At 61.2% G+C, this 55,610-nt stretch carries 62 protein-coding genes (2 of these 62 only partly in view); 44 read left to right on the forward strand and 18 right to left on the reverse strand.

Going from position 1 to position 55,610, the window contains the following annotated elements:
* The 18 genes from rpsS to map all read left to right on the forward strand — a co-directional run.
* Nucleotides 1-2, forward strand: a 2-nt sliver of a protein-coding gene (gene rpsS / locus MOD31_RS06315; protein WP_011775591.1) for a 30S ribosomal protein S19. 280 nt of this gene lie to the left of the window's left edge; just 2 of its 282 coding nucleotides fall inside the window; its start codon lies beyond the left edge, outside the window; its stop codon straddles the left edge of the window (only 2 of its three bases are visible, at nt 1-2).
* A 38-nt stretch (nt 3-40) separates the two neighbouring features.
* On the forward strand, nt 41-406 hold the full coding sequence (gene rplV / locus MOD31_RS06320) for a 50S ribosomal protein L22 (protein WP_011775590.1): 366 nt from the start codon (nt 41-43) through the stop codon (nt 404-406).
* Nucleotides 407-1,228 (forward strand): 30S ribosomal protein S3, encoded by an 822-nt coding sequence (gene rpsC, locus MOD31_RS06325; protein ID WP_011775589.1) that lies wholly within the window; start codon nt 407-409, stop codon nt 1,226-1,228.
* On the forward strand, nt 1,229-1,645 hold the full coding sequence (rplP, locus tag MOD31_RS06330; protein ID WP_003803795.1) for a 50S ribosomal protein L16: 417 nt from the start codon (nt 1,229-1,231) through the stop codon (nt 1,643-1,645).
* A 2-nt stretch (nt 1,646-1,647) separates the two neighbouring features.
* The gene (rpmC, locus tag MOD31_RS21910) at nt 1,648-1,968 is read left to right on the forward strand and encodes a 50S ribosomal protein L29 (protein WP_014922387.1); all 321 of its coding nucleotides are present in this window, start codon (nt 1,648-1,650) and stop codon (nt 1,966-1,968) included.
* On the forward strand, nt 1,965-2,261 hold the full coding sequence (gene rpsQ / locus MOD31_RS06340) for a 30S ribosomal protein S17 (RefSeq protein WP_142938371.1): 297 nt from the start codon (nt 1,965-1,967) through the stop codon (nt 2,259-2,261). The genes rpmC and rpsQ overlap by 4 nt, the downstream gene beginning before the upstream one ends.
* A 352-nt stretch (nt 2,262-2,613) precedes the next feature.
* Nucleotides 2,614-2,982 (forward strand): 50S ribosomal protein L14, encoded by a 369-nt coding sequence (gene rplN, locus MOD31_RS06345; RefSeq protein ID WP_003803789.1) that lies wholly within the window; start codon nt 2,614-2,616, stop codon nt 2,980-2,982.
* 3 nt (nt 2,983-2,985) lie between these two features.
* A complete protein-coding gene (gene rplX / locus MOD31_RS06350) occupies nt 2,986-3,345 on the forward strand; it encodes a 50S ribosomal protein L24 (RefSeq protein WP_142938372.1) in 360 nt (119 codons plus the stop codon).
* Nucleotides 3,345-3,920 (forward strand): 50S ribosomal protein L5, encoded by a 576-nt coding sequence (gene rplE / locus MOD31_RS06355; RefSeq protein ID WP_142938373.1) that lies wholly within the window; start codon nt 3,345-3,347, stop codon nt 3,918-3,920. The genes rplX and rplE overlap by 1 nt, the downstream gene beginning before the upstream one ends.
* 78 nt (nt 3,921-3,998) lie before the next feature.
* Nucleotides 3,999-4,397 (forward strand): 30S ribosomal protein S8, encoded by a 399-nt coding sequence (gene rpsH / locus MOD31_RS06360; RefSeq protein ID WP_142938374.1) that lies wholly within the window; start codon nt 3,999-4,001, stop codon nt 4,395-4,397.
* An 18-nt stretch (nt 4,398-4,415) separates the two neighbouring features.
* On the forward strand, nt 4,416-4,952 hold the full coding sequence (gene rplF / locus MOD31_RS06365; protein WP_062073167.1) for a 50S ribosomal protein L6: 537 nt from the start codon (nt 4,416-4,418) through the stop codon (nt 4,950-4,952).
* Nucleotides 4,953-4,955: 3 nt separating this feature from the next.
* Entirely contained in the window at nt 4,956-5,339 is a 384-nt protein-coding gene (gene rplR, locus MOD31_RS06370; RefSeq protein WP_024817584.1) for a 50S ribosomal protein L18, read from the forward strand.
* Between the two features lie 29 nt (nt 5,340-5,368).
* The gene (gene rpsE / locus MOD31_RS06375; RefSeq protein ID WP_011775581.1) at nt 5,369-6,040 is read left to right on the forward strand and encodes a 30S ribosomal protein S5; all 672 of its coding nucleotides are present in this window, start codon (nt 5,369-5,371) and stop codon (nt 6,038-6,040) included.
* A 2-nt stretch (nt 6,041-6,042) separates the two neighbouring features.
* Complete coding sequence (gene rpmD, locus MOD31_RS06380) at nt 6,043-6,249, forward strand: 50S ribosomal protein L30 (protein ID WP_011775580.1); 207 nt, start codon at nt 6,043-6,045, stop codon at nt 6,247-6,249.
* A complete protein-coding gene (gene rplO / locus MOD31_RS06385) occupies nt 6,249-6,731 on the forward strand; it encodes a 50S ribosomal protein L15 (protein ID WP_142938376.1) in 483 nt (160 codons plus the stop codon). Before rpmD ends, rplO begins: the two co-directional genes overlap by 1 nt.
* 185 nt (nt 6,732-6,916) lie before the next feature.
* A complete protein-coding gene (gene secY / locus MOD31_RS06390; RefSeq protein WP_142938377.1) occupies nt 6,917-8,227 on the forward strand; it encodes a preprotein translocase subunit SecY in 1,311 nt (436 codons plus the stop codon).
* 5 nt (nt 8,228-8,232) lie between these two features.
* Nucleotides 8,233-8,802 carry an adenylate kinase gene (locus tag MOD31_RS06395; RefSeq protein ID WP_187697147.1) on the forward strand — a complete coding sequence of 190 codons (570 nt, stop codon included), beginning with the start codon at nt 8,233-8,235 and terminating at the stop codon, nt 8,800-8,802.
* Nucleotides 8,803-8,985: 183 nt separating this feature from the next.
* Nucleotides 8,986-9,813 (forward strand): type I methionyl aminopeptidase, encoded by an 828-nt coding sequence (gene map / locus MOD31_RS06400; RefSeq protein ID WP_250820126.1) that lies wholly within the window; start codon nt 8,986-8,988, stop codon nt 9,811-9,813.
* Nucleotides 9,814-9,875: 62 nt separating this feature from the next.
* On the opposite strand, the gene MOD31_RS06405 is transcribed toward map, so the two are convergent.
* From MOD31_RS06405 to MOD31_RS06415, 3 genes are read right to left on the reverse strand one after another with little or no spacing between them, the layout of a single operon-like run.
* Nucleotides 9,876-11,222, reverse strand: coding sequence for an ABC transporter substrate-binding protein (locus tag MOD31_RS06405; protein WP_250820127.1), 1,347 nt, complete (start codon nt 11,220-11,222; stop codon nt 9,876-9,878).
* 52 nt (nt 11,223-11,274) lie between these two features.
* Nucleotides 11,275-12,195, reverse strand: a complete 921-nt coding sequence (locus MOD31_RS06410) for a carbohydrate ABC transporter permease (RefSeq protein WP_250820128.1) — start codon at nt 12,193-12,195, stop codon at nt 11,275-11,277.
* A complete protein-coding gene (locus tag MOD31_RS06415) occupies nt 12,192-13,178 on the reverse strand; it encodes a carbohydrate ABC transporter permease (RefSeq protein ID WP_250820129.1) in 987 nt (328 codons plus the stop codon). The genes MOD31_RS06410 and MOD31_RS06415 overlap by 4 nt, the downstream gene beginning before the upstream one ends.
* Before the next feature lie 242 nt (nt 13,179-13,420).
* Here MOD31_RS06415 and MOD31_RS06420 point away from each other — a divergent pair, with 242 nt between their 5' ends.
* The 8 genes from MOD31_RS06420 (at nt 13,421) to truA (ending at nt 18,741) form a co-directional block, all read left to right on the forward strand.
* On the forward strand, nt 13,421-14,401 hold the full coding sequence (locus MOD31_RS06420) for a P1 family peptidase (RefSeq protein WP_250820130.1): 981 nt from the start codon (nt 13,421-13,423) through the stop codon (nt 14,399-14,401).
* Between the two features lie 195 nt (nt 14,402-14,596).
* On the forward strand, nt 14,597-14,818 hold the full coding sequence (infA, locus tag MOD31_RS06425; protein ID WP_011775571.1) for a translation initiation factor IF-1: 222 nt from the start codon (nt 14,597-14,599) through the stop codon (nt 14,816-14,818).
* 72 nt (nt 14,819-14,890) lie between these two features.
* Entirely contained in the window at nt 14,891-15,004 is a 114-nt protein-coding gene (gene rpmJ / locus MOD31_RS06430) for a 50S ribosomal protein L36 (RefSeq protein WP_011775570.1), read from the forward strand.
* A 196-nt stretch (nt 15,005-15,200) separates the two neighbouring features.
* Entirely contained in the window at nt 15,201-15,578 is a 378-nt protein-coding gene (gene rpsM, locus MOD31_RS06435) for a 30S ribosomal protein S13 (protein WP_011775569.1), read from the forward strand.
* A 51-nt stretch (nt 15,579-15,629) separates the two neighbouring features.
* Nucleotides 15,630-16,031: a 30S ribosomal protein S11 gene (gene rpsK, locus MOD31_RS06440; protein ID WP_014922380.1), complete on the forward strand. Its 402-nt coding sequence runs from the start codon at nt 15,630-15,632 to the stop codon at nt 16,029-16,031.
* A gap of 149 nt (nt 16,032-16,180) precedes the next feature.
* Nucleotides 16,181-17,191, forward strand: coding sequence for a DNA-directed RNA polymerase subunit alpha (locus MOD31_RS06445; protein ID WP_011775567.1), 1,011 nt, complete (start codon nt 16,181-16,183; stop codon nt 17,189-17,191).
* Nucleotides 17,192-17,257: 66 nt separating this feature from the next.
* Entirely contained in the window at nt 17,258-17,818 is a 561-nt protein-coding gene (gene rplQ / locus MOD31_RS06450; protein WP_142938383.1) for a 50S ribosomal protein L17, read from the forward strand.
* A 32-nt stretch (nt 17,819-17,850) separates the two neighbouring features.
* The gene (gene truA / locus MOD31_RS06455) at nt 17,851-18,741 is read left to right on the forward strand and encodes a tRNA pseudouridine(38-40) synthase TruA (protein WP_238703383.1); all 891 of its coding nucleotides are present in this window, start codon (nt 17,851-17,853) and stop codon (nt 18,739-18,741) included.
* A 139-nt stretch (nt 18,742-18,880) separates the two neighbouring features.
* On the opposite strand, the gene MOD31_RS06460 is transcribed toward truA, so the two are convergent.
* The 9 genes from MOD31_RS06460 to MOD31_RS06500 all read right to left on the reverse strand — a co-directional run bounded on the left by MOD31_RS06460 (nt 18,881) and on the right by MOD31_RS06500 (nt 26,912).
* Complete coding sequence (locus MOD31_RS06460; RefSeq protein WP_250820131.1) at nt 18,881-19,771, reverse strand: type II secretion system F family protein; 891 nt, start codon at nt 19,769-19,771, stop codon at nt 18,881-18,883.
* Nucleotides 19,772-19,780: 9 nt separating this feature from the next.
* Complete coding sequence (locus MOD31_RS06465) at nt 19,781-20,728, reverse strand: type II secretion system F family protein (RefSeq protein WP_142938385.1); 948 nt, start codon at nt 20,726-20,728, stop codon at nt 19,781-19,783.
* Nucleotides 20,725-22,167: a CpaF family protein gene (locus tag MOD31_RS06470; RefSeq protein ID WP_166839939.1), complete on the reverse strand. Its 1,443-nt coding sequence runs from the start codon at nt 22,165-22,167 to the stop codon at nt 20,725-20,727. Before MOD31_RS06470 ends, MOD31_RS06465 begins: the two co-directional genes overlap by 4 nt.
* Entirely contained in the window at nt 22,164-23,360 is a 1,197-nt protein-coding gene (locus tag MOD31_RS06475) for an AAA family ATPase (protein WP_142938387.1), read from the reverse strand. The genes MOD31_RS06470 and MOD31_RS06475 overlap by 4 nt, the downstream gene beginning before the upstream one ends.
* Nucleotides 23,357-24,103, reverse strand: a complete 747-nt coding sequence (gene cpaB, locus MOD31_RS06480) for a Flp pilus assembly protein CpaB (RefSeq protein ID WP_250820132.1) — start codon at nt 24,101-24,103, stop codon at nt 23,357-23,359. Before cpaB ends, MOD31_RS06475 begins: the two co-directional genes overlap by 4 nt.
* A 44-nt stretch (nt 24,104-24,147) precedes the next feature.
* Entirely contained in the window at nt 24,148-25,212 is a 1,065-nt protein-coding gene (locus tag MOD31_RS06485) for a TadE/TadG family type IV pilus assembly protein (RefSeq protein ID WP_250820133.1), read from the reverse strand.
* Nucleotides 25,200-25,649 (reverse strand): TadE/TadG family type IV pilus assembly protein, encoded by a 450-nt coding sequence (locus tag MOD31_RS06490; RefSeq protein WP_250820134.1) that lies wholly within the window; start codon nt 25,647-25,649, stop codon nt 25,200-25,202. The genes MOD31_RS06485 and MOD31_RS06490 overlap by 13 nt, the downstream gene beginning before the upstream one ends.
* A 96-nt stretch (nt 25,650-25,745) precedes the next feature.
* Nucleotides 25,746-25,943 carry a Flp family type IVb pilin gene (locus tag MOD31_RS06495; protein WP_250820135.1) on the reverse strand — a complete coding sequence of 66 codons (198 nt, stop codon included), beginning with the start codon at nt 25,941-25,943 and terminating at the stop codon, nt 25,746-25,748.
* A 324-nt stretch (nt 25,944-26,267) separates the two neighbouring features.
* Entirely contained in the window at nt 26,268-26,912 is a 645-nt protein-coding gene (locus MOD31_RS06500) for a prepilin peptidase (RefSeq protein WP_250820136.1), read from the reverse strand.
* 289 nt (nt 26,913-27,201) lie between these two features.
* On the opposite strand from MOD31_RS06500, the gene rplM reads away from it, so the two are divergent.
* The 3 genes from rplM to glmM all read left to right on the forward strand — a co-directional run bounded on the left by rplM (nt 27,202) and on the right by glmM (nt 29,712).
* Complete coding sequence (gene rplM, locus MOD31_RS06505; protein WP_024817563.1) at nt 27,202-27,645, forward strand: 50S ribosomal protein L13; 444 nt, start codon at nt 27,202-27,204, stop codon at nt 27,643-27,645.
* 39 nt (nt 27,646-27,684) lie between these two features.
* A complete protein-coding gene (rpsI, locus tag MOD31_RS06510; RefSeq protein ID WP_250820137.1) occupies nt 27,685-28,194 on the forward strand; it encodes a 30S ribosomal protein S9 in 510 nt (169 codons plus the stop codon).
* 153 nt (nt 28,195-28,347) lie between these two features.
* Nucleotides 28,348-29,712, forward strand: a complete 1,365-nt coding sequence (glmM, locus tag MOD31_RS06515; protein ID WP_250820138.1) for a phosphoglucosamine mutase — start codon at nt 28,348-28,350, stop codon at nt 29,710-29,712.
* Between the two features lie 113 nt (nt 29,713-29,825).
* Here glmM and MOD31_RS06520 read toward each other — a convergent pair whose 3' ends face one another.
* Both MOD31_RS06520 and coaA read right to left on the reverse strand, forming a co-directional pair.
* Nucleotides 29,826-30,695: a D-alanyl-D-alanine carboxypeptidase family protein gene (locus tag MOD31_RS06520; protein ID WP_250820139.1), complete on the reverse strand. Its 870-nt coding sequence runs from the start codon at nt 30,693-30,695 to the stop codon at nt 29,826-29,828.
* Nucleotide 30,696: 1 nt separating this feature from the next.
* Entirely contained in the window at nt 30,697-31,668 is a 972-nt protein-coding gene (gene coaA, locus MOD31_RS06525; RefSeq protein WP_142938394.1) for a type I pantothenate kinase, read from the reverse strand.
* 139 nt (nt 31,669-31,807) lie between these two features.
* On the opposite strand from coaA, the gene glmS reads away from it, so the two are divergent.
* From glmS to MOD31_RS06565, 8 genes are all read left to right on the forward strand, one after another.
* A complete protein-coding gene (glmS, locus tag MOD31_RS06530) occupies nt 31,808-33,691 on the forward strand; it encodes a glutamine--fructose-6-phosphate transaminase (isomerizing) (RefSeq protein ID WP_142938395.1) in 1,884 nt (627 codons plus the stop codon).
* Nucleotides 33,692-33,695: 4 nt separating this feature from the next.
* The gene (locus MOD31_RS06535) at nt 33,696-34,043 is read left to right on the forward strand and encodes a holo-ACP synthase (protein WP_011775548.1); all 348 of its coding nucleotides are present in this window, start codon (nt 33,696-33,698) and stop codon (nt 34,041-34,043) included.
* Nucleotides 34,044-34,059: 16 nt separating this feature from the next.
* Nucleotides 34,060-35,637, forward strand: a complete 1,578-nt coding sequence (locus MOD31_RS06540) for an NAD(P)H-hydrate dehydratase (protein WP_250820140.1) — start codon at nt 34,060-34,062, stop codon at nt 35,635-35,637.
* 69 nt (nt 35,638-35,706) lie between these two features.
* Complete coding sequence (glgX, locus tag MOD31_RS06545; protein ID WP_250820141.1) at nt 35,707-37,989, forward strand: glycogen debranching protein GlgX; 2,283 nt, start codon at nt 35,707-35,709, stop codon at nt 37,987-37,989.
* A complete protein-coding gene (treY, locus tag MOD31_RS06550; RefSeq protein ID WP_250820142.1) occupies nt 37,986-40,298 on the forward strand; it encodes a malto-oligosyltrehalose synthase in 2,313 nt (770 codons plus the stop codon). Before glgX ends, treY begins: the two co-directional genes overlap by 4 nt.
* A 90-nt stretch (nt 40,299-40,388) precedes the next feature.
* On the forward strand, nt 40,389-42,161 hold the full coding sequence (treZ, locus tag MOD31_RS06555) for a malto-oligosyltrehalose trehalohydrolase (RefSeq protein WP_142938646.1): 1,773 nt from the start codon (nt 40,389-40,391) through the stop codon (nt 42,159-42,161).
* Between the two features lie 79 nt (nt 42,162-42,240).
* Complete coding sequence (gene mgrA / locus MOD31_RS06560; protein ID WP_223940627.1) at nt 42,241-43,278, forward strand: L-glyceraldehyde 3-phosphate reductase; 1,038 nt, start codon at nt 42,241-42,243, stop codon at nt 43,276-43,278.
* A 169-nt stretch (nt 43,279-43,447) separates the two neighbouring features.
* Entirely contained in the window at nt 43,448-44,533 is a 1,086-nt protein-coding gene (locus MOD31_RS06565) for an inositol-3-phosphate synthase (protein ID WP_090817844.1), read from the forward strand.
* A 211-nt stretch (nt 44,534-44,744) separates the two neighbouring features.
* On the opposite strand, the gene MOD31_RS06570 is transcribed toward MOD31_RS06565, so the two are convergent.
* Nucleotides 44,745-46,433 (reverse strand): formate--tetrahydrofolate ligase, encoded by a 1,689-nt coding sequence (locus MOD31_RS06570; protein ID WP_250820143.1) that lies wholly within the window; start codon nt 46,431-46,433, stop codon nt 44,745-44,747.
* Nucleotides 46,434-46,531: 98 nt separating this feature from the next.
* The gene (gene mshA / locus MOD31_RS06575; RefSeq protein ID WP_142938400.1) at nt 46,532-47,776 is read right to left on the reverse strand and encodes a D-inositol-3-phosphate glycosyltransferase; all 1,245 of its coding nucleotides are present in this window, start codon (nt 47,774-47,776) and stop codon (nt 46,532-46,534) included.
* A gap of 120 nt (nt 47,777-47,896) precedes the next feature.
* Here mshA and MOD31_RS06580 point away from each other — a divergent pair, with 120 nt between their 5' ends.
* Complete coding sequence (locus tag MOD31_RS06580; protein ID WP_374206978.1) at nt 47,897-48,406, forward strand: N-acetyltransferase family protein; 510 nt, start codon at nt 47,897-47,899, stop codon at nt 48,404-48,406.
* Here the strand turns inward: MOD31_RS06580 and MOD31_RS06585 are convergent.
* Nucleotides 48,403-49,773, reverse strand: a complete 1,371-nt coding sequence (locus tag MOD31_RS06585) for a 6-phospho-beta-glucosidase (protein ID WP_250820145.1) — start codon at nt 49,771-49,773, stop codon at nt 48,403-48,405. The genes MOD31_RS06580 and MOD31_RS06585 overlap by 4 nt on opposite strands.
* A gap of 64 nt (nt 49,774-49,837) precedes the next feature.
* Between MOD31_RS06585 and MOD31_RS06590 the strand changes: the two genes are divergently transcribed.
* From MOD31_RS06590 to tsaD, 6 genes are read left to right on the forward strand one after another with little or no spacing between them, the layout of a single operon-like run.
* Nucleotides 49,838-50,932: a carbohydrate kinase family protein gene (locus MOD31_RS06590; protein WP_374206979.1), complete on the forward strand. Its 1,095-nt coding sequence runs from the start codon at nt 49,838-49,840 to the stop codon at nt 50,930-50,932.
* Between the two features lie 57 nt (nt 50,933-50,989).
* The gene (gene alr, locus MOD31_RS06595) at nt 50,990-52,243 is read left to right on the forward strand and encodes an alanine racemase (protein ID WP_250820146.1); all 1,254 of its coding nucleotides are present in this window, start codon (nt 50,990-50,992) and stop codon (nt 52,241-52,243) included.
* Nucleotides 52,240-52,818 carry a tRNA (adenosine(37)-N6)-threonylcarbamoyltransferase complex ATPase subunit type 1 TsaE gene (gene tsaE / locus MOD31_RS06600; protein WP_250820147.1) on the forward strand — a complete coding sequence of 193 codons (579 nt, stop codon included), beginning with the start codon at nt 52,240-52,242 and terminating at the stop codon, nt 52,816-52,818. The genes alr and tsaE overlap by 4 nt, the downstream gene beginning before the upstream one ends.
* Nucleotides 52,818-53,489, forward strand: a complete 672-nt coding sequence (gene tsaB / locus MOD31_RS06605) for a tRNA (adenosine(37)-N6)-threonylcarbamoyltransferase complex dimerization subunit type 1 TsaB (protein WP_142938406.1) — start codon at nt 52,818-52,820, stop codon at nt 53,487-53,489. Before tsaE ends, tsaB begins: the two co-directional genes overlap by 1 nt.
* Nucleotides 53,490-53,542: 53 nt before the next feature.
* Nucleotides 53,543-53,998: a ribosomal protein S18-alanine N-acetyltransferase gene (rimI, locus tag MOD31_RS06610; protein WP_166840869.1), complete on the forward strand. Its 456-nt coding sequence runs from the start codon at nt 53,543-53,545 to the stop codon at nt 53,996-53,998.
* Nucleotides 53,995-55,143, forward strand: coding sequence for a tRNA (adenosine(37)-N6)-threonylcarbamoyltransferase complex transferase subunit TsaD (gene tsaD, locus MOD31_RS06615; RefSeq protein ID WP_250820148.1), 1,149 nt, complete (start codon nt 53,995-53,997; stop codon nt 55,141-55,143). The genes rimI and tsaD overlap by 4 nt, the downstream gene beginning before the upstream one ends.
* A gap of 25 nt (nt 55,144-55,168) precedes the next feature.
* On the opposite strand, the gene MOD31_RS06620 is transcribed toward tsaD, so the two are convergent.
* Nucleotides 55,169-55,610 carry the 3' end of a glutamate--cysteine ligase gene (locus tag MOD31_RS06620; RefSeq protein ID WP_250820149.1) on the reverse strand. The gene runs 710 nt beyond the window's last position, so the window shows 442 of its 1,152 coding nt (coding positions 711-1,152); the start codon falls outside the window, past its right edge; it ends in the stop codon at nt 55,169-55,171.

Consider the following 55,610-nt stretch of genomic DNA (forward strand, 5'->3'; position numbering starts at 1 on the left):
AGGCGCCTGACTTTACGTCTTAGACGAGAGAAGGAAAGCAATGGAAGCCAAGGCTATTGCGCGTCACATCCGCGTAACGCCTATGAAGGCCCGGCGCGTCGTCAACCTTGTTCGTGGTAAGCAAGCGAATGAGGCTCTGGCAATTCTGAAGTTTGCCCCCCAGGCAGCTTCGGAGCCGGTATTCAAGGTACTTCAGTCGGCAATGGCCAACGCACGTGTCCTCGCGGACCGTGACGGCGTTGCATTCGACGACAGCGACCTCTTCATCACCGAAGCATTTGTTGATGAAGGCCCGACCATGAAGCGGTTCCAGCCGCGTGCCCAGGGCCGCGCCTACCGCATTAGGAAGCGGACCAGCCACATCACGCTGGTTGTCGCAACCCCGGAGAAAGAGGAGGCTCGCTAAGTGGGACAGAAAGTTAACCCGCACGGGTTCCGACTCGGCATCACCACCGACCACGTTTCGCACTGGTTCGCTGACAGCACCAAGCCCGGACAGCGCTACAAGGATTTCGTCCGCGAGGACATCAAGATCCGTCAGCTCATGTCCACGGGCATGGAGCGCGCCGGCATCGCCAAGGTCGAGATCGAGCGCACCCGTGACCGTGTCCGCGTGGATATCCACACGGCACGCCCGGGTATCGTTATCGGCCGCCGCGGCGCTGAAGCAGACCGCATTCGCGGCGAGCTCGAAAAGCTCACCGGCAAGCAGGTTCAGCTGAACATCCTCGAGGTCAAGAACCCCGAGATGGAAGCACAGCTTGTTGCCCAGGGCATCGCTGAGCAGCTGACTTCCCGCGTGGCTTTCCGCCGTGCGATGAAGAAGGCCATGCAGTCCGCACAGCGTGCGGGCGCCAAGGGTATCCGTGTTGCTTGCTCGGGTCGTCTGGGCGGCGCAGAAATGTCCCGCTCGGAGTTCTACCGCGAAGGCCGTGTGCCCCTGCACACCCTCCGTGCGAACATCGACTACGGCTTCTACGAAGCCAAGACCACCTTCGGCCGCATCGGCGTGAAGGTCTGGATCTACAAGGGCGACGTCACTGCCAAGGAACTGGCTCAGCAGGCAGCTGCTGCTCCTTCCCGTGGCCGTGCAGGAGACCGTCCGGGCCGCCCGGGTGGGGACCGCCGTCGTCGTAACGACCGTCCGGCAGCTGAGGCAGCACCTGCTGCCGTTGAAGCACCGGCCGCTGAAGCTGCTGCACCTGCAGCAGAAGGAGGACAGGCTTAAATGCTTATCCCACGTCGAGTCAAGCACCGTAAGCAGCACCACCCGGGTCGTTCCGGCGCTGCAACGGGCGGCACCAAGGTCAGCTTCGGTGAGTACGGTATCCAGGCTCTCAGCCCGGCATACGTAACCAACCGTCAGATCGAGTCCGCTCGTATCGCGATGACCCGCCACATCAAGCGTGGCGGTAAGGTCTGGATCAACATCTACCCGGACCGTCCGCTGACGAAGAAGCCTGCTGAAACCCGCATGGGTTCCGGTAAGGGTTCTCCTGAGTGGTGGGTCGCAAACGTCAAGCCGGGCCGGGTTCTCTTCGAACTCTCCGGTGTCAATGAAGAGGTAGCTCGCGAGGCACTGCGCCTGGCAATCCACAAGCTGCCGTTGAAGGCACGCATTGTGCGTCGCGAAGGTGGTGAATAGAAATGGCAGTAGGGTCGAAGGATCTCGCACCCGCACAGCTGGACGGTTTCGACAACGAGCGTCTCGTTGAAGAACTCCGCAAGTCCAAGGAAGAGCTGTTCAACCTGCGTTTCCAGTCCGCCACCGGACAGCTGGAGAACCACGGTCGCCTGCGCGCGGTAAAGAAGGACATCGCACGCATCTACACCGTTCTCCGTGAGCGCGAGCTGGGCATTCGTGCCGAGGTTGCCGCACCGGTTGTGGAAGCCAAGGAAGAAAAGAAGTCCAAGAAGGCTGCCAAGGCTGAAAAGGCCGAGGTTGAAGCTGGAGAGGACGCCAAGTGAGCGAGAAGGAAACTGTGACGGAAGCAGCAGCCAGCGCTGAACAGCGCGGTTACCGTAAGACGCGTCGCGGCTACGTTGTCTCTGACAAGATGGAAAAGACCATCGTTGTTCAGGTTGAAGACCGCGTAAAGCACGCTCTGTACGGCAAGGTTATTCGCCGCACCTCGAAGGTCAAGGCTCATGACGAAGAGAACACCGCCGGCATCGGCGACCTCGTTCTCATCTCTGAGACCCGCCCGCTGTCCGCTACCAAGCGGTGGCGTCTGGTGGAGATCCTCGAAAAGGCCAAGTAAATCCAACGCCGGGCTTACCCGGCAGGGTTGACTGGAAGGACCCGTATTCCCTGGGGAATGCGGGTCTTTCCGCGTTTCAGGCCCGTTGGTTTCGAGTGCATAAACGTGCTAGGATATTGAGTTTGTATGGCGCCATTAGTGGGCCGTCAACTACCTCGTAAACAATCGTGCTGCTGCATACTGCCCCGCGCAGAGTTTTCTGCAAGGGAAGCTGATGCTTGTGGCACGGGCGTTTAGGCCCGTCCTGGCAAAATCCAGACGGGTCAAGAGACACCCCGATCAACCGTTCCGCAAGGCTCATTCCGTATGCATGATTTCGGTCTGAGAACCGGCGCGACGCAAGGAGTAAAAATTGATTCAGCAGGAGTCGCGACTGAAGGTCGCCGACAACACGGGTGCTAAGGAAATCCTTACCATTCGCGTTCTCGGTGGATCTGGCCGTCGCTACGCAGGCATTGGCGACGTCATCGTCGCAACCGTCAAGGACGCTATCCCTGGCGGCAACGTAAAGAAGGGTGACGTCGTCAAGGCTGTCATCGTTCGTACCAAGAAGGAACGCCGCCGTGCGGATGGTTCCTACATCAAGTTTGACGAAAACGCAGCTGTGATCCTGAAGAACGACGGTGACCCCCGCGGTACCCGTATCTTCGGCCCGGTTGGTCGTGAACTTCGCGACAAGAAGTTCATGAAGATCGTTTCGCTGGCCCCGGAGGTGCTTTAGTCCATGGCTAAAATCAAGAAGGGTGACCTCGTTCAGGTCATCACCGGCGCCAAGCAGGAACGTGGCGGAGACCGCGGCAAGCAGGGCAAAGTCCTGCGCGTATTCCCGGACACCAACCGCGTGTTGGTAGAGGGCATCAACCGCGTCACCAAGCACACCAAGGTCGGTCAGTCGCAGCGCGGCACCAAGACCGGTGGCATCGAGGTCGTTGAGGCCCCGATCCACGTTTCCAACGTTGCTTTGGTTGACCCGTCGACCAAGAAGCCGACCCGTGTTGGTTTCCGTCTCGACACCGTTGAGAAGGATGGTCGTTCAAAGACTGTCCGTATCCGCGTGTCCAAGGCCTCCGGGAAGGACATCTAATGAGCGAGACACTGTCTGCAAACAAGATCGTTCCGCGTCTGAAGACCAAGTATGCAGAGGACATCAAGAAGTCCCTGCAGGACGAATTCAACTACGCGAACGTGAACCAGGTTCCCCGTCTGGTGAAGGTTGTTGTGAACATGGGTGTTGGAGATGCCGCCAAGGACTCCAAGCTGATCGACGGCGCTGTCCGCGACCTCACCCTGATCACCGGCCAGAAGCCGCAGGTAACCAAGGCCCGTAAGTCGATCGCACAGTTCAAGCTGCGCGAAGGCATGCCCATTGGTGCACACGCTACCCTGCGTGGCGACCGCATGTGGGAATTCGTGGACCGTCTGGTTTCGCTGGCCCTGCCGCGTATCCGTGACTTCCGCGGCCTCAACGGCAAGCAGTTTGATGGCAACGGCAACTACACCTTCGGTCTGACCGAGCAGGTTATGTTCCACGAAATCGACCAGGATTCCATTGACCGCGTTCGCGGCATGGACATCACGGTTGTGACCACTGCCAAGACCGACGACGAAGGCCGCGCGCTGCTCAAGGCGCTTGGTTTCCCGTTCAAAACCGAAAACTAACTACGTGACAGGTCCGTCCGCGTTTGCTCATGAGGGCAAGCGCAGCGGAAACCGGTACGAGGAAGGGCTATAGCCCAAATGACTATGACAGATCCTGTCGCAGACATGCTTACGCGTCTGCGCAATGCAAACTCGGCATACCACGACACCGTGTCCATGCCGTACAGCAAACTGAAGGCACGCGTTGCCGACATCCTTAAGGCCGAGGGCTACATTGCCGGCTGGAAGGAAGAGGAAGCAGAGGTTGGCAAGAAGCTGACCATCGACCTCAAGTTCGGTCCCAACCGCGAGCGTTCAATCGCTGGTGTCCGCCGCATCTCCAAGCCGGGTCTCCGCGTTTACGCGAAGTCCACCAACCTGCCGCACGTGCTGGGTGGCCTGGGTATCGCTATCCTGTCCACCTCTTCCGGCCTCCTGACTGACAAGCAGGCCGGCAAGAAGGGCGTGGGCGGCGAAGTCCTCGCGTACGTCTGGTAACGGGAAAGGAAGAGAATAATGTCACGTATTGGACGTCTCCCCATCACCGTTCCTGCCGGAGTTGAGGTCAAGCTCGATGGCTCCGTCATCAGCGTCAAAGGTGCCAAAGGCGAGCTGAGCCACACTGTGGCCAGCCCGATCGAGGTTACCCAGGAAGAAAACACTCTCACGGTCACCCGCCCGAACGACGAGCGCAACTCGCGTTCGCTGCACGGCTTGACCCGCACCCTGATCGCAAACATGATCCAGGGCGTTACCGAGGGCTACGAGAAGAAGCTTGAAATCGTTGGTACTGGTTACCGCGTTCAGGCCAAGGGTTCTGACCTGGAGTTCGCTCTGGGCTACAGCCACCCGGTTAGCGTCTCTGCACCCGAAGGCATCACCTTCGTAGTAGAGGGTCCGACCAAGCTCTCTGTTGCGGGTATCAACAAGCAGCAGGTCGGCGAGGTTGCTGCCAACATTCGCAAGCTGCGCAAGCCTGACCCCTACAAGGGCAAGGGTGTCCGTTACGCCGGCGAAGTCATCCGCCGCAAGGTCGGAAAGGCTGGTAAGTAAACCATGGCCATCGCAATTAACAAGAAGCGTACGAACAAGAGCAAGTCGGCTGCACGCAGCCGTCGCCAGCTTCGTATCCGCAAGCGCATCACAGGTACGGCCGTACGTCCTCGTATGGTTGTTAACCGCTCTGCACGTCACATGTTCGTCCAGGTTGTCGATGACAGCAAGGGTGTAACCGTGGCTTTCGCTTCCACTTTGGAGGCGGACCTCCGTGCATTCGACGGTGACAAGACTGCCAAGGCCAAGCGCGTTGGCGAGCTCGTTGCCGAGCGTGCCAAGGCTGCAGGCGTCGAAGCTGTTGTCTTCGACCGTGGCGGTAACAAGTACCACGGCCGTATCGCCGCCGTCGCTGACGGTGCTCGCGAAGGTGGGCTGGCACTGTGACCGTTGAAAATAACGAAAAGGACGTTCAGGTGACTGAAGCTGTAGCTGCTGAAGCAACTGAGACCGCACCCGCTACCGACGACCGCCGCGGCGGACGTCGTGGCGAGCGCGGCGACCGTGGCCAAGGCCGCGGCGACCGTGGTGGCCGTGGTGGCCGCGACGGCGGTCGTGAGGCTGAGAAGAGCCAGTTCGTAGAGCGCGTTGTCACCATCAACCGCGTTGCCAAGGTCGTCAAGGGTGGTCGTCGCTTCAGCTTCACCGCGCTCGTCGTCGTCGGTGACGGCAACGGTATGGTCGGCGTCGGCTACGGCAAGGCCAAGGAAGTTCCCGCGGCTATCGCAAAGGGCGTTGAAGAGGCTAAGAAGTCCTTCTTCCGCGTTCCCCGCGTTGGCAGCACCATCCCGCACCGTGTGCAGGGTGAGGCCGCTGCAGGTGTAGTCCTGCTGCGTCCGGCTTCCGCCGGTACCGGTGTTATCGCCGGTGGTCCGGTCCGCGCGGTACTGGAGTGCGTGGGTATCCACGACATCCTCTCCAAGTCGCTCGGTTCCTCAAACGCGATCAACATCGTTCACGCGACTGTTGCCGCTCTGAAGCAGCTCGAAGAGCCCGCTTCCGTGGCTGCCCGCCGTGGCCTGCCGCTGGACGAGGTTGCTCCTGCTGCTCTGGTGCGCGCGCTCCAGAACCAGAAGGCAGGTGTTTAGTCATGGCTAAGAACCTGACTCCCTCCGACGCCAAGTTGGAGATCACCCAGATCAAGGGCGTCATTGGCGCCAAGCAGAACCAGAAGGCTACCCTTCGGTCCCTCGGCCTGAAGCGCATCGGACACACCGTTGTCCGCAACGCTGACGCCGTGACCGTGGGCATGCTGAACACGGTTCCGCACCTCGTGAATGTAGAGGAGGCGAAGTAATGGCAGAGAACAAGACCGCCGAAGAGACTGCTGAGAAGCAGCACGCTCTGAAGGTCCACCACCTGCGCCCCGCCCCGGGTGCCAAGACCGCCAAGACCCGTGTTGGTCGTGGTGAAGGCTCCAAGGGTAAGACCGCTGGTCGCGGAACCAAGGGTACGAAGGCCCGCTACCAGGTGAAGGCTGGCTTTGCCGGCGGCCAGTTGCCGCTGCACATGCGCCTGCCGAAGCTGCGCGGCTTCAAGAACCCGTTCCGGGTTGAGTTCCAGGTTGTGAACCTGGAGAAGCTCAACGAGCTGTTCCCGGAAGGTGGCACTGTCACCGTAGAGTCCCTGGTTGAGAAGGGTGCCGTTCGCAAGAACCAGCCCGTCAAGGTGCTGGGCACCGGCGACATCACCGTCAAGGTTGACGTCACCGCCCACGCATTCTCTTCCAGCGCTGCGGAAAAGATTGCTGCAGCAGGCGGAAGCACCACTGCTCTCTAAGAGCCAGTTGGGCAAATGCCCGTTGTAAAAGGATCCCGGTATGCGGGGCTTCGGCCCTGTATACCGGGATTTTTTGCGTGGTTGTGGACTCTCGATTATTCCGACGGCGTCCCAAGCGGTTAGACTCGGTTGTTGGGTTTCATTGATCCCATCCACATCCTTGTACTTTCTACTCAGGAGGACGCTTGCTAAGCGCATTCGGCCGGGCGTTTCGGACGCCTGATTTGCGACGCAAGTTGTTGTTCACGCTGGGAATCATCACAATCTTCCGCTTGGGAGCTTTCATCCCCTCGCCTGGTGTGAACTACCAGAATGTCCAGCAATGCTTGAACACCGGTGACACCTCGCAGGGCATCTACCAGCTGGTGAACTTGTTCAGCGGCGGCGCGTTGCTGCAGGTTTCAGTGTTTGCCTTGGGCATCATGCCCTACATCACGGCGAGCATCATCGTGCAGTTGCTCCGGGTGGTCATTCCCCGGTTCCAGCAGCTTTACGAAGAGGGCGCCTCCGGTCAGTCAAAGTTGACGCAGTACACCCGGTACCTCACCATCGCATTGGGCCTGCTGAACGCCACTACGTTGGTTTCGCTGGCTCGATCCGGCCAGTTGCTCCCAGGGTGTAACCTGCCCATCATTCCTGATGAGAGCATCATGACCACCATCCTGATCATCATCACGTTGACGGCCGGCACCGGCCTCATCATGTGGATGGGCGAGTTGGTCACGGAAAAGGGTGTGGGTAACGGTATGTCGTTGCTGATCTTCACCTCTATCGCTGCAAGCTTCCCCGGCTCGCTGGGCTCCATCTGGGAATCCAAGGGCCCGGGAACGTTCTTCACCGTGCTGGCTGTAGGCCTGCTCACGGTGGCCTTGGTGGTCTTCGTGGAGCAGTCCCAGCGCCGCGTTCCCGTTCAATATGCCAAGCGCATGATCGGACGCCGCACCGTGGGCGGCACCAGCACCTACATTCCCATCAAAGTGAACATGGCCGGCGTCGTGCCTGTCATCTTCGCTTCCTCCATGCTGTACCTGCCCGGGCTGATTTCACAGTTCAACCAGCCCGCGCCGGGGGAGCAGATGGCCCCGTGGGTTGAGTGGATCAATAACAACCTCACCCGTGGCGACCACCCCATCTACATGGCACTGTATTTCGCCATGATTGTGTTCTTCACCTACTTCTACGTTGCCATCACCTTCAACCCTGAAGAAGTGTCGGACAACATGAAGAAGTACGGCGGGTTTATTCCGGGCATCCGGGCGGGTAAACCGACCGCGGACTACCTGCAGTACGTGCTTTCCAGGATCACCTTGCCTGGAGCCCTTTACCTGGGCTTCGTGGCGTTGATTCCGCTGGTTGCGCTCGTCCTGATCAACGCCAACCAGAACTTCCCGTTCGGTGGCACGTCAATTCTGATCATGGTGGGTGTTGGCCTGGAGACCGTCAAGCAGATTGATGCGCAGCTACAACAACGTCACTACGAAGGGCTTTTGCGATGACGAGAATGCTGATCATTGGACCTCCCGGTTCGGGTAAGGGTACGCAGGCTGAGCGAATTTCGGAGCGCCTCGGCGTAGTCGCCATCTCCACCGGCGACATCTTCCGTGCCAACGTCAAGGGTGAGACCCCTTTGGGCATCGAAGCCAAGAAGTACATGGACGCCGGCGACTTTGTTCCGGACAGCGTCACGAACGACATGGTTCGCGATCGCCTGAGCCAAAGCGATGTGGAGAACGGGTTCCTCTTGGACGGATACCCGCGCACCACAGCGCAGGTGGACTACCTAGACCAGATCCTCGCTGAGGGTGAGCAGGAGCTCGACGTCGTGCTCCAGCTGACCGCTGACGACGAAGAACTGGTGACCCGTCTTCTTGGCCGTGCCAAGGAAACGGGCCGCTCGGACGACAACGAAGCCGTAATCCGTCACCGCCTGGATCTCTACCATGAGCAGACCGAGGCAGTTGTGGCTAAGTACGCCGAACGTGGCATCCTCACGCAGGTAGATGGCATCGGTGGTATCGATGAAGTTACCGACCGCGTGCTGACAGCGATCGAGGCGGCCAAGACCGTTTAGTGTGTTCTCCACGAAGCCGGTAAAACGGTGGTGGAGTGAGGGTGTGTCCCGTACAGTGCGTGCGGGACACACCCTCCTTTCTTTTCACCCTGCATTCCAATTTCGGCCACGAACCCCGGTACGGGAAAATGGTTGAAGCATGGGGCCTGATCGGCCTCTACAGCAAACCTTCCAGAGGAGATCATGGCGTTCGGTCAGCCCCGCATTGAATACAAAACCAACGAGCAGATGCGCACCATGCACCAGGCCGGTCTCGTCCTGAGCCGGGCACTGGATGCTGCCGTTGCGGCGGCCAAGCCGGGGGTCATCACCAAGGACCTGGACGACGTCTTCGCCGCGGTCCTCAACGATGCCGGCGCAAAGTCGAACTTCCTCGGGTATCACGGCTTTCCGGCCACCATTTGCACCTCTGTCAATGAAGAAGTGGTCCATGGAATCCCTGGCGGCAAGGTGCTCAACGACGGCGACATCATCTCCATTGACGGCGGATGCATAGTTGACGGTTGGCATTCCGACTCCGCCAGGACGGTGATCGTCGGTAGCGCAGATCCTGAAGACCAGAGACTCTCTGATGTCACCGAGGCAGCTATGTGGCGCGGTATCGCAGCCTTGGCCACAGGCAAGTTTGTCGGGGACATCGGAAACGCAATTGATGATTACGTATCGTCCGTCCCGGGCAAGCCCTTGGGCATCCTGGAGGACTATGTGGGCCACGGCATCGGCTCGGAAATGCACATGGCCCCGGACGTTTTGAATTATCGGACCGGCCACCGCGGCCCCAAGATCCGGCCCGGCCTGTGCCTGGCCATCGAACCCATGCTGGTTCGTGGTGACATCGAGACCGCGACCCTCGACGACGACTGGACCGTGGTCACCACGGACGGCAAGCGTTCCTGCCAGTGGGAGCATTCCGTGGCTGTGCATGAAAAAGGCATCTGGGTTCTTTCGGCCCCGGATGGGGGAGCCGAGCAGTTGGCGCCACTCGGCGTGGTGCCCGTCCCCATCCCGTAACACCGCAAAAAAGAGCTGGGCTACGTCAGTAGCCCAGCTCTTTTCGCAGTGATGAAAAGCAGTTACGCCTTCAGCTTGGGCTTCACGTCCTTAGTGTAGATACCCTCGAGTGTCTTCTTCAGCTCGGTCATGGTTGCCTGGACATCGCCCTGCTGCGTCAGGATCTTGGCCGCAGCCTTGGCCATCTCCTGGTCCGCTCCCGGCAGGAACACGCGGGCATTGTCCTGGACCTTGGTGGCTGCAAGCTGGTCCATGGCGGTCTTGATTTGCGGTGTTGCTGCCAGGACCGCGGACATGTCAGCTGAGAGCCTGGTAGGCATGTAACCGGTGGCGGCCGAGAACGCCGCAGTGTTCTCCGGCTCGGTCATGAACTTCAGGAACGTCGCGGCGGCAAGCTGCTCTTCCTTGCTGATGCCGCTCGGGATGCCCAGCCCAGCGCCGCCGGTGGGGCATACGCCGCTGGGTGCCTCCGGGCCGCCGGGAAGGAATCCGACGCCCACGTTGAACTTGGCTGCTTTCAGGACGCCGAGCAGTGAGCCGGTAGAGGAAATGGTGGACGAGGTGATACCTGCGGCGAAGTCATCGGCTGCTTCCTTGGACGAGACCCCGGCCCAACCGTCCTTGTAGATGGTGTCCTGCGCCCACTGCAGTGCAGCCACGGACTGGGGAGAATCGCAGGTGATGTCCCAGTCCTTTGACCAGCTTCCGCCCCAGCCCCACAGGTTGTTCTGCAACGTCCAGCCCGCGTAGCCAGCCAGGGCCGGGTAGATGTAGGCGTACTGCGCACCTGATGTGGCCTTGAGCTTGGGCGCCCACTCGGCAAACTCCTGCCACGTGGCCGGGGCCCGATCCGGAAGCCCCGCTGCCTTGAAGTGGTCCTTGTTGTAGTAGAACAAGGGCGTGGAGCGGCCGTAGGGGAGCGCCCACTGCTTGTCGTCGTATTTGTAGTCGTCCACCAGCGACTTTTGGAAGTCGTCCATCTTGATGTCCAGCTGCTTCACCAAGCCATCGATGGGAATGATGCTGCCGTTGGAGAAGTAGCGGAACCACCACACATCCGAGAGGACCACCAACCCGGGAAGGCCCGTCTTAGCTGCCTGGGACGTCTGGAACTTCTGGGCTATTTCTTCGTAGTTGGCGCCCGCTGTCACCAGGTTCACCCTGATGTCCGGGTATTTGGAGTGGAACTTTTCAATGATCGCCTTTTCCACGTCCTGCGACTTGCCGGGGTGGTTGGTCCAGAAATCGATGGAGGCGGCGGGCTTTATGCCACTGAAATCGATCGTTGCGGTGTCGACGGCGTCTGCCGTGCCCGCCGTCGACGGTCCGCCGCATGCGGCAAGGGCCGCAGCTCCGGCGCCGAGGCCTGCTAGGCCCAGGAAATGTCGGCGGTCAAGGTTGGTGCGCATGGTGCTTCCTCTCAATAATTTACTTCGATGCGAATGGTGCGGTTGGAGAAAATCAGCCGGTGACACTGCCTTGGGTCAGCCCGGCAACGATGTATCGCTGGAGCGCTGCGAATACCAGCAAGATGGGAACGATCACCAAAACGGCTCCCGCCATGAGAATTCCCCATCCGGCGCCGTTGCCCTCCGAGTTCTGCAGCAACGTCAGCCCCACTGGCAATGTCATGGTTTCGGGACGGTCCGTGATGATGAGGGGCCAGATGTAGTCGTTCCATTCACTGACCACGGTCACCAAAGCCACCGTCGCAATAGATGGAACCGACACCGGGACGATGATCTGCCACAACCGCCGCCAATGGCCCGCACCGTCGATTTCAGCTGCTTCGAGAATCGACGGCGGTAACGTCAGGAAGTGTTGGCGCAGCAGGAACGTGCCAAACGCCGTCCCCAGGCCCGGAAGGATGATGCCCCACAGGGTGTTCTTGCCGCCCATGCCCGCTATGAGGATGTAATTGGGCAGGATGGACACCTGCGCGGGCACCATGAGTGCCACCAGAATCAGCACGAAGATTACGTTCTTGAACGGGAAACGAACGAACACCAGCGCGTAAGCCGTCAGAATGGCCAGGATGACCTTGACGGACGCGCCAACCACGGTGACGATGAGGCTGTTGGCGAAGAACTGCGCGAACGGAACCGTAGTCATCGCCGCGGCGTAGTTCTCCAGGTTCACAGACTCCGGAAGGATTCTGAGGTCCGTGGTAACGATCTCGCCCGGTTGCTTGAACGAGCTCAGCAACATCCACATCAGCGGCAGGAACACCACCAGCGTGGCGATGATCAGGGGCACGTATCCGGTTGCCATGGTCCGGATGAGGTTGGCTTTGGAGAATGGTCGCGGCGGCTCATGCGGCGCCTTCTCCTGCATGGTCTCCTGTGGAGAATCAACGACGACGGCGGGTGAAGGCGCGCTCATGAATAGTGGACCTTTCGCTCAACGAACCGCAGTTGAAGAACAGTAATGATCAGCAGGATGGCGAAAAGAATCACCGATATCGCGGCCGAATAGCCTGCCCTGTTGTAGGCCCCGAACGCCTGCAGGTATGCCTCGTAGATCAGTGTGCTGGTGCCATTGCCCAGCGGCGTCATGATGCGGATGAGGTCGAACGCCTGCAACGAGCTGAGCATGGTGGTAATCAACAGGAAGAACGTGGTGGGGGACAGCAGCGGCAAGGAAATATTGAGGAACCGGCGTGCGCCATTGGCTCCATCCAGTGCCGCAGCTTCCATGACGTCGCGTGGAAGGGACTGCAGGCCGGCCAAGTAGACCACGGCGCAGTAGCCCAGGTTCTTCCAGACGTACACCATGATCACCATCACCAAGGACAGCTGGGGATCGTTGATCCACTGTGGGCTCTGCTGTCCCAGGCCCCGGAGGAGCCAAGCAAGTACGCCGTAGCCGGGATCGAAAATGAACAGCCACACCAGGCCAACACCCACACCAGACAGCACATAAGGCGCGAACACGGCAGAACGGGCGAACGTGGTGCCGCGGACCTTGGAGTTCAAAGCAAGGGCAACCAACAAGCCCAGGATCATGGAACCGCCAACCGTCACCAGCGTGAAAATCGCTGTAGTCCCAAGGACCTTTGACGCGTCCTCACCGGTGAAGAACGTGACGTAGTTCTGTAAGCCCACCACCGTGGCCGAGGCCGAGCCGAGGGTCCAATCCAACGTGGAGTAGTAGATGTTGTTGATCAGCGGCCAATAAGTGAACGTGCCGATCAACACCAAGTTCGGCAAGGCCATGGCCAGGAACACCAGGAAATCCCGGCGGTCTCGGCCGGACCAGCGCTTCCTAACCTGTCTGGGCTTGGCTGCTGTGGCGGGCGGAACCGGAGGCTCGGCCGGCTTGTCTGCAGGCGCAGCACTGCTGCTGTGAATCTGTCGGGTAGTCATGAGTCACTAACGGTTTCTGGCTAATGTGGGGCGCCAGCTCCCGGACCGGGGCGGCGAAGACAGGCCTAGCTCACCACACCGAAAGCCTGCGTTTGGGCCAAAATGGGGAGCCGCAGCGATAGTTGGCTTACACTTCCTAACCCGTTTACTCAGCGTTACTCGCCTGTTCGTATTTGAGGCCCGGCTCCCACTTGTTGCCGCGTCTTGGGCCGCCAGTTGGCTCACCAGTGGAGAATGGAGCCATGAATTCGATCACCGATGTTGCCGGCATACGGGTTGGGCATGTGCAGAGGGTGGGGGAGGGGTGGTTGTCCGGGGTTACTGTGGTGCTTCCTCCGCCGGGGACCGTGGGGTCTGTGGACGTGCGCGGTGGTGGGCCCGGGACGCATGAGACCGATGCGCTGGATCCCACCACGTTGGTTTCCACTGTGGACGCTGTGGTGTTGACCGGGGGCAGTGCGTTCGGGTTGGTCTCGGCCACGGGCGCTCAGTTGTGGTGTGAAGAACAGGAGCGGGGCTTTGCTGTTCCCGGGACCGTGGTGCCGATTGTGCCGGCGGCCGCCATCTTCGACCTTGGGAGAGGCGGCGACGTGAAGGCACGACCTGATGCCGACATGGGTTACCAAGCTGCTGCAGCAGCCTTCGCCTCAGGCGACCATGCCGCCGTCGAGCGCGGAAACGTTGGTGCCGGGACTGGCGCCGTTATTGCCCGCGGCCAGTACAAAGGCGGCGTGGGGACGTCCTCGATCGAACTCGACGACGGCGTGGTAGTGGGGGCCATCGCAATAGTCAACGCCCTGGGATCGCCGGTGGGGCTGGGACCCGGCAGCGCGCGTCTAAGGGAGGAGCGACCGAGCGCGCAGAGGGTCGCAGGCCCACCGGCTCCACCGCAGGGACTCAACACCACGCTCGTGGTGATCGCCACAAATGCTGTCTTGGATGTTGCCGAGTGCAAGCGGACTGCTTCTTCCGGGCATGCCGGGCTTGCGCGTGCTTTGGATCCGTCCCATACCCTCGCGGACGGCGATACCGTGTTCGCTGTGGCGACCGGCGCCGTCGTGCTTGACCGCAGTACTGAACAGGCGCGGCAGGCGTCCTTGATAACACTCCAAAGTGCGGCGGCGGAAGCCGTTCGACTAGCCATTCTGGATGGTGTCCTTGCAGCGCAAGCCGTCTCGACGGCGGCGGGCGACTTCCCGGCCTATCGGCCAGCGGGGGAGTGACGACTGGAGACAGGTGCGCTACCATTGACGGATTTAACTTTCCGGCTTCATTGGCGTAGAGTTATTTGTTGGTTGTCTGTGCAGCCACGCCCTTTTTAGTGTCGTGGTTCCAAGAGAGCCAAGCAAACAAAAAACGTCCGCTGGATCTTCGGTGCCTAACTGAAGGACGGCGGCAAACAACAGTTAGCGGAGGATATGGCCAAGAAGGACGGGGTCATTGAGATCGAGGGCGTTGTGACTGAGGCGCTGCCCAATGCGATGTTTCGTGTTGAGCTCACCAATAAGCACGTCGTTCTCGCACACATCTCTGGGAAGATGCGACAGCACTACATTCGAATCCTCCCCGAGGACCGGGTAGTGGTTGAGCTGAGCCCATACGACCTCACACGTGGTCGTATCGTCTACCGCTACAAGTAAATTGCTGGGCGGCAAGGCAATAGTGCCTAAGCCGCTCCAGCAGATCAACTGCAAAACACGCAAAGGAACGCCATGAAGGTCAAGCCGAGCGTCAAGCAGATCTGCGACAAGTGCAAAGTGATCCGCCGTAACGGCCGGGTCATGGTGATCTGCGAGAACCCGCGCCACAAGCAGCGCCAGGGCTAATTCCCCTCACGGGAATCTGCGTCCGCAAGGACAAACCTGGGCTGCTAGCCCACGCAAGTAAATAAAGGCAGCACAAGCTGTGCCAGGACTGCATTACAGAGCCTGGTCAGCGAACCCCCGGTCGGAGGCTGGGGCCACACTGAACGTGTGGGTGTACTGCCTACGACCTCCGGTTTATTCAAGGAGTACTGCCACTATGGCTCGTCTCGCTGGCGTAGACATTCCCCGCGAAAAGCGGTTGGAAATTGCGCTTACTTACATCTACGGCGTGGGCAAGACCCGTGCACACGAAACCCTGGCTGCCACCGGCATCAGCGCTGACGTTCGCGTCAAGGACCTGACTGACGCCGAGCTGGTTCAGCTGCGTGACTACATTGAAGGCAACTACAAGGTTGAGGGTGACCTTCGCCGCGAGGTAGCCGCTGACATCCGCCGCAAGGTAGAGATCGGCAGCTACGAAGGCCTGCGCCACCGCAAGGGCCTGCCCGTACGCGGACAGCGTACGAAGACCAACGCTCGTACCCGCAAGGGCCCCAAGCGCACCGTCGCCGGCAAGAAGAAGGCCGGACGTTAATCCCTCGGGATTGATCCGGTTTTCCCCCGATAACTTTCTGTAGGAGAAACAATGCCCCCGAAGACTCGTGGAGCGGTTCGTAAGCCGCGTCGCAAGGATAAGAAGAATATTGCGCTTGGCCAGGCGCACATCAAGAGCACCTTTAACAACACCATCGTGTCCATCACGGACCCGAACGGTGCTGTAATCTCATGGGCTTCCGCCGGTGAGGTTGGCTTCAAGGGCTCCCGTAAGTCCACCCCGTTCGCTGCCCAGATGGCTGCTGAAGCTGCTGCAAAGCGCGCTCAGGAGCACGGTCTGCGCAAGGTTGACGTATTCGTCAAGGGCCCGGGATCCGGACGCGAAACCGCAATCCGTTCGCTTCAGGCCGCTGGCCTCGAGGTTGGCTCCATCCAGGACGTCACCCCCAGCGCCCACAACGGTTGCCGCCCGCCGAAGCGCCGCCGCGTCTAATTAGGTCTTCCCCGCCTGACCGGCCGGGCCTGCTATGGATGGTTTCGATCATCCATCAGCATGGCCCGGCTGGTCAGGCTGGAAACCGAAGCCGATTTCCACCACCTGTGTTGCGTCATATAGCGGATGCTCGCCGAAAGGAAACCTAAGTGCTCATTGCACAGCGCCCCACCCTGTCTGAAGAAGTTGTATCCGAGAACCGCTCCCGTTTCATCATTGAACCGCTGGAGCCGGGCTTCGGCTACACCCTCGGAAACTCCCTACGCCGTACCCTGCTCTCCTCCATCCCCGGTGCCGCTGTAACCAGCATCCGGATCGATGGCGTGCTGCACGAGTTCACCACGGTTCCGGGTGTCAAGGAAGATGTCACCGAGATCATCCTGAACATCAAGAACCTTTCGGTTTCCTCCGAGCACGATGAGCCGGTTGTTGCTTACCTGCGCAAGCAGGGCCCCGGAGTCGTCACCGCCGCGGACATCGCTCCGCCGGCCGGCGTCGAATTCCACAACCCGGATCTGCACATTGCCACTCTGAACTCGAAGGGCAAGTTCGAACTCGAACTGACCATCGAGCGCGGCCGTGGCTACGTTTCGGCAGCTCAGAACAAGTCCGGCGACTCCGAGATCGGCCGTATTCCGGTTGACTCGATCTACTCGCCGGTCATGAAGGTAACTTTCCGCGTGGAAGCTACCCGTGTTGAGCAGCGCACCGACTTCGACAAGCTCATTGTCGACGTCGAGACCAAGCAGGCTATCGCCCCTCGCGATGCTGTTGCTTCCGCAGGCACCACCTTGGTGGAACTGTTCGGTCTGGCTCGTGAGCTGAACACCGCAGCTGAAGGTATCGAGATTGGCCCGTCGCCGACGGACGCTGCCCTGGCAGCGGACATGGCTCTGCCGATCGAGGATCTGGACCTCACCGTCCGTTCCTACAACTGCCTCAAGCGTGAGGGCATCCACACCGTGGGTGAACTCGTTGCCCGCTCCGAGGCTGACCTGATGGACATTCGTAACTTCGGTGCGAAGTCCATTGACGAGGTCAAGGCAAAGCTCGTGGAACTGGGTCTGTCCCTCAAGGACTCCCCTCCCGGTTTCGATCTCGCAGCCCGCGCCGCAGCCATCGAAGAGGACGACGCCGCGTTCAGCGACGACGAGCTCTAAACAGCAGATCTTGGCCGCCGGGTCCAGCGATGGACCTGAACGGCTTACATAACAGGAGAAATAACTATGCCTACCCCCACTAAGGGTCCGCGCCTCGGAGGCGGCCCGGCTCACGAGCGCCTGATGCTCGCGAACCTGGCAGCTGCTCTCTTTGAGCACAAGCGCATCACCACCACGGTCACCAAGGCCAAGCGCCTTAAGCCGTACGCAGAGCGTTTGGTCACCTTCGCCAAGCGTGGCGACCTCGCTTCCCGCCGCCGCGTTCTCGGCCTGATCAGCGACAAGGGCGTTGTCCACGAGCTGTTCACCGACATCGCCGGTGCCGTTGCTAACCGCGATGGTGGCTACACCCGCATCACCAAGATCGGCAACCGCAAGGGCGACAACGCTCCCATGGCTGTCATCGAGCTCGTTCTCGAGCCGGTTTCCCCCAAGCAGGCTGTAGTTGCTGAAGCAACCAACGCTGCTGCCAAGGCTGCTCCGGCCGCCGAAGCTCCGGCTGCTGAAGAAGAGGTTGTAGAGACCGAAGCTGCTGAAACCGAAGAGGCTCCGGCCGCTGAGGCAGAAGCTGCTGAGACCGAAGCTGCTGAAACCGAAGAGGCTCCGGCCGCTGAGGACAAGAAGTAATTCACTGAATTCTTCACAGTAGACTTAAGTCTATGAACGAACGAAAACCCGCTGCCCCCGTTATGGGGGGCGGCGGGTTTTTGCGTGTCCGGCTTGATCTTTCCTACGACGGCGGCCCTTTCAACGGGTGGGCCGTGCAGCCCGGTCTTCGCACCGTTCAAGGATCCCTTGAAGAAGCTTTGGCGCTCATCCTGCAACGCCCGATTCGCGTGACGGTTGCTGGCAGGACCGACGCCGGCGTTCATGCCCGGGGTCAAGTTGTTCACCTGGACCTGACGGAAGCCGAGTGGCTGTCACTGCCGCGTGGACACGAACTCGATCCCGCCGTCGCGCTTTTGCGCCGACTCCGCGGCGCTTTGAGCCGCATTCTCGGCGATCTGACGGGGTCCATTGAAGTGCACGACGCCGGTCTGGCGCCGGAAGGTTTCGACGCCCGCTTCTCAGCGTTGTGGCGCAGGTACAGCTACCGGATTGCCGATGGTCCGGGTCGCTGGGACCCTGTGCTGCGGGGAATCACTTTGTGGCATAAAACGCCTTTGGATGTTGAGCTCATGAATCACGGTGCGCATTCTCTGCTGGGCCTTCAGGACTTCCGCTCTTACTGCAAACCCCGCGAGGGAGCCACCACCATTCGTGAGCTGCAGCAATTCTCGTTCGACCGTGGAAGCGACGGTGTCATAGTTGCCACCGTCCAGGCCGACGCGTTCTGTCACAACATGGTGCGGTCCTTGGTAGGTTCTGCGCTCCGCGTGGGGGAGGGCTTGGAAACTCCGGGTTGGCTGCACTCGCGTCTTCTGGAACGTCAACGCGACGCCAAATCTGTGCTCGCTGCTCCACATCCCCTGGTGCTGGAGGAAGTCGCCTACCCGTCCGATAGTGAGTTGCTGGCGCGGGCCGAGCTGACGCGGGCACGGCGCGAGTAGCTCTTCTGTCCGTGACCAAGGACCTATCCGGGCGTTGGGGGACCCCCTCCCGGCTCTGGGTACCGGAAGGGGGCCGTTGTGGCACTCCGTGGTCTGGGATCCGCGAAGTGCCGGTCTTTAGGGCAAGAACACCAGAGCCCTAGAACGTTCCGGCAAGGTTAGTCATTACGTTGATGACGGCCGGACCCATGATGACGATGAAGAGCACCGGGAGGATGCAAAACATCAGGGGGAAGAGAACCTTTACCGGCAGCTTCATGGCCTGCTCTTCTGCCCTCTGCCGACGCTTGATACGCATTTGCTTGGCTTGTGTACGAAGGACGTTGGCGATCGCGATCCCGTAGGTGTCTGCCTGGACTATGGCCCCAACGAATGCCCGCAGGTCGTGAACGTCAACACGTTCGGCCAGGGCAATGTAGGCCTCCTTGCGGCTTCTACCTGCCTGCATGTCCTGCAGCGTACGGAGCATTTCCATAGCGAGCGGTCCCGAACCGTTTTGTCCGGCCCTTGCCATGGCACCTTCAAAACCAAGGCCGGCTTCCACGGAGATCAGCATCTGGTCCAGGGTGTTGGGAAGCTCCATCTGGATGGCCTTCTGCCGCTCGGCTGCCCGGCCGTGGATGAGCAGGTCCGGAATGAAATACACCAACGAGACCGCAGCCAGATAGAGCACGAAGCCCGGGCCGGATGGTGCCCGCAGAAAGAACAGCAGGCCCACGAGCCCTGCTGCCAGGGCCAACGCCGGCTTGAGGATGAGAAGGCGCCCAAGGGGCATTCCCGCTGGTCGGCCCAATTTGGCCAGCAGCTTGTCCAACCAGATTGTGTAGCCCTTGGGGGTGAGCCTTGCTCCGAGGCGTTGGAGGTTGAATGATGATGACTGTGCTCCCAGCTCCGTTGCCATCCCGGCGCTTCGGCTCAAGTTGGCTCGAACAGTCGCCAGGCCGGCACGATCAACTGAAATGAAGGCCCACGCCATGAAAGCGATGGGGATGACGATCAGGGCGACGGACGCCCATGCAATAACGTTCATGATCACTCCCTAAAACTTGATCTTGACCACGCGGCTGAGCCAGAAGGTGCCCAACCCCAAAAGGACTATTGCGGCCACCAGCATGATCCAACCCAGGGGATGGGTGAACAACGGCTGGATGTACGTCCCGTTCGCAAGGCTGAGGTACAGGAACATGCCAGTCGGCAGCGCTATGAGCACATAGGCGGACATACGACCTTCAGCGCTGAGTGCCCTGACTTGCCCCTTGATTTGGGACCGTTCACGGATCGTCTCGGCCACATGGTCCAGGACTTCAGCCAAGTCGCCGCCCACTTCGCGATGAATTTCGATGGCCTGCGTCGCCCAGAGGAAGTCCTCGCTATGGAGACGCGATGCCGCGTCCAAGAGGGCGTCACGCAAGTCGCGACCCAGGCGAACTTCTCCCACGATCCTGGCAAATTCTTCCTTGGTAGGTGACTGGGCCTCTTGGGCAACAGCATCCACCGCCCGGAGCAAGCTGTGGCCGGCCCGCATGCTGCCGGACAGCATTTGCAACGTGTCACCCAGTTGAGCCTCGAACTGGGCCCTGCGTCGGGAGGTCATAATGCTCAGAACCATGCGTGCGCCGATGGGCACGATGATTCCGAAGAGAATCGCCACCAAGACGCCGCCAAGGATGAAGCCTAGAACGGCGCCAGTGAACGTGGCGCAGATGACCAAAAGAACGTAGTCCGCTGGTCTCATCCGCGAGCCGGCCTGTTCAAGCAAAATCCTGGTTCCTGAAGCCCGGCTTGCAGAAACCGAACCATCCACCATGGCCACAGCGGAATTCGTCACTCGGGTCAGGACGGATTCCTGTGGGCCCGAGTCCGGACGGCGCCGGGACAACGCAATCGTTGAGTTCCTCGACCTGGGGATGAGGAACAGCCCGATCGCCAGAGCGGAGAATCCGAGAAGCACGCCGGCTATGAGCAGGAGCGGGTTGGTGGCGGTCATCGCTGACCACCGCCAGTGTGCACGCTGCCAAAGACCGCCGGCGACAAGTAGATTCCAAGGTCCGCGAAGTGGTCCACGAACCGTGGCCGCACCCCTGTAGGAACGGGCTTCCCAAGGAACCTCCCGTTGGCGTCCATGCCTGCCGAGTAGTCGAACGTGAAAGCATCCTGCAAGGTAACAACGTCACCTTCCATGCCCTGGACTTCTGTCACGTGGGTGATTCGGCGGGTTCCATCGCGCAGCCGAGAGATCTGAACCACCAGGTTCACGGCGGACGAGATCTGCTCGCGGATTGCCCTGAGGGGCAAATCCATTCCAGCCATAAGCACCAACGTCTCGAGGCGTGCAATGGCGTCCCGTGGCGAATTCGCGTGAACAGTGGAGATGGATCCATCATGGCCGGTGTTCATTGCCTGAAGCATGTCCAAGGCTTCGCCGCCACGAACCTCGCCCACCACGATCCTGTCCGGGCGCATGCGCAGCGAATTGCGAACCAGGTCCCGGATGGCGATTTCGCCCTTGCCTTCGATGTTGCTGGGGCGGCTTTCCAAACGAACCACATGTGATTGCTGGAGTTGCAACTCCACTGCGTCTTCGATGGTGACGATGCGCTCATCGGAGGGCAGGAAGGACGAAAGGACATTAAGGAGAGTTGTCTTTCCCGTTCCAGTACCGCCGGAGACGATGATGTTCAGCCGGGCCTGTACGCATGCATGAAGGAGTTCCGTGATCTCGGGGCTCGTAGTTCCCAACTGGATGAGATTCTGGGCCGTTAGAGGGACGCGCCCAAACTTACGGATAGTGAGCGACGATCCATTGACGGCCAGCGGCGGAATAATCGCGTTGACACGGGACCCATCCGAAAGCCGCGCGTCCACAAGAGGTGAGGACTCGTCGATGCGGCGGCCAACCTTTGAGACGATCCGCTCAATGATTCTGCGCAGGTGCTCTTCGGACGAGAAATGAACGTTGGTCAAATGGAGTTTTCCTGCAATTTCCACGTAGACCTTATCTGCGCCGTTCACCATGATTTCCGTGACGTCCTTGTCGTCAAGGAAACGCTGTAGTGGCCCCAGGCCAAGCACGTCGTCAGCGATTTCCTGAACCAGCCGTTGCCTTTCCGAGGACGTCAGGGGGATATCGTCATCGTCGATGACGGCGCGGAGTTCCTCCTTGACATAGCGGTGCAGCTCGGCTTCATCGAGTGTGGTATCCGAGATCCGGGAGCCCATGCGGTCAAACAAGGCGCTGCTGGTACGTTCCTTGACCGCAGACAAGGCCTGGCTGGAGTCCTCGGTGGCTCCTCCGGACCCCGGCGAATCGGCGAGATAATCCGGGGCTTGCGTTGCCGGTCCGGCCCACGGATCTCCCGGCGTTGATGTTCCAGGTGTCTCAACTTCAAGTCCACGGACCGTTTGAAGGCGTTTTGCGAGGTTCACTTGACTACCGCCCTTCGATGCAACTGCTTGTGTGGCCGTTCTTCCCATCCGGGCTTGAACCGCTCCACAAGCTGGCGGAGGCCCCGAAGGGTGACATCCTTCGCTCCATCTTGGAGTACGGGGATGCCTCTGTTGGTTGAGTAGGGGAGTGAGCGGGACCGGGGCAACGTGACATCCACCGGGCAACCGATGGTGGCTTCCACATCCACCAAGGTGAGCCCGCTCCGCTTGTCCGCGAAGTTCAGGACAACATGGCGCTGTTCCGGGACCAACCCAATCTCGTCCAAAATCTCCAAGCCGTTCCGGAGCCCCCTGATGCTGGGGATGTCCATTCCGCATACCCAGACGACGTCGGAGGCACGTTCCAGAGTGGCCAGGACATGTTCACCGAGACCGGGGGCCGTATCCACAATCACGTAATCGAATTCCTTGGCCAACTGTTCAAGGAGATGCCCCACTTGTTCTGCGGAGATCTGTTCGATTTGAGATGGGTTGCGCGGCGCGCAGAGTGCGTAGATGCCAGCGGGATGGGCTGAAAGGTATGACTTCAGCACCATGCTGTCTTGGACTGCCGCGCCAGTGACGGCATCCGCGATGGTCCGTTCAGGGTCTATGAGCAGACCGGATGCGACGTCGCCGAATTGGAGGTCCAGGTCGGCTATGACTACCTTCATGGGCGCGGTACGCCCCAAGCCAATGGCCAGGTTGGTTGAGATAGTTGTTTTGCCCACGCCACCCTTGGGAGACATAACGGCGATGATCCGGCCTCCCTGTGGACCTGCGTCCACTTGGGCACCCAAGCCCCTGCGTCGCCCGGCGGCTGCAAGGCTGGCACGCTCCAACAGTGCTCGAATGGCCACTGCATCTGCAGATGGCTCCAACAAGTCACGGATTCCTGCACGCATGGCTGGCAGCGCGATCTCGGCCGCATCCGTCGACGCGAGTACGACGCTGATCTCGGGATACTGGAGGTCGAACAGGCTTGCCAAACGGATGGCGTCGTCTGCTTGCAGTCCGGGGCCCAGCACCAGGACTTCCAGAAGTTGTCCGGACAACACGCGTAGGACGTCGTCCGGGCCCTGTGGCAAGTAGTCGGCAATGATGGACTGCACGTCGCCGTGCAGACCGGACGCAGCGTGCCGGACGCGCTTTTCAAACTCAACGTCAGCTGTGATGACTAGGAAGCGGCTCATTGGAGTACCTCTGCCTTCTTGATGGTGACGCGTGCGCTTTCCTGTGCTTCTGCGGGTTCTTTGGTCAGCCAGATGTCCCCGTACTTGGCGCCATAAACAATCTTGGTAGCGTCTACATCGCTACGGGCCAGGGTCACTATGAAGGAACCTTCCGGCAGCTGGGTATTGGCCTGCTCGGAGCTTGCCTGCGCCGTGTTGGTATTTCTCGAGGTGGCCCGCTGAACGCTGGTCACAAGAACCTTGTGGAAGACGAGCTGCGCTGATGCCTCAGATTCGGCCTGCCCGGGTTGGCCAAGCAGTACCATGACGCCGACGGTGTCGCCGGCAGTCAATCGCCCGCCAACCACACGCTGGGCGTCCAATTGAACTGAAACTTCTTGAAGTCCGTCTGGAACGGGGACTGATCCCGGAGCCGCCAGGCTGTTGGGGTCCACCAGACGGTTTCCCAGCAGCGCTTCACCCGGCATGAGTTCTGCCCCGGCGACTTTGCCTTCCATGCCGGAGAGGCTCTTGAGGGCGCCATTGGGCACCGAAGCCGCAGGTAGCGAAGCCAGTTTTACAGCAGACCTGATCTGCTGAAGATCGGCTCCCTCTGGAACCTGACTTTGAATAACGAGAACATCGACGGGCTGGAGGTCCTTTTGAGCCCGCGCGTCTGCTGCTTGAACGTATGTGACCAGTAACAGCGTGCCGACTATTGCCAGCACTACTGCGACTATGCCTCCCAGTAGGCGAGTTTTCACTTTGATTCTCCTTAATGCAATGGAGTTTTCTCCCAGATTGGTTACTACTCGGTGAGTTGGACGCCCAAGGCGCCGTACGTGGTGGGGCCGCCCAGAGTTGCGGCTTCCGTCAGACTTACTTTCTTGATGAAGGTGCCGAACAGGCCGGTATCGCTGTTCTTGAGGCCCAGGGACTTCTGGAGCGCCGAGGCATCGGAAGTCATGTAGGTCGGTCCGCCGCCTGTCAGATGCCATCCTCGGAGTGAGATCTGGGCAAAGGCCTCGATCTTGAAGGATTTCTTATACGGAGAAGAAGCGCAGGGGTTGGTTCCCGTACCCTTCTTCACCGGGCAGGCAGTTTCAAAAATGGGAATCAGGAGTTCCACAGGCTTGCCGGCTTTGAGCTTGGCCTCCCAGGATGCGAAGGCCGAGCTGCATGTGGAATCGAAGTCGTTGCCCTCGTTGGCCTCCACCCACGGATCATCAATGTCCACATGTACGGTGCACGTAGCACCGGGATGTTTGAGCCAACCGAAACCGCCGGGAAGCTCGAAGCCGGACGAAGACTGATGCTTACACGCGTAATCCGGGTCATCGGACAACTTGGTCCCGTGGACCGGGAAGAACTGAAGGCCTTTAGTGAAACCCGGGTCCGCTTCACATTGCGAGAAAGTCAGCGGTATTGCATCCGTTGCGGAAAAGCCACCGAATTTGGCTTGGGCGGTGGCCTTGATATCCGCCGTCTGGACACCCAGTGCCCGAGCGAACACCAAGCTGAAGTGATTGTCACCGGAGGCGTTGCGGGATTGGGTAGTGACATCAACGGTTCCGGTGGCCAGATTCACCGTTGCCACCGGCACATTGCTGACACCGTCCAGGGCATTCAGTCCTGCCAAGGTGGTAGCTGTGGATGCGGGCGAGACGCAGTCGGCAGAGCCTGCACTCTTGGCGCAAGCCTGGGCGATGCCTATTGCCGACGAGTCGGCGCCATTCTGCAGTTGAGCATGCTCGGAGTACATCATTGCCACGTCCACGGCGAAGGCGGTCATTCCCAGCAGCGCCACCATCAGCATGGCCGTCATGGGAGCAACAGCACCGCGTTCGGCATCACCGTGTTTCAGCCGCCGCATCGCATGACCCCTTTCCCTGAGATGTTCAGTTCAGCCGGCATTCCAGGCACGAGGCCCGGGAACCCGGTCATCCAGGGCGTGCTGTAGGAGATGGTGACTTCCACGTTGCAAGGGTTGGTTCCGGTTGACGTAATGGCAATGTCACCAGGATCCAGATCCACCGAAGGTGCCGCAGCCACACCGGCAGCCTGTGCATCGCCCACGGTGTAGGTGGAGTCCGACTGGTGAATGGCTGCATATCGGGCGGCTTCCCGGGCGGCTTCAGACAAGGAAATCTGGATGTTGAATGCGCGGCCGAACTCAAAAATTCCCAGTACCAGCACGAGGAATATGGGCAACACCAATGCAAATTCAACCGCAACGGCACCGGACTGGTTCTTGGATGTGGAGGGCTTCCCTGTGCGGAGCTTTTTCCTCTTCTTATCGTTGGATCTCATAGCTACTCCCAGATAAAACGAATCCGGGCCGGCTGCAGCCGATGAATGCATCGGGGCAGCCGGCCCGGGATCGGTAGCGAAGCCGGCCGGTAGGGTTTACTTCAACGCCTTTTCGACGGTATCGAAGCCTTTGAGAACGTCTTGGCCCAAAATAACCACAGTGCCAACGATGACTGCGGCGATGAGGGCCACCAGCAGACCGTATTCAACAGCCGTCGCACCCTTCTCCTCGGAGGTGAAGCGATCCTTGACGCCGGCGATGAACGAGATAACGGAAACCATAAGAGATGACATTGGAATATCCTTCCCAGAATTAATGTGGCAGTAAATCATGAATGGCAGGGCGGCAAATTATCTAAATTTACCCGAATATCGAACTGCGTCTGTGGAGCCTTTAGCTGTTCGTAATTCGATGAGATAAGAATTCACCCTGGGCCGCTGAAGTCACAATGCGTAGCCGTACTCGATTTATCCGGGCGCCTATTACTTGCCGGATGTGCCAACGGGCAGAAAGTACTCAGTTTCGGTGCCTGGGCGGGTGGAAACTACTTGCTTTACAAAGGAGCCTTATGTATTACGGGCGGGCTGAAGCCTGGGTAAGGACGTACTAACCACGGGCTAGTTCATGAACAGAACTACGCCAACCGCAGCAATGAGCATTGCGGGTCCATGGGCTGTTTCTGCGGGCTTTTCGGCGGATCGCAGGCGTAACATCAGCACCGCCAGCACCCCGCCCACCACGAATCCCAGTAGCCCGCCAATGAGTACTTGCTGCCAACCCAAGTAGCCCAAGTACAAACCCAGGGGCGCTGCGAGCTTCACATCGCCCATTCCGAGGCTTCTTGGCGAAATAAGTTTGAGAATGACGTAGCCGGCGAACATCATCGCCCCGCCGGCGAGGGCGCGGAAGAGGTCCGGCCAGCCCGGCGCGAGAGCTGCGGATGTGGAAAAAAGTACTAAACCCCCACCGAGCAACAGCAATACAAGGCGGTTGGGCAGCAAATGGAGAGTGAAATCGATCCGTGAAAGTTGCACTCCGAGTAATGCCAATAAAAGGAATGCCGGCAACTCCGGAGAGAAACCGAGCCGCCACGCAAGCAAGCAAAACAGCAGCGCGGTGACGGCCGCCGTCGTGATCCGGACCTTAGCTACAGGGAGGCCGCCGAGTCGCGGCAGCGCGCGGGCAATCAGAAGCTCGGCAACAGGGCTCAGCAGCAAACCAAGGAGCGCAAGAAGGAGTGCGAAGCCGGGTCCGTTGGGCATCTGTTCTCCCTCAATCAGCGCATGGCCCCCAAGGGCGGTTACCCCATTTTGACCCGGACGCCCTCATGACGGTATTGTTTAGAGTCGTTGTGCGTGTCCTATCTCGATGACACATGCCTTGCGGGGGATCCAGTTGCAGGATCGCTAACTCCCTAGGCATTTTCGAGATCTTGGGATAACTGGTACATAGAGCCCTCACCTCTGCTCCGGTAGCGCATACATAGATAGGTACACGCCTTATTGCGTGTCGCCTAAAACATGAACGCCAGAACAAGAACGAGGCAAAACCGTGCGTACGTACACCCCGAAGCCCGGCGATATCAACCGCCAGTGGCACGTCATTGACGCCACCGACGTTGTCCTTGGTCGTCTTGCCAGCCAGACCGCAACACTGCTGCGCGGAAAGCACAAGCCGACCTTTGCGTCCCACATGGACATGGGCGACTTCGTCATCATCATCAACGCTGAAAAGGTAGCCCTCACCGGCGCCAAGCTGGAGCAGAAGCGCGCATACCGCCACTCCGGTTACCCGGGCGGCCTGACCTCCGTCAACTACGCCGAGCTGTTGGAATCCAACCCGGTTCGCGCTGTTGAGAAGGCCATCAAGGGCATGCTCCCCAAGAACTCCCTCGCTGCACAGCAGTTGGGCAAGCTCAAGGTCTACCGTGGCGCTGAGCACCCCCACGCTGCACAGCAGCCGAAGACTTTCGAAATCACCCAGGTCGCCCAGTAGTCCTGGCCACCAACTAAACTTTTTATTACAAGGAGAACCGTGGCTCAGAACGAAGAACTGACCGCCGAAGCCGTCGAGGCCGAGGAAACCCCCACCAGCTACACCTCTGAAAGCAGCAACGCTGCCGAAGATGCTCCCAAGAAGGAGCGCCCGGCACTGACCGTTGCCGGCGCAGCTGTTGGCCGCCGCAAGGAAGCCGTTGCACGCGTTCGCGTTGTGCCTGGCTCCGGCAAGTGGACCATCAACGGCCGCACGCTGGACAACTACTTCCCGAACAAACTGCACCAGCAGGATGTCAACGAGCCCTTCAAGATCCTTGATCTCGAAGGCGCCTACGACGTCATCGCCCGTATCCACGGTGGTGGCATCTCCGGCCAGGCCGGCGCACTGCGCCTTGGCGTTGCTCGCTCGCTGAACGAGATCGACGTCGACAACAACCGCGCCACCCTCAAGAAGGCCGGTTACTTGAGCCGTGACGCACGCGTCATCGAGCGCAAGAAGGCTGGTCTCAAGAAGGCCCGCAAGGCTCAGCAGTACTCCAAGCGTTAATCTACGCTTACTCGAAAGCCCGTTCCGCCGTTTCGGCGGGGCGGGCTTTCGCCGTTTCAGATACCAGGCAGCGGAGTCAAGGAAGGCGCCGCACATGACCTTCTGGTGGCCGCTTGAACCAGTGCTGTCCTGTCGTCGTCTAAACTTGACCCGATGTCTAGATTATTTGGAACAGATGGCGTCCGCGGTCTCGCGAACGGATTGCTCACCGCCGAACTGGCTATGCAGCTCGCGCAAGCAGCCGCCGTCGTACTCGGCCATGAACGCTCTACCGATGGCAAGCGGCCGCGCGCCGTCGTCGCAAGGGATCCCAGAGCCAGCGGCGAGTTCCTCGCCGCTGCCGTCGAAGCCGGGCTGTCCAGTTCCGGCATCGACGTCTACGACGCCGGCGTGCTCCCCACCCCTGCCGCGGCTTACCTCGTGGCGGATCTCGACGCCGACTTTGGAGTCATGCTCTCGGCGTCCCATAACCCTGCGCCGGACAACGGTATTAAGTTCTTCGCCCGCGGTGGCCAGAAGCTTCCGGACGATGTTGAGGACGCCATCGAGGCTCAGCTGGGCAAAGAGCCGCAGCGCCCGGTGGGAGCCGACGTCGGACGCATCCAGAGGTTCTCAGACGCCGAGGACCGGTACATTGTGCACCTGCTTGGCACGCTTCCCAAGCGCTTGGAAGGCTTGAAGGTAGTTCTGGACTGCGCCCATGGTGCAGCTAGTGGCTGTTCGCCCCAGGTCTTCAAGGATGCTGGCGCCGACGTGGTGGTCATCGGCGCAGAGCCGGACGGCTTGAACATTAATGACGGCGTTGGATCCACGCACCTGGGCCCGCTCAAGGAGGCCGTGGTCAAACATGGCGCGGACCTTGGCGTAGCCCATGACGGTGACGCTGACCGCTGCCTGGCCGTTGACCATGAAGGCAACGAAGTGGACGGCGACCAGATCATGGCGATTCTGGCACTGGCGCTCAAGGACGCAGGAAAGCTCAAGGACAACATCCTCGTGGCCACAGTCATGAGTAACCTCGGCCTGAAGATTGCCCTCCGCGATGCGGGTATCGCCATCCGCGAGACTGGTGTTGGTGACCGTTATGTGTTGGAGGCAATGCGAGACGGCGGATACAACCTTGGTGGTGAACAGTCCGGCCATGTGATCTTCTCCGACTTCGCCACCACAGGTGACGGCGTCCTGACCGGTCTGCAGCTTGCAGCCCAGGTTGCCCTGACCGGACGCAGCCTCAAGGACCTCTCCAGCGCCATGACCAAGCTGCCGCAGCTCATGATCAACGTCAAGGGCGTTGATAAAGCCCGGGCTGCCACTGACGAGGGCGTTGCCGAGGCTGTTGCCGCGGCGGAGCTTGAACTGGGTGAGACCGGCCGTGTGCTCCTCAGGCCCTCAGGGACCGAGGCGTTGGTGCGTGTGATGGTGGAAGCCGCTGACATGGAAACGGCCGAGCGTGTCTGCAAGGGGCTCGCCGCCGTCGTCAAGGAACGTTTGGGCGCTCCCAGCGAAATGGCAGTCTAGGAGACCACATTTTGAGGCCCGTACCCCAGCTTGAGTCGGAGCAGGGGTGTGGGCCTCGGTGTTTAAGGATGAGAGCCTCAGTTACTAAGGATTAGAGCCTCAGTTATTACGGATTAGAAGTAGTCCGGAGCTGCTTCAAGCCCGAAATACTCTTCCAGGGTTGCGATGCCGCGGGCGGTCATGTCCGTAGCTGCCTCCACCCCGATGTACCGCAGATGCCAGGACTCGTAAAAGTACCCTGTGGTGTCGTGGAACATCCACGGATAGCGGACCACGAATCCAAACTTGTGGGCGTTGGCTTTGGCCCAGATGGCAGCGGGTTGCTCGGCGAAGCATGGTTGGAAGCTGCAGGCTCCCGCACCGTCGCCGATGTCAAAGGACCAGCCCGTTTGATGCTCGGAGTGCCCCGGGCGGGCGGAAGCGCGGTCGGCGGCGGCCTGGCCGGTGCTGGCGACGTAGCCGTTGTAGGTAGCAACCTGGGTGGAATACGAACGGTATCCGGAGGCCAGCGTCATGTTGACGCCCTCCGTGGCTGCGGCCCCGAACATCTTTTCAGCGGCAGTCGCCGTCGTGCTGTTAAGCAGGGCCGCTTCGCCGCTGACGGCGAGCCTAACGCCTGGCTGAACCAAGTCTGCCGGAACGAAGTCCTGGGGAACCAAGGGCCGGTGCTTGTTCACCACTACCCAGGGACTCGTTGGATCCGTGAGGGAGTGCTGCGGGGCAACGGCGTGCGAGGGGGCTGTATTGGAGGGAGTCGCGCTGGGGGCTGATTCAACGGGTGCAGGCTCGCTTGCTGCGGCGCTGGGGGTGCCCACGGAGGACGGTGTGGGTAACGAAGGGGCCTCGCTGGCGGCGTTGGCCGCGACGGGGGATGGGGCGGCGTCCTCAGGCGTGCAGGCCGCCAATGCTGCCATTCCCGCGCCGGCGGTCAGGAGGCTGGCGAAGATCCGCCGGCTAGGCAGCGGTTGGGAATTGTTGGGCACCCTAGACCTTTCTCAGCAGCATGCGGCGGATCGAGTGGTCTGCGTCCTTGGTGAGTACCAATTGTGCACGTCCGCGGGTGGGCAGCACATTTTCCTCGAGGTTCGGCTCGTTGATGCGTTTCCATATGCCCCGTGCCGTTGACTCGGCGTCCTCGTCCGACAGTGTGGCGTAGCGGTGAAAGTAGGACTCGGGCTGGGCGAATGCCGTGGTCCGCAATTTCCGGAAGCGGTCCACGTACCACTCTTCAATGTAGGAGGTCTTGGCATCCACATAGATGGAGAAGTCGAAGAAGTCGCTGACGGCCAGTCCCTGCTTGCCGTCCATCCGAGGGCGGGCCGGGGCCAGGACGTTCAGTCCCTCGACAATCAGGACGTCGGGGCGCCGCACTACGACTTCCTTTCCCGGCACGATGTCATAGGTGACGTGGGAGTACCAAGGCGCGCGGACTTCCTCGGCGCCGCCTTTGACTTCAGAAACGAAACGAAGAAGTCCACGGCGGTCGTAGGACTCCGGGAAACCTTTCCGCTCCAGCAGGTGCCGGCGCTTCAGCTCAGCCAAAGGATAAAGGAAGCCATCTGTGGTGATGAGTTCCACGTTGGGCGTTCCGGGCCAGCGCCGGAGCATTTCCCGGAGCACACGGGCAATGGTGGACTTGCCAACGGCAACGGACCCGGCCACCCCGATCACGAACGGCGTGCGTTGGGTTTGCTCACCCAGGAACGTCGTGGTGGCTGCGTGGAGTTGGTGTGAGGCCTCCACGTACAGGTGAAGGAGGCGGGAGAGAGGGAGGTAAACCTCCCTGACTTCTTTCATGTCCAGGGGGTCGCCGAGGCCGCGGAGACGGAAGACGTCCTCTTCGTTGAGGGGCTGCTCCATCTGCGCTGCAAGCCTGGACCACGTTTGACGGTCCAGCTCTACAAAGGGGGAAGCGCCGTCGCCATTAGCTTCGGTGCGTTGCAAAGTCACGCTCATGATTCTGCCCTCCGCGGAGCGGATCAGGAAATGCACGACGAAGGGCAGGTGAATTGTGAGGGCTGGAACCCCGTCAATGAACAGAAGGAGGGAGGATGTCCCACATCAGTTGTTTGCACTAGCCGCTAGGCTTGTACCCATGTGTGGAATCGTAGGCTATGTTGGCAATTCGTCTCGCAAGGCAGCTGGATACAGCGCTCTTGACGTTGTGGTGGAAGGGCTGCGCCGTCTGGAATACCGCGGCTATGACTCCGCAGGCGTCGCAGTAGTGGCTGACGGGAGCATCTCTTCCCGTAAGAAGTCCGGCAAGCTGAGCAACTTGATCGCAGAACTGGAAGCAAGCCCGGTTCCTGAGTCCCTGACCGGCATCGGCCATACCCGTTGGGCAACGCACGGCGGACCCACGGACCGTAACGCGCACCCGCACCTCTCCGACGGTGGCAAGCTGGCGGTCATTCACAACGGGATCATTGAGAACTTCGCCGAGCTCAAGCAGGAACTGCTGGGCAAGGGCGTCACCTTCGAGTCGGAAACGGACACCGAAGTTGCTGCCGCACTTATCGGCGACATTTTCCGCACCCAGCTCAACGGCGACGGCGGCAACCTCACCGAGGCAATGCGCCTGGCCTGCCAGCGACTCGAGGGCGCTTTCACTCTTCTCGCCGTCCACGCTGACCAGCCCGACGTCGTCGTGGCCGCCCGCCGTAACTCCCCGCTTGTAGTGGGCCTGGGCGACGGCGAGAACTTCCTCGGCTCCGACGTCTCCGGCTTCATCGACTACACCCGCCGTGCCGTCGAACTGGGTCAGGACCAGATCGTCACCATCACCGCGGACTCCGTGGAGATCACCGACTTCTTCGGCGCTCCTGCCGAGGGCAAGGAATACCACGTTGACTGGGACCCGGCTTCCGCCGAAAAGGGTGGTTTCAGCTCCTTCATGGAGAAGGAAATCAACGACCAGCCGGACGCCGTAGCGCAGACCCTCCTGGGCCGCTCGGACCTCAACGGCAAGCTCACCCTGGACGAAGTCCGCATCGACCCTGAGCTCCTCAAGCAGGTGGACAAGATCATCGTTTTGGCCTGCGGTACCGCGGCCTACGCTGGTCTGGTAGCCAAGTACGCCATTGAAAACTGGTGCCGCATTCCCACCGAGGTGGAGCTCGCGCATGAGTTCCGCTACCGCGATCCCATTGTTGACTCCAACACCCTGGTGGTTTCCATCAGCCAGTCGGGCGAAACCATGGACACGCTGATGGCTGTCCGTTACGCCCGCGAACAGGGTGCCAAGACGATCTCCATCTGCAACACCAACGGTTCCACCATCCCGCGTGAATCCGATGCTGTGCTTTACACGCACGCAGGCCCCGAAATCGCTGTTGCTTCCACCAAGGCGTTCCTGGCGCAGATCACTGCTGCCTACCTGCTTGGCCTGTACCTGGCCCAGTTGCGGGGCAACATCTTCTCCGGCCAGATCAAGGATGTCCTGGCGGACCTGAACAAGATCCCCGCCAAGATCCAGAAAATCCTGGACAACGCAGGGCCGCTGCGTGAGCTTGCCCGCAGCATGAAGGACGAGAAATCCGTCTTGTTCCTGGGCCGCCACGTTGGCTATCCGGTAGCCCTTGAAGGCGCGCTGAAGCTCAAGGAAATCGCCTATATCCACGCTGAAGGCTTCGCCGCCGGCGAGTTGAAGCACGGTCCGATCGCGTTGATCGACGACGGCCAGCCTGTCTTCGTAGTAGTGCCGTCGCCGCGCGGGCGCGATTCCCTTCACTCCAAGGTTGTCAGCAACATCCAGGAAGTCCGTGCCCGTGGTGCCCGTACCCTGGTCATCGCTGAAGAGGGCGACGAATCGGTCAAGGACTACGCTGAGCACGTCTTCTACGTACCGGAAACCCCCACTTTGCTGATGCCGCTGCTCACCACCGTTCCGCTGCAGATCTTTGCTGCAGAACTGGCCGGTGCCAAGGGTTACGACGTCGATCAGCCGCGTAACCTCGCCAAGAGCGTGACCGTAGAATAACGCCATGATTGTTGGCATTGGCGTAGACGTCGTAGACATCGAAAGGTTCGGCCGGCAGTTGGAGCGGACGCCCGGTCTCCGGGACCGCTTGTTCGTTCCTGCCGAACGGGAACTCAACACCCGGTCCCTGGCGGCGCGTTTCGCGGCCAAGGAAGCTGTTGCCAAGGTGCTGGGCGCTCCGGCAGGGATGAACTGGCAGGATTGCTGGATCGGGCTCGATGAGAATGGACCCACCGTCCAGGTCAAGGGAACGGTGCTTGCCGTTGCCGAGGCCAAGGGCGTCAAGCGCTGGCACTTGTCCATGAGCCACGACGGCGGCATAGCTACGGCTACTGTCCTCGCCGAGGGCTAAAGGGACTTCACAAGCAATGATCAGCGCCTTCACCGGACAACAGATCAGGGATGCGGAAAAACCGCTCCTGGACTCCGGTGAGGGCGCTGTTCTTATGCGACGGGCCGCCTACGGGTTGGCCCACGTTGTGGCTCGCGAGGTCAAAAACAAGCGGAAGCTTGCAGGGGCGAGTGTTGCAGTGCTGGTTGGGAAGGGCAATAACGGTGGCGACGGCATGTTCGCTGCAGCTTTCCTTGCCCGCCGCGGTGTCCGAACGACGGCGGTACTCGCCGCCGCTGAAGTACACCCGGAGGCGCTGGCTGCTTTAGTCGCCGTCGGCGGAACTGTTGTGGCGTTGGAGGCCGCTAACGCGGAAGAGCTAGCCGTCCTGTGCGCGGGCCATGACGTCATTATTGATGCCCTGCTCGGGACCGGTGCGCGCGGTGGGCTGCGGGACGCCTCTGCCGAACTGGTGGCTTCGCTTCAAGAGTTGCGTCCACGGTTGGTAGTGGCCTGCGACCTTCCCAGTGGACTGGACGCCAACACCGGCGAAGTGCATTGGCCGGTGCTTGGTGCGGACGTGACCGTGACGTTTGGCGGTATCAAGGCCGGGCTGATGACTGACCCGGGTGAAGGGTGTGCCGGGCGCGTGGAGCTGATCCCCATCGGCATTGAGAATTCTTTGGAATGCTACCGCCCTGAGCTTCGACGCCTCACTGCCTCGGACCTTGGATCCTTGCTGCCCCATCCTGGCCGGCGCGCCCACAAATATTCGCGGGGCGTGTTGGGCGTAGTCGCCGGTTCCGCGCGCTTTGCCGGAGCTGCTGTCCTGAGTGTCCACGCTGCCGCCCTCTCGGGGGCGGGAATGGTGCGCTACAACGGGCCCCGGGAAGCGGCGCAGCTGGTGCTCGCGCGAACCCCGGAAGCCCTTTGGGAGACCGACAACCCCGGCCGCGTCCAAGCGTGGCTGCTGGGATCCGGGGTGGACGGCGAGGAGCAGCTGCAACGGGCAAGGGACGCCGGTGCGTCGGCCCTCACCAACGATTTGCCCGTGGTTGTAGATGCCGGAGCTTTGAGCCTCCTGCCGGAACGCTGCCCGGCCCACTGGATCCTGACACCTCACGCCGGAGAGCTGGCTGCGTTGTTGAACTCGCTTCCTTCGACTGGCGAAATAGAGGTATCCCGCGACGACGTCGAATCCCGTACCCTGCATTATGTGCGGCAGGCCGCCCAACGAACCGGCGCCACAGTGCTCCTGAAGGGTGCCTCCACACTGGTGGCGTCGCCGTCGGGCGTTGTTTTCAGTCAATCCGAAGGCACCGCGTGGATGGCAACCGCGGGCAGCGGCGATGTCTTGGCGGGCGTGCTGGGAGCCTTGCTGGCACAGTCTGCGGAGATGGTACGGCACGACGACGGCGCATATGCCGCGTTGGGCTTGGATCCCGCCGACCGCTGGGCTGCTCTGGCAGCCGTTGCTGCCAGCGTCCACGGGCGAGCCGGAGCCCTTGCATCCGCTCATTTTGACGAAGGTCCCATTACAGCCTCGGCCGTCATGAATGCGGTTCCGCGCGTCATTGGTTCGCTCAACGCGGAATACGACCGAACAATACCCTAAGGTTGCTGTCGGTGTCTGGGGGCTTGAGTAGGCTTGCAACAGTTGTTCGCATCATCAAGAGGAGAACGCATGGAAGTCTGGCCTGGATCGGCTTATCCGCTAGGTGCCACGTTTGACGGCACCGGCACCAACTTCGCGCTGTTTAGCGAGAGGGCCGAAAAAGTGGAATTGTGTCTCTTCGACGACGACGGCGGGGAAGTCCGCGTAGAAGTTACCGAAGTAGATGGTTACGTTTGGCACTGTTATCTGCCGCAGGTCCAACCGGGGCAAAAGTACGGCTACAGGGTGCACGGTCCCTACGACCCCGACGCCGGCCAACGCTTCAACCCCAATAAGCTGCTGCTGGATCCTTACGCGAAGGCCATCCACCGGCAGATTGACTGGGACCCGTCCCTGTTCTCATACAACATGGGTGACCCGGATTCGCGAAATGATGAGGACTCTGCGCCGCACATGATGCTGGGCGTTGTCATCAACCCCTTCTTTGACTGGGACGGCGACAAACTCCTGCGCATTCCGTATCACAAGTCCGTGATCTACGAGGCACACGTCAAGGGCCTTACCCAGATGCACCCCGAGGTGCCCGAAGAGCAGCGCGGCACCTACGCCGGCGTCGCGCATCCGGCGGTTATTTCCCACCTGCAGAAGCTGGGCATCACGGCGATCGAACTCATGCCGGTGCACCAGTTCGTCAACGACGGCATTCTGCAGGACAAGGGCCTGAACAACTACTGGGGCTATAACACCATCGGGTTCTTCGCACCCCACAACAGCTACAGCTCCAAGGGAGACACCGGACAGCAGGTCCAGGACTTCAAAGCCATGGTGCGGGCGCTGCATACGGCTGGCATCGAGGTCATCCTCGATGTCGTGTACAACCACACAGCCGAGGGAAACCACCTCGGACCCACACTGTCCTTCAAGGGCATCGACAACTCCGCGTACTACCGCCTGGTGGAAGACGACCAGAAGTACTACATGGATTACACCGGCACGGGCAACTCGCTTAACGTCCGCAGCCCCCACTCCCTCCAACTGCTCATGGACTCCCTGCGCTACTGGGTGACCGAGATGCACGTGGACGGATTCCGATTCGACCTCGCCTCAACGCTGGCACGTGAGTTCTACGACGTGGACAAACTCTCCACCTTCTTCGAACTCATCCAGCAGGACCCGGTAGTCTCCCAGGTGAAGCTCATCGCTGAGCCGTGGGACGTTGGGCCCGGTGGGTACCAAGTGGGCAACTTCCCGCCTCAGTGGACAGAATGGAACGGCCAATACCGCGACACGGTCCGTGACTTCTGGCGCGGCGAACCTTCCACCCTTGGCGAGTTCGCTTCACGTCTGACCGGATCGGCGGACCTCTACGAGCACTCTGGCCGTCGACCCGTGGCGTCCATTAACTTCGTCACCGCGCACGATGGCTTCACGCTGGCCGACCTTGTGTCCTACAACGAGAAACACAATGAGGCCAACGGCGAAGACAACAACGACGGCGAGTCCCACAACCGTTCCTGGAACTGCGGCGCAGAAGGACCCACGGACGATCCCACCGTCCTTGGCCTCAGGGCCCGCCAGCAGCGTAACTTCATTGCCTCGCTGTTCCTGTCCCAGGGCGTCCCCATGCTGCTGCACGGCGACGAGCTGGGCAGGACGCAAAACGGCAACAACAACGGTTACTGCCAGGATTCCGAACTCACCTGGATCAACTGGGAGAACGTGGACCAGCCGCTGATCGAGTTCACTGCCGCGGTCAGCGCGCTCCGTGCCAAACACCCCAGCCTGCGCCGCAGCCGCTTCTTCGATGGCCGTCCCGTGCTTCGTGGTGAAGGCGAACGGCTCCCGGACATCGTATGGCTCGATGCCGACGCCAGCACCATGTCTCCGTCCGACTGGGACGAAGCTTTGGGGCGCTCCGTTGGTGTGTTCCTCAACGGCGATGGCATCCACGGCCTGGACACCCAGGGCCGACGCATTACGGACGTCAACTTCCTCTTGTACTTCAACGCGGACCAGGACGAGGTAGGCTTCCGGATTCCTTCCGACGAGTACGCGCCGGCCTGGGACGTCATGATCGACACCGCCGGGGAAGGCGCCGAAGCGGGCGTGGTCAAGCCGGACCAGATCCTGATGGTAGGCGGCAAGTCGCTGGTGGTACTCCGTGCCCACAGCACCCCGGAAATTGAACCCGATCACTCGGTGGCAGCTTCCCTCGCAGCTTTGACGCAAACGAGCACTCCGGAGACGGCATCCATTACCGCCCCGGCAGTGACGTCCTTGCCTTTCGATTACAAAGGCTCAGCCCCGGAGGACGACGAAAAGGCAGATGAAACGAAGGAGCCTGGATCATGAGGACGCCTGTCTCCACGTATCGACTCCAGATCCGGCCGAGCTTCACCCTGCAGGATGCGGCGGAGCTCACCGGATACCTGCAATCCCTGGGAATTGATTGGGTCTATGTTTCACCCATCCTGACAGCGGAAAAGGGTTCCGATCACGGCTATGACGTGACCGATCCCTCCACCGTCGACCCCTCCCGCGGAGGCTCCGAAGGACTAGCCGCGTTGTCCCGTGCTGCCAAAGACAAAGGCCTGGGCGTTCTTGCCGACATCGTCCCCAATCACATGGGTGTCGCTTCGCCGAAGCAAAACGCCTGGTGGTGGCAGCTGCTCAAGGAAGGCCAGGGTTCAAAGTACGCCGAGGCTTTCGACGTCGACTGGGACTTTGGCGGGGGGAAGATCCGCATCCCGGTCCTGGGAAGTGATGACGACCTTGATGAACTGAAAATCGTGGACGACGAACTGCGTTACTACGATCACAGTTTCCCCTTGGCAGAGGGGACGTACACGGCCGGGGACAACCCGCGTGAGGTCCACGAACGGCAGCACTACGAGTTGGTTGGCTGGCGCCGCGCCGACGCCGATCTGAACTACCGCCGCTTCTTCGCAGTGAACACCTTGGCCGGCTTACGAGTCGAAGTTCCATGGGTCTTTGACGAGTCCCACGCAGAGATCGTCCGCTGGTTCCGTGAAGGACTGGTGGACGGGCTGAGGATCGACCACCCCGATGGTCTGGCCGACCCCGAGGGCTACCTCGCAAGGTTGCGCGAAGCTACTGGTGGCTCCTACCTTCTGGTGGAGAAGATCCTGGAACCGGGGGAGCAATTGCCGGATACCTTCGAGTGCGAAGGGACCACGGGATACGACGCCTTGGCCGACGTCGACCGCCTTTTCGTGGATCCGGCGGCAGAGGAATACCTGAACTCCCTCGATGCCCGACTCCGGAATGCAGATGCTCCCGCGCACTACCACTCCATGATCCATGCGACCAAGCGCCGGATCGCCGACGGCATCCTGAGATCGGAAGTCCTAAGGCTGGCCCGCCTTGTGCCTGACTCCTTGGAGCTGCCGTTCGCGAAGGTAGCCGATGCCTTGGCTGAAGTCATCTGCTGTTTCCCCATCTACAGGACGTATCTGCCCTATGGTGGGAAAACGCTGATCGAGTCCGTGGAGAACGCCGCCAAGCAGCGCCCTGACCTGGCCGCTGTCCTTAGCGGGCTTCAGCCGCTCTTGCTGGATAAGTCCAGCCTGCTGGCCCGGCGTTTCCAACAGACGTCCGGCATGGTGATGGCCAAGGGTGTGGAGGACACCGCATTTTTCCGGTACACCCGTCTAGGGTCACTGACGGAAGTGGGTGCGGATCCCACGGAGTTCTCCATTCCCGGCAATGTCTTCCACGAACGCATGGCCCGGAGGCAGCAGCTCTTGCCGCTGTCCATGACAACGCTGAGCACCCACGACACCAAACGGAGCGAGGATGCGAGGGCCAGGATCTCGGTGATCTCCGAGGCCGTACCGGAATGGGAGCTCTTCCTCGGAATCGTCCATGAGCTCGCGCCCATCCCCGATGGGCCCCTCTCGGCCTTGGTCTGGCAATCCATCGCAGGCGCGTGGCCGGCAGATCGCCAACGGTTGCAGTCCTACGCCTTGAAAGCGGCACGGGAAGCCGGCAATTCCACCAACTGGACCGATCCCAACCAGGATTTCGAACGCCAGTTGGCGGCCGCCGTCGACGCCGTCTTCGATGTTCCGGAGGTTGCAGCCGCCCTGACGAACTTCGTCAACGAGCTCGAACCGTATGGAACATCCAACTCGTTGTCCGCCAAGTTGATCCAGCTGACCATGCCCGGCGTTCCGGACGTCTACCAAGGCACTGAATTCAGGGACGGTTCGCTGACCGACCCCGACAACCGGCGTCCCGTGGACTTCAAGGCTCGGATCGCAGCCCTGGAAGAGTTGGACGGCGGCGCCAAGCCCGCATTCACCGATGAAGCCGCCAAACTGCTGGTGACCTCGCGTGCCCTGAGGCTACGGCGCGACAGGCCGGAACTGTTCGCCGGCTACCTCCCGGTGGCTGCCCAAGGCGCCGCTGCGGGACACGTGGTGGCCTTCGACCGGGGAGCCGAACATCGTGGAGCTCTCACCGTTGCCACCCGCCTGCCCAAGCGGCTGGCCAGTGAAGGCGGCTGGCGGGACACGGCCATTGAATTGACGGTGGCCTGCCGGGACGAACTCACCGGGGTCAGCTACGGGGCAGGCGCCGTCCCTCTGGCCACCTTGCTGGAGCATTACCCGGTGGCTTTGTTGGTCCCTACGGACTGATTTCCGGACGGTGCGATCACCGAATAGCGGTGATCGCACCGTCAACACCGTCATTGCAAAGCACGCTTGAAACACGTACAGGGGAGCATGATGCTGGAGCACGCTGCTGGAAAGAATCTTTACGACGTCTGGGCTCCGAATGCGGATTCGGTTCAGTTGCTCGCCGGAGGCCACGAGTACTCCATGGAGAGGCATCACGACGGCGCCGCAGCCGGTTGGTGGCGGGCGCCTGCTGACGCAGTGGCCCAGGATGGCGACGACGTGCGGTACGGCTACATCGTGGACGGCGAGGGACCGTTTCCCGATCCGCGCTCGCGGAGGCAGCCGGACGGGGTCCATGGTCTGTCAGCGACCTTCGATCCTTCCGCCCATGAGTGGAAGGACAGCGAATGGAAAGGCCGGAGCCTCAAGGGTTCGGTCATCTATGAGCTACACCTCGGCACCTTCACCGCGGAAGGCACGCTGGATGCCGCAGCCGAGAAACTGAAGTATTTGGTGGACCTTGGCGTCGACTTCGTAGAGCTACTCCCGGTCAACGGATTCAATGGTGTTCACAACTGGGGTTATGACGGCGTCCTTTGGTACGCCGTGCACCAGCCGTATGGTGGCCCCGCCGCCTACCAACGCTTTGTGGATGCAGCGCATGCCGCGGGCTTGGGCGTTATTCAGGACGTCGTCTACAACCACCTCGGTCCAAGCGGCAACTACCTGCCCAAGTTCGGCCCCTACCTGAAATCGGGGGAGGGCAACACCTGGGGTGACTCCGTGAACCTTGACGGCCCCGGCTCGGACGATGTTCGTCGATACATCCTGGAGAACGCAGAGATGTGGCTTCGGGATTACCACGTGGACGGACTCCGCCTCGATGCCGTGCACGCGTTGCGTGATGAGCGTGCCGTGCACATCCTTGAGGAATTCGGCGCGCTGGGAGACGAGGTGGAGGCAGCCACCGGAATCCCCAGGACGCTGATTGCGGAATCGGATTTGAACAACCCGCGGCTCATCTACCCGCGGCAAGACAACGGCTACGGCTTGGAAGGCCAGTGGAGCGACGACTTCCATCACGCCGTCCACGTCAACCTCAGCGGGGAAACCACCGGCTACTACGCGGACTTTGACTCGCTCGCAGTGTTGGCCAAGGTCCTGGAACATGGATTCCTCCACGACGGCAGCTACTCCAGCTTCCGGGGCAGGCACCACGGCCGCCCGATCCGCCGCGATATGGCCCACCCTTCCGCGCTTGTGGTCTGCCTGCAGAACCACGACCAAATCGGGAACAGGGCCACCGGGGACCGCCTCACTGCGTCGTTGTCGTACGGAAAGCTGGCCATCGGTGCTGTGCTGACCATGACATCCCCCTTCACGCCCATGCTGTTCATGGGTGAGGAATTTGCTGCCTCCACTCCATGGCAGTTCTTCACCTCCCACCCGGAACCTGAGCTCGGCAAAGCTACAGCAGAAGGGCGAATCAAGGAATTCGAACGTATGGGATGGGACCCGGCGGTTGTTCCTGACCCGCAGGATCCTCAGACGTTCCAGCGCTCCAAACTCAAGTGGGACGAAGCCGGCGAAGGTGAGCACGCACGCTTGCTGCAGCTGTACAAGGATTTGGCACAGCTGCGCCGCAACACTCCGGAATTGGTGGACGGCGGCTTCGGCGAGACACACGTTGAGTTTGACGACGACGAGCACTGGCTCCAGTTCTCCCGCGGCCCCATCCGGGTAGTCTGCAACTTCGGGGACGAAGCACTGGGCACGCCATTGAATGGCTCCGTGTTGCTGGCTACCGACGACGAAGCAGCCCTGAACGACGGGACGCTGACCCTTCCCGGCGGTAGCGCCGCCGTCGTGCGCGTCCAGTAAGCCACAGAGATTGAGGTGACGGCGCCCACATAGCGGACGGCGCCGTCACCACTGTTTCTGCAGTGGCAGGATGGTACGTATGACTTATTCGGCCGCGGAAAACCGCTACGAAACCATGCCCTACCGCCGCGTCGGACGCAGCGGACTCAAACTCCCCGCCATCTCGTTGGGCCTCTGGCACAACTTCGGCGATGACAAACGGTTCGACGAACAACGCGCCATCCTGCGCCGTGCGTTCGATCTCGGTGTCAACCACTTTGACCTCGCCAACAACTACGGTCCGCCGGATGGCTCGGCAGAGACAAACTTCGGCCGTCACCTCAAGGACGACTTCAAGCCGTACCGTGACGAACTGGTCATCTCCACCAAAGCCGGTTACTACATGTGGCCCGGCCCGTACGGCGAGTGGGGATCCCGCAAATACCTGATCTCCAGCCTGGACCAGTCGCTGGAGCGCATGGGCCTGGATTACGTGGACATCTTCTACAGCCACCGCCCCGATCCTGAAACTCCATTGGAAGAAACCATGGGCGCTTTGGACTATGCAGTCCGGTCCGGCAAGGCACTGTACGCGGGAATCTCTTCCTACACGCCGGAACAGACGATCGAAGCCGCCCGGATCCTCAAGGAACTCGGCACTCCTCTTCTCATACACCAGCCCAGCTACTCCATGCTGAACCGGTGGACGGAGAACGGCTCACCCAACCTGTACGAGGCCTTGGACCAGGTGGGCGCCGGTTCCATCGCCTTCTCGCCGCTGGCGCAGGGCATGCTCACCAACCGGTACCTCAACGGTGTGCCCGCCGATTCGCGGGCCGCCAAAGAACGGTTCCTGTCCGAATCTGCACTCACTGAAGACAAACTCGACCGCGTGCGGGGCTTGAACGCCATAGCCGAAGGGCGTGGGCAGACCCTTGCCCAGATGGCCATCGCGTGGATCCTGCGTGATCAGCCCAAGGGTTCGCCGGTGACCTCAGCCCTGATTGGTGCTTCCAGCGTTGCCCAGCTTGAGGACACGCTCAGCGCGATCAACAACCTGGGGTTCACCAGCGAAGAGCTCACGGCCATTGACGAATTTGCTGTGGAATCGGACATCAACCTTTGGGCTCAGAAGTAGCCTTCAACAACTGACATAAACAGCGGAGGCCGGGAGGGAACAAAACCGGCTTCCGCTGTGTTGGTTACAATGCAAGTGTGCGCCGAATGGCGCCGTGCCACTCAGTCGTGCCCTGGACTCAGTCAGGGATGCGCCTGGCACCTGAGGTTAGTTCTCAAAAAGGAGTTCCGTGTCTTCACATCCGATTCGTGTTGCCATTGTCGGCGTAGGCAACTGCGCCGCATCGCTGGTCCAAGGTGTTCAGTACTATCGCGACGCTGACCCCAAGGCCACGATCCCGGGTCTGATGCACGTCGAGTTCGGCCAGTACCACGTCAACGACGTTCACTTCGTTGCTGCTTTCGATGTCGATAGCAAGAAGGTTGGGCTCGACCTCGCTGACGCCATCGGTGCCAGCGAAAACAACACCATCAAGATCGCCGACGTTCCCGCAACAGGCGTGACTGTCCAGCGCGGTCACACCCTCGATGGTCTGGGCAAGTACTACCGCGAGACGATCGTGGAGGCTCCGGAAGAAGCTGTAGACATCGTTGCCGCGCTCCGCGAAGCCAAAGCAGACGTTATGGTCTGCTACCTGCCCGTCGGTTCGGACCAAGCCGCCAAGTTCTACGCCCAGTGCGCCATCGACGCAGGCGTGGCCTTTGTCAACGCGTTGCCCGTTTTCATCGCCGGGACCAAGGAGTGGGCTGACAAGTTCACCGAAGCCGGCGTCCCGATTGTGGGCGACGACATCAAGAGCCAGATCGGTGCCACCATCACCCACCGTGTCATGGCCAAGCTGTTCGAAGACCGCGGCGTCACCCTGGACCGCACGTACCAGCTGAACGTTGGCGGCAACATGGACTTCAAGAACATGCTTGAGCGCGATCGCCTCGAGTCCAAGAAGATCTCCAAGACCCAGGCCGTCACCTCCAACGTTGAGGCTGAGCTGCACGCCGACGACGTCCACATCGGACCGTCCGACTACGTTGCCTGGCTCGATGACCGCAAGTGGGCCTTCGTCCGCCTTGAAGGCCGTAACTTCGGAGACGCCCCTGTTTCGCTCGAATACAAGCTCGAAGTGTGGGACTCCCCGAACTCTGCCGGTGTGATCATTGACGCCATCCGCGCTGCGAAGATCGGCCTGGACCGCGGAATCGGCGGCCCGCTGCTCTCCGCATCCAGCTACTTCATGAAGTCGCCGCCGGAGCAGTTCAACGACGACATCGCCCGCGACAAGGTTGAAGCCTTCATCCGCGGCGACATCGAACGCTAAACACCCCGCCTTACCAAGCGCCAAACCGCGCGACGCCAAACGCCCTCGTCTTCCGATACGGGGGCGTTTGCCGTACCCAACGCTCTATCAGATCCCTGCCCTCTGGGCGCAACGCTCTATCAGATCCTTGGCCTCTGAGCGCAACGCTCTATCCCTTTCCTCAAGGAAGTGAGAGACGGTTGGGGTGTAGGGCTTGGGATGTGAGAGAGGGTTAGAAGAGGCCGGTAGGGTTGCCGTCGGCATCCACATCCATGCGCATGGCGGCCGGTTCCTTGGGAAGGCCGGGCATGGTCATCACCGCACCGGTCAGCGCAACGATGAATCCAGCACCGGTCTTGGGAATCAGATCGCGAACGTGCACGCGGAATCCTTTGGGCGCACCCAGCCGGGACGCATCGTCGGTGAAGGAGTATTGTGTCTTGGCCATACACACGGGGAGCTCTGACCAGCCGTTCTTCTCGATCTCGGCGAGACGTTTGATTGCCGGAACGGAGAATTCCACACCGTCGGCCCCGTAGATCTCCTGCGCGATCGTCCGGATCTTGTCCTCAACACTGAGTTCCAGCGGGTAGAGGTGGTGGAAGTCGGTTGGCACATCCAGTGCGGCTGCCACCTTGGCGGCGAGCTCATCACCACCGTCGCCTCCGCCCCCGCGCCCCCAAACATCGGCAACCGCCGCCTGCACGCCTTCTGCAGCACACCAGGCAAGGAGCCACTGAAGTTCCTCAGGACTGTCCGTTGCAAATTTGTTGATGGACACAACAGGGGATAGGCCGAACTTCGCCACGTTGCCCACGTGCCTTTTCAAGTTCTCCACACCGGCTGCCACGGCGTCGACATTTGGCTCGCTGAGATTTTCCTTGGCAACGCCGCCCTGCATCTTGAGCGCGCGGATGGTTGCCACCACCACGACGGCGGATGGCGCCACGTCGGCGATGCGCGCCTTGATGTCCATGTATTTCTCGGCGCCAAGGTCCGCGCCGAAGCCGGCCTCAGTGACCACGACGTCGGCGAGCTGCATTGCGGTGCGGGTGGCGATCAACGAATTGCACCCGTGGGCAATGTTCGCGAAGGGACCGCCATGGACCAACGCGGGAGTCCCTGCGATGGTTTGGACGAGGTTGGGCTTGACGGCGTCTTTCAAGAGCATGGTGAGGGCACCTTCGACGCCGAGGTCCGAAACCGTGACTGGCGTGCGGTCGTAGGTGTACCCGAAGGTGATGCGTCCCAGCCGGTCCCGAAGATCGTCGAGATCTGAGGCGAGGCAGAAGACTGCCATGATTTCCGAGGCCACGGTGATATCGAAGCCGTCTTGCCTGGGCACTCCCTGCATGGGGCCGCCGAGTCCGATGATGACTTCCCGCAGGGCGCGGTCGTTCATGTCCAGCACGCGTTTGAACGTCATGCGGCGCGGGTCGATGCCGAGGTGGTTGCCTTGGAAAATGTGGTTATCCACTAAGGCCATGAGGGCGTTGTTTGCCGATGTGATGGCGTGGAAGTCGCCCGTGAAATGCAGGTTGATGTCATCCATGGGCAACACCTGGGAGTACCCACCGCCCGTGGCTCCACCTTTCATGCCCAGAATCGGACCGAGAGAGGGCTCACGCAGGGCGATCATCACGTTGTGGCCTGCGCGGGCCAGGGAATCCGCGAGTCCCACTGTGGTGGTCGACTTTCCTTCGCCGGCAGGAGTGGGGGACATGGCGGAGACGAGCACTACCTTGCCGGGGGTCTTTCCCTGAGGCAGGCCCAGTTTGGCCGTGTTGATCTTGGCCTTGTAGGGCCCGTACAGCTCAAGTGCATCCACGGGAATGCCGGCGCGTTCGGCCACCTCTTCAATGGAAAGCATGGTGGCGTGGTGGGCAATCTCAAGATCACTCATGACCTTGTTTTCAGACATCTTTGTCCTTCGGTTCTGCCCGCAGCGGGGATGCTGCTGCCGGGGGTTTACGCTGTGCGCGACAATCTATCAGCCCCGGTGCAGATACCGGCGGAGACTCAGCGCCGCGGGACCAAGAGTCCGCCCACAGCCTCACGGTAGCTTTCCAACGTGATGGCGGCGGTGCGTTGCCATCCGAAGGACTCGGCGTAGGTGGCAGCGAGCCGGCCCATGTCCTCGCGGGTCTGGACGTCGTCGTAAAGATCTTCGAGGGCGTCTGCCCAATCGGAAGGATCGTGTCCGTTTACCAGGATGCCCGTTCGCCCGTCGGAGATGGCGCGGGAGAGACCACCAACATTGGTGGCCACCACAGGTGTACCGCACGCCTGTGCTTCCAACGCCACCAAACCGAAGGACTCGCTGAAGGAGGGCATCACCACCACATCTGCTGACCGGAACCAGCTGGCCAGCTCCGGTGCCACAACAGGCGGCCGGTGAGTAACGACGTCGGAGAGTCCAGCGTCTTCAATGATGTGCTGGAGGTTGAAGTCCTTCGCCCCGCTCAGAGAGCCCAGTATGGTCATTTCCAAATCAATGTCCGGTCGGCGTTTTCGGAGTATGCCGGCCGCCTTGACGAATACCTGGGGACCTTTGAGCCGCTGGATCCTGCCGGCAAAGAGGATGTGGAAGCTGTCCGGCCTGACGCCCCGCAATGAACGCGATTTTCGCCGGAACGAGGGCGTGAACACCTTGAGGTCCACTCCCGGCGGGGCTACATCTATCCGGTCAGGATCCGCCCCGTAGTGTGAAACCAATTCCTCCGCTTCGGCAGGAGTATTGGCAACCAGCCTCGAAGCGCCGTCCACAATGCGTTGCTCTCCGTCTTCCCGGCGCCGCGGCTCAGGCCGTTCACCGGACTCCAGGACAAGATTTTTGACCTTGGCCATGGTGTGCATGGTGTGGATGAGGGGGACGCCCCAGAGTTCTGAGAGCTCGAGCCCTGCCACGCCTGAAACCCAGTAGTGGGAGTGGATGGCGTCGTAGCGGCCGTGGAGCTGTTGGTGGCGGATTTTGTCGATTTCCTCGACCATGTGGTGCAGAAGTGCCGGCAGTTCTTCCTTGGGCAGTTTGCGGCGTGGTCCTGCCATGACGTTGTGTACGCAGACGCCGGGGCCAGGGTGCTCGACGGCGGGCTGGCCGGCTTTGGTGGATCGCGTGAAGATTTCCACCTCCACCCCGGACTCCGCAAGTGCCATGGCCAAGGCGCGCACGTAAACGTTCATTCCGCCGGCATCTCCGGCGCCGGGCTGCTCCATGGGGGAGGTATGGAGGGACAGAAAGGCCACACGACGGATCAACGGCATCCGGGACCTCCTCACGATCACAGCAAATTCAACTTTGCGCTTCAGAAAACATTACTCCTGCCGTTGAGTCCTCAGCCGGGCAAGCTCCGCTATGTGCACAAGACTGCTAGCGTGGCCGCTGTGAGCCAAGAACAATCCTTTGACATCCGTAAAGCAACACCTGAGGACTGGCCCGGAATGTGGTCGATCCTGCAGCCGGTGATCCGCGAGGGCGAGACCTTCACATGGGATCGCGACACCACAGAAGAGGTGGCCAGGAGCAAATGGGTGAAGGAAGCTCCCGGCCAGACCTTCGTTGCTGTGCGCCAAGGCAGCGGCGAGATCCTGGGAACAGGGGAGTTCCACGCCAATCAAGCCGGTGGTGGAAGCCATGTTGCCAACGCCGGATACATGGTGGGGGCCAACAACTCGGGTCAAGGTATTGCCAGGGCCCTGTGCGCCTACTCACTGAGCGACGCGAAAGCGGCAGGCTTCCGTTCCATGCAGTACAACGCCGTGGTGGAGAGCAACGTGCGTGCCGTGTGGTTGTGGCAGTCCATGGGTTTCAAGATTCTGGCTACGGTGCCTGAAGCCTTCAACCACCCTGAAATCGGCTACGTGGGCTTGCACGTGATGTACCGAAAACTTTAGGCCCACAGCTGGGTTAATTCAGGAAAAGCGGCCTCGTATCCGTCAAGCAGTTGCCGGCCCAGGGCGAGCGAACCTACCAGGGGATGTGCCGCAAAGGCTTCCACAGCTGCCTCGCGCTCGCCGGACACCACTGCGCGGATTGTCAGCCGCTCCACCTCCTTGATGTGCTGCATCAGGGTGAGGAACTGCCCGTCCGGCCGGTCCTGGGCCAGCGGCAACGCGCCGTCGGGCGTTACCTCGCAGGGAACCTCGACGACGGCGTCCCCAGGCAGTCCGGGCACCGCCGCCTCGGCAGCGGGCCCAGTGGCGGACACCGGCGAGTTGGGCACATTGAGGATCAACTGCGCCGTACCTCCGCCGGACAGCGCACGCATTACCGAAAGCGCTACACGTTCGTATCCGCCTCCTGCGAGATCGGACTCGTCCCGCTGTTCCCCGTGGGTCCTCGCTTCTGCCAGGTAACCTTCCTCCCGGGAGCGCCGGGCGTCATCCCAGAGCCGGTATGGCTGTGAAGCATGGAGAAGCGACGGGTACAGCAACTGTTGCTGGCCGTGGATGGAGGCCCCGCGGGTTTGCTGTTGCTGTCCAATGGCCTGGGTGGCCTGCGACGTTTGGTAGTAGTAATAAAGGTATTCGTTGGGCAGGCAGTTAAGGAGAAGGAGGGTGTGCTGCCCGAACAAGCGGCCCTCCTCCATGGTTTCAAGTGCACCGTGATCAGACAGCAGATCCGGTAAGAGGTCCCGTCCAGCGGGTGCCAGCCGGTAAAGCCAGCCGAGGTGGTTCAGCCCGAAGTAGCCCACGCCGTCGAGGTGCCCTTCAGCAAGGGGGGCCCCGGCGGCGCGGGCAGCACGCTGGACCAATCCTCCGGCGGAATCGCAGATGCCGATCACCCGGTTACCCAAAACCGGCACCAAAGCCTCGGTAACCATGCCGGCCGGATTGGTGAAGTTGATGAGCCACGCATCGGGGCAATACTCCCGCATGGCCTCAGCGAGTTCCAGCATCCGGGGGATGGAGCGCAGCGCATAGGAGATGCCGCCGGCGCCGGTGGTCTCCTGGCCCAGCAACCCCAACCTCAGGGGAATCTGTTCGTCCGCGATCCTCCCCGCGGTACCACCGGGTCTGATCGCCGCGAACACCATGTCCGTGCCGGTGAGTGCCTGCCCAAGATCCGTGGAAACAACGACGACGGGCCCGGAACCGCCCGTGGGCATGTCGCGAAGCACCGCCTCAATGGCAGCGAGCCGTAATTCATCCACGTCAAAGAGAACAAGCTCGTCCACCAAACCTGCGAAAGGTCCCTCACACAAAGCCCGGTACACGAGGGGAACCCGGAATCCGCCGCCACCGGCGATCATGAGCCGCATGGTCCGAGTCTATGCAGGCATGCAAGTCTATGCAGCCCAGCACGTGCAGCGTAGTCTGCCGTGCATGGACGCTATGCCCCAGCGACGATACGACCCCTTGGCTACCGTCCGGTCGGACGGGGACCACCAATGCGATCTCCTCCTGACAGGAACGGTTTTCCAGGACATCATTTTCACCGGCCTTCCGCACGCACCCGAACCCGGCACGGAGGTGTGGAGCGAAGGAATGGGCAGCTGCCCCGGGGGCGTAGCCAACCAGGCCATTGCTGCCGCACGGCTTGGCTTGCGCACCAACCTCGCGGCAACCTTCGGAGACGACGGATACGGCGATTACAACTGGCAGATCCTGGAAAGCCAGGAACACGTTGACCTCTCGCTCTCGCAGCGGGTTTCGGGCTGGCACTCACCCGTGACGGTATCCATGTGCGTGAATCAGGACCGGTCCATGGTGACACACGGCCACCCCGCCCCGATCAGTTCCTCGGAATTGATCGGAAAACCACCCAAGGCACTCGCCGCCGTCGCAGATTTAGGCGAGGAACTGGAGCCGTGGATGCTGGCCGCGAAGGATGCCGGCACCAAGCTCTTTGGCGTGGTGGGCTGGGATCCTACGGGGAAGTGGTCCGAGCGTCGCCTGGACCAGCTGGCTAACTTCTACGCCTTCTTGCCTAATGCCCCTGAAGCGATGGCGTTCACCGGCAAAACCGACCCGTGGGCGGCCTTGTATTCGCTGGCTGACCGCGTCCCAGTGGCAGTGGTAACCCTCGGCCCCCAAGGCGCCGTGGCAGTGGACTCGGAGACGGGGGAAGAGGAATGGGTGCCGTCCCTGCCCGTATCAGCCTCAGATCCCACCGGCGCCGGGGACTGTTTCGGGGCGGCCTTCATTGTGGGGTGCCTGGCAGGGTGGAGGCTGGGGGACCGGCTCCGGTTCGCGAACCTTTGCGCTTCCCTGGCGGTCCAGGAAGTGGGAGGCTCGCTGGCCGCACCGGGGTGGGGCGACATCGCCGACTGGTGGCAACGGGCAAACGCACGGAAAGAGCGCCAGTCGAGTCAATGGTTGCGGCGCTTCGCCTTTCTGGAACCGATCGTGAAGGACATCCCGGCAGAAGCGCAACGACGAGCCCGGGCCACCATCGCGCACTTGTCTGACGCTCAGTAGCCCCTGATGGAGCCCCGCAGTTAACCCGAGTTCACTGACAGCACTAGAATCTCTAGGGTGACTTACGAAGCAGCTGCAGATATCGGGATCGGGACGAAAGCCTCCATAGCAAAGTCAGCGGTCCTGGAGCGCTCCGCCGTGATCGACCTGGACGCCGTGCGGCACAACGTTCGTCAGTTCGTGGGCATTGCCTCCCCGGCCGCTGTGATGGCTGTGGTGAAGGCGGACGCCTATGGGCACGGTGCCGTACAGGTGGCACGGGCAGCCCTCGACGCCGGAGCTGCCTGGCTGGGTGTCGCCCACATTTCCGAGGCGCTCGCCTTGCGCGCTGCCGGAGTCGAGGCCCCGCTCCTCGCCTGGTTGCACACCCGCGAAAGCAACTTCCAAGCGGCAGTCGCCGCCGGCATCGACGTCGGGATTTCCGGTTGGGAGCTCGAAGCGGTAGTGGCCGCAGCGCGGGAACAGGAGCGACCCGCGCGTGTGCATCTCAAAGTGGACACAGGACTAGGCCGGAATGGCTGCACCATTGCGGACTGGGACCAGCTGTTGGGACAGGCCATGGACTACCAGGATCAGGGCCTCCTGCGGGTGGTGGGTATCTTCTCGCACCTGGCCGTTGCAGACGAGCCGCAACGCCCCGAAACGGACCATCAACTGGCCGTCTTCCGCGAGGCAATCGCCATGGCCGAGGACGCCGGCGTTGACACCGAGGTTCGGCACATAGCCAACACACCGGCGGCTTTGTCCCGGCCCGACTCGCACTTCGACCTTGTCCGCGTAGGCCTCGGGGTGTACGGACTCTCGCCCTTCGAAGGGGCCACATCTGCCGAATTGGGCCTGCATCCCGCCATGACTGTCCGGACTCTCCTGTCCAACTGCAAAAAAGTACCCGAAGGCCAAGGCGTCTCTTACGGACTCAATTACCGGACCAGCGAGGAAAGCACACTGGGCCTGGTGCCGCTGGGCTATGCGGACGGTGTCCCCAGGGTCGCCACCGGGGGTCCCGTGCGGGTGAACGGCCACAATTACCCGGTAGTGGGCAGGATTGCCATGGACCAGATGGTCATTGATCTGGGGCCCCTGTCCCCGGAGGAGGCGGCAGGCCTCAAGGGTGCCGAGGCTATCATGTTTGGTAATGGAGCAGACGGTGGCCCCACCGCCGATGATTGGGCGGCCGCAGCAGGAACCAACAACTACGAAATCGTGACGCGCATCAGCCCCCGGGTCCCTCGCAGCTACGTCAACGAAATGCCTTCCGTGCCAGAGGCACCTGCGGCTGTCGCCGGCAAAGCGGAATCGGCAACGCTGTGAGCGACGCCCAGTGGGAGCGCACGCTCACAGTCACGACGGCGGAACAGACACACGCGCTCGCAGCGGCTGTGGGCGAGGTGCTTGAGGCCGGGGATCTCCTGGTCCTGACAGGCGAGCTGGGTGCGGGCAAGACCACGTTCACCCAGGGACTTGGCGAAGGCCTGGGGGTGCGTGCAGGCATCATTTCGCCAACGTTTGTCCTGGTACGGATCCACCCAAATCTCCCGGATGGCCCCAGGCCCGGTGGTCCGGACCTGGTCCATGTTGATGCTTACCGGCTGGACTCGGCAGCGGAGATCGACGACATCGATCTTGAGAACACCATGGATACAGCGGTCACCGTGGTGGAGTGGGGCAGGGACCGGGTGGAGCATCTCTCTGACAGCCGTCTGGAGGTTGACCTGCACCGGTCCGTTGGCGGGGCAGCCGCTGCGCCCACTACGGACGGGGACGTTATGGACTTCGACACCGATGACGACGACGAGCCCCGCATCATTGTTTTCCGTGGATTCGGTCCCCGCTGGGCCGAAGCGCCGCAGGTCCTTGAAACTACATCACCTGTGGAAGGTCTCTAATGCTGATCCTGGCCATTGATACGTCGGCGGTTGCCAGTGCGGCGCTGATTTCGGACGATGCCATGGAGTCCGTGGTGGAATCTTTCGCCACGGAGGATACCCGCAGCCACGCAGAAGTCCTCGCTCCCGGGATCGCAAAGCTTTTGGCCGGTGCCGGTGTCACCGGCGCTGACATTGACGCGATCGTCACGGGTGTGGGGCCTGGCCCGTTCACCGGGCTCCGTTCGGGCATTGCGACGGCCCGCACCCTCGCCTACGTTTGGAACAAGCCGTTGTATGGGCTGATGAGCCTGGACGCCATTGCCTTGGAAGTTGCGGAGTCAACGGCCGCGACACCCGAGTTCCTTATAGCCACGGATGCCCGACGCAAAGAGGTTTACTGGGCCCGTTATGCGCTGGCTGAGGGCCAGCTTCCGGAACTCGTGGACGGCCCTCATGTGGGTTTCGCCTCCGAGCTCCCGGACTTGCCGGTGTTTGGGGCGGGTGCAGGTTTGTACGCCGATGTCCTCACTGCGGACGTTGACTTCGCTCAGACCCAGCCGGACGCGGCCTCGCTGGGCCAGTTCGCTTTGGCAAAGCTCACGGCCGGTCAGACCTTGCTGGACTCTACACCGTTGTATCTGCGCGAATCCGATGCCCAGGTGCCTGGACCCAGGAAGCGTGCGCTGTGACCGAAAGGAAATTCTCACCCAAGCTGGAACTCGCCGGTCTTTCCCTGCGGGACATGACCGAGGCTGATATCCCGGCAGTGGAGACGTTGGAGCGCCGGTTGTTCCCCGTGGATGCCTGGCCGTTGCAGATGTTCTTCGACGAATTGGCCCAGCCGGAGACCCGGCGCTATGTGGTGGCGGAGGTTTCCGGGGAGATCGTGGCCTACGCCGGGTTGATGTGTATTGAGCCGATCGCGGACGTCCAGACGATCGCCGTCGTGCCTGAATTCGAGGGCAAGGGCATCGGTTCGGCTGTCCTGACTGAACTGATTGATGAAGCGCGTCGCCGCCGTGCGGCAGACGTCCTGCTGGAAGTCCGGGCGGACAACCCCCGCGCCCAGCAGCTGTACTTGCGGTTCGGCTTTGAGCAGATCCACGTGCGTCCCCGCTATTACCGGGACGGCACGGACGCCCTGATCATGCGTCTTGAACTGAACAAACCACAGTCCCACGAAGGAGCCACGGCGTGAGCGGGCAGTATCCGGAACAGTCACAGCAGCAGCCGTTGGTGCTGGGCATCGAGTCTTCCTGCGATGAGACCGGCGTGGGGATCGTGCGGGGGACCACCCTCTTGACCAACACCGTGTCCTCGTCCATGGATGAGCATGTCCGCTTCGGCGGTGTCATCCCGGAGATCGCGTCGCGCGCGCACCTGGACGCTTTTGTGCCCACTTTGCAGGAGTCGCTGCATGAAGCCGGTGTCACCTTGGACGAGATTGATGCCATTGCCGTGACATCCGGTCCCGGCTTGGCAGGTGCGCTCATGGTAGGCGTCTGTGCTGCCAAGGCGCTGGCTGTGGCCACGGGAAAACCGCTGTACGCCATCAACCATCTGGTGGCGCATGTGGGCGTGGGACTCCTGAACGGACGTCAAGGAACTGAGGGAAAGAACGACGCCGGTGCTGCCGCCGGCTTGGGAGCCGGCAAGCTGCCGGAGAACCTCGGAGCCCTCCTGGTCTCGGGCGGGCATACGGAAATCCTGCGCATCCGCAGCATCACGGACGACGTCGAGCTTCTCGGTTCAACCATTGACGACGCCGCCGGCGAAGCCTACGACAAAGTGGCCCGCATCCTTGGCCTCGGGTATCCCGGTGGCCCGGCCATCGACAAATTGGCGCGTCAAGGTAACCCCAAATCCATCCGCTTCCCTCGCGGCCTGACGCAGCCCAAGTACATGGGTACTGCGGAGGAAAAGGGCCCGCACCGCTATGACTGGTCTTTCAGCGGCCTGAAAACAGCGGTGGCCCGGTGCGTTGAGCAGTTCGAAGCCCGTGGCGAAGAAGTCCCCGTGGCGGACATTGCCGCAGCGTTCCAGGAAGCCGTGGTGGACGTCATCAGTTCCAAAGCAGTCCTGGCCTGCAAAGAGCATGGCATCACGGACGTCTTGCTTGGTGGGGGAGTAGCAGCGAACTCTCGGCTTCGGGAACTGACCGGGCAGCGGTGTACTTCCGCCGGAATCAAGCTCCATGTCCCGCCGCTGGACCTGTGCACGGATAACGGCGCCATGGTTGCGGCGCTCGGTGCCCAGCTGATCATGGCCGGCATCGGCCCCAGCGGAGTCTCCTTCGCGCCGGATTCCTCCATGCCGGTGACCACGGTGTCAGTGCCCGCCTGAGCTTCAGACTCAGGCAAACAGGGAACTAGGCGTCAGGTCCTTTGCGCATTTGGTGCACGAGGTCCATGACCACTGCCTGCAGGTCACCGTTGTGTTCGGCGGCGACGCGGCGCTGGCGCTGGTAGCTTGCCCCACGCTCAATGATCTTCAGGACGTCTGCCAATTCTTCGGAGCAGCCGAGCTTTGCTGCCACGGGCTCAAGCCGTGCGACGGTCTCCGTGAGGTGCTCTGTGACAAGCTGCTCGTTGCCTTCGGCGTCGAGGATGATGATGGCTTCCATGCCGTAACGCGCGGCCCGCCATTTATTCTCCTGCACATGCCAGGGCGGCATGGTGGGGATGCTGCCGCCTGCATCAAGGATGGAGGAGAACTCGTCCACCAGGCATTGGGTCAGCGCGGCAATGGCTCCTACTTCTTCAAGAGTGGCCAGCCCGTCGCAGATGCGCATCTCGATGGTCCCAAGGTTG

It is taken from the genome of Paenarthrobacter sp. TYUT067, from assembly GCF_023656375.1.
GTDB lineage: Bacteria > Actinomycetota > Actinomycetes > Actinomycetales > Micrococcaceae > Arthrobacter.

Coding starts and splice junctions, on each gene's coding strand:
- rplX (WP_142938372.1), top strand. CDS start 2,986: ATGGCTAAAATCAAGAAGGGTGACCTCGTTCAGGTCATCACCGGCGCC.
- MOD31_RS06395 (WP_187697147.1), top strand. CDS start 8,233: ATGCTGATCATTGGACCTCCCGGTTCGGGTAAGGGTACGCAGGCTGAG.
- rplF (WP_062073167.1), top strand. CDS start 4,416: ATGTCACGTATTGGACGTCTCCCCATCACCGTTCCTGCCGGAGTTGAG.
- MOD31_RS06415 (WP_250820129.1), bottom strand. CDS start 13,178: ATGACTACCCGACAGATTCACAGCAGCAGTGCTGCGCCTGCAGACAAG.
- MOD31_RS06460 (WP_250820131.1), bottom strand. CDS start 19,771: ATGAACGTTATTGCATGGGCGTCCGTCGCCCTGATCGTCATCCCCATC.
- rplV (WP_011775590.1), top strand. CDS start 41: ATGGAAGCCAAGGCTATTGCGCGTCACATCCGCGTAACGCCTATGAAG.
- MOD31_RS06420 (WP_250820130.1), top strand. CDS start 13,421: ATGAATTCGATCACCGATGTTGCCGGCATACGGGTTGGGCATGTGCAG.
- tsaB (WP_142938406.1), top strand. CDS start 52,818: ATGCTGATCCTGGCCATTGATACGTCGGCGGTTGCCAGTGCGGCGCTG.
- coaA (WP_142938394.1), bottom strand. CDS start 31,668: ATGAGCGTGACTTTGCAACGCACCGAAGCTAATGGCGACGGCGCTTCC.
- MOD31_RS06465 (WP_142938385.1), bottom strand. CDS start 20,728: ATGACCGCCACCAACCCGCTCCTGCTCATAGCCGGCGTGCTTCTCGGA.
- map (WP_250820126.1), top strand. CDS start 8,986: ATGGCGTTCGGTCAGCCCCGCATTGAATACAAAACCAACGAGCAGATG.
- MOD31_RS06490 (WP_250820134.1), bottom strand. CDS start 25,649: ATGAGATCCAACGATAAGAAGAGGAAAAAGCTCCGCACAGGGAAGCCC.
- MOD31_RS06500 (WP_250820136.1), bottom strand. CDS start 26,912: ATGCCCAACGGACCCGGCTTCGCACTCCTTCTTGCGCTCCTTGGTTTG.
- MOD31_RS06485 (WP_250820133.1), bottom strand. CDS start 25,212: ATGCGGCGGCTGAAACACGGTGATGCCGAACGCGGTGCTGTTGCTCCC.
- rpsH (WP_142938374.1), top strand. CDS start 3,999: ATGACTATGACAGATCCTGTCGCAGACATGCTTACGCGTCTGCGCAAT.
- rplP (WP_003803795.1), top strand. CDS start 1,229: ATGCTTATCCCACGTCGAGTCAAGCACCGTAAGCAGCACCACCCGGGT.
- rplE (WP_142938373.1), top strand. CDS start 3,345: ATGAGCGAGACACTGTCTGCAAACAAGATCGTTCCGCGTCTGAAGACC.
- MOD31_RS06570 (WP_250820143.1), bottom strand. CDS start 46,433: ATGTCTGAAAACAAGGTCATGAGTGATCTTGAGATTGCCCACCACGCC.
- rplO (WP_142938376.1), top strand. CDS start 6,249: ATGGCAGAGAACAAGACCGCCGAAGAGACTGCTGAGAAGCAGCACGCT.
- MOD31_RS06535 (WP_011775548.1), top strand. CDS start 33,696: ATGATTGTTGGCATTGGCGTAGACGTCGTAGACATCGAAAGGTTCGGC.
- glmM (WP_250820138.1), top strand. CDS start 28,348: ATGTCTAGATTATTTGGAACAGATGGCGTCCGCGGTCTCGCGAACGGA.
- MOD31_RS06405 (WP_250820127.1), bottom strand. CDS start 11,222: ATGCGCACCAACCTTGACCGCCGACATTTCCTGGGCCTAGCAGGCCTC.
- MOD31_RS06475 (WP_142938387.1), bottom strand. CDS start 23,360: ATGAGCCGCTTCCTAGTCATCACAGCTGACGTTGAGTTTGAAAAGCGC.
- rpmC (WP_014922387.1), top strand. CDS start 1,648: ATGGCAGTAGGGTCGAAGGATCTCGCACCCGCACAGCTGGACGGTTTC.
- rpmD (WP_011775580.1), top strand. CDS start 6,043: ATGGCTAAGAACCTGACTCCCTCCGACGCCAAGTTGGAGATCACCCAG.
- mshA (WP_142938400.1), bottom strand. CDS start 47,776: ATGCCGTTGATCCGTCGTGTGGCCTTTCTGTCCCTCCATACCTCCCCC.
- rpmJ (WP_011775570.1), top strand. CDS start 14,891: ATGAAGGTCAAGCCGAGCGTCAAGCAGATCTGCGACAAGTGCAAAGTG.
- rimI (WP_166840869.1), top strand. CDS start 53,543: ATGACCGAGGCTGATATCCCGGCAGTGGAGACGTTGGAGCGCCGGTTG.
- MOD31_RS06410 (WP_250820128.1), bottom strand. CDS start 12,195: ATGAGCGCGCCTTCACCCGCCGTCGTCGTTGATTCTCCACAGGAGACC.
- MOD31_RS06585 (WP_250820145.1), bottom strand. CDS start 49,773: ATGCGGCTCATGATCGCCGGTGGCGGCGGATTCCGGGTTCCCCTCGTG.
- rplR (WP_024817584.1), top strand. CDS start 4,956: ATGGCCATCGCAATTAACAAGAAGCGTACGAACAAGAGCAAGTCGGCT.
- mgrA (WP_223940627.1), top strand. CDS start 42,241: ATGACTTATTCGGCCGCGGAAAACCGCTACGAAACCATGCCCTACCGC.
- rpsM (WP_011775569.1), top strand. CDS start 15,201: ATGGCTCGTCTCGCTGGCGTAGACATTCCCCGCGAAAAGCGGTTGGAA.
- treZ (WP_142938646.1), top strand. CDS start 40,389: ATGCTGGAGCACGCTGCTGGAAAGAATCTTTACGACGTCTGGGCTCCG.
- MOD31_RS06540 (WP_250820140.1), top strand. CDS start 34,060: ATGATCAGCGCCTTCACCGGACAACAGATCAGGGATGCGGAAAAACCG.
- MOD31_RS06495 (WP_250820135.1), bottom strand. CDS start 25,943: ATGTCATCTCTTATGGTTTCCGTTATCTCGTTCATCGCCGGCGTCAAG.
- rpsK (WP_014922380.1), top strand. CDS start 15,630: ATGCCCCCGAAGACTCGTGGAGCGGTTCGTAAGCCGCGTCGCAAGGAT.
- glgX (WP_250820141.1), top strand. CDS start 35,707: ATGGAAGTCTGGCCTGGATCGGCTTATCCGCTAGGTGCCACGTTTGAC.
- rplQ (WP_142938383.1), top strand. CDS start 17,258: ATGCCTACCCCCACTAAGGGTCCGCGCCTCGGAGGCGGCCCGGCTCAC.
- infA (WP_011775571.1), top strand. CDS start 14,597: ATGGCCAAGAAGGACGGGGTCATTGAGATCGAGGGCGTTGTGACTGAG.
- glmS (WP_142938395.1), top strand. CDS start 31,808: ATGTGTGGAATCGTAGGCTATGTTGGCAATTCGTCTCGCAAGGCAGCT.
- treY (WP_250820142.1), top strand. CDS start 37,986: ATGAGGACGCCTGTCTCCACGTATCGACTCCAGATCCGGCCGAGCTTC.
- MOD31_RS06590 (WP_374206979.1), top strand. CDS start 49,838: ATGGACGCTATGCCCCAGCGACGATACGACCCCTTGGCTACCGTCCGG.
- truA (WP_238703383.1), top strand. CDS start 17,851: ATGAACGAACGAAAACCCGCTGCCCCCGTTATGGGGGGCGGCGGGTTT.